Source organism: Aquabacterium sp. (assembly GCF_044226965.1).
GTDB lineage: Bacteria > Pseudomonadota > Gammaproteobacteria > Burkholderiales > Burkholderiaceae_C > Pseudaquabacterium.
Genome location: NZ_JBGAGA010000035.1, coordinates 1 through 55,500 on the forward strand (window position 1 = coordinate 1; position 55,500 = coordinate 55,500).

Below are 55,500 nucleotides of genomic sequence, written 5' to 3' on the forward strand. Positions count from 1 at the left end.
CGGGCAGAACACCACCAGGATGCCGCCGATCAGCGCCTTGAACAGCTTCGGGTCGACCACCTTCACCAGCAGCACGCCCAGCGGAATGCCCAGCAGCCCGCCGACGAGGAACGGCGCCAGCACCGCCAGCTGAGGCTTGCGCCGGCTGGCCACGGCCGCGACGATCTGGCCGGTGAGGCCGCCGAACACCGCCATCACCGGCGCGATGCGCGGGTCCACGCCCCAGACCCAGATCGACATCGCGACCATGCTGAACGCGAAGCCCGAGAGCCCCTGCACGAAACCGGCGACGGCGGCGCCGGTGATCAACAACAGCAGGGCATCGAAGGGCATGGGCATGGCGCGGAAAAGCTGCCCATTCTGCCGCCGGGGAGCAACTGGTTCGTACCCGCCCAAGCAGCCGCCGCGGAACCGGCTCCGCCGGGCCGCTGGCGGCGCCCCCTGGGGGAAGCGCCGCAGGCGCTCCGGGGGGAACCAAGTCAGCAGCCGACGCGACGCGCCGCGCGCAGCTCGGTCCAGATCACCACGGCCAGCCCGGCCAGCACCATCAGCAGGCCGGCGAAGGCGCTGGGCCGCGGTTGCTCGCCCACCACCACGATGGCCAGCACGAAGGCGGTGATCGGCTCGCCCAGCGCCAGCGTCACCGCGGTGCTGGCGGCGATGTGGCGCTGCGCGTGGCTGAACAGCAGGTACGAGACGCCGGTGGCCACCACGCCCAGGTACAGCAGCACGGCCGTGCCGCCGGCGCCGGTGCTGCCCAGGTGCAGCGGCCCGGCGATCAGCAGCGCCAGCGGCGCCGCAATCAGCGCCGCGGTGCCGAACACCGCGCAAGTGGCCACCGCCGGCGCGGCCTGGTTGACCAGGCGCTTGTTCACCAGCACATAGGCCGCGTAGCTGAAGCCGGCCGCCAGGCACAGCACGATGCCTTGCGGCCGCACCTGCAGACCGCCCTCGGCCACGCCGACCAGCAAGGCGCCGCCAGCCACCGCCAGCACCGTGCCGCACCACCAGGGCAGCGCCGGCGCGCGGCGGCTGACCCAGGTGTCCAGCAAGCCGGCCCAGATCGGCCCGCTGCCGATGGCCACCGCGGTGCCCACCGCAATGCCGCTGCTCTTCACCCCGGCAAAGAAGGCCAGGTTGTAGGCCGCCATGCACGAGCCGCCCAGCAGCACCGCCGGCCACGACAGGCGCGCGGCGCTGGCGCGCCAGGTCACGCCCCGCACGCGCAGCAGCAGCAGGAAGAACAGCCCGGCCACGACCAGCCGCAGCGCCCCGACCCAGTAGGCCGAGAGCCCCGCCGGCGCCAGGCTCTGCGCGGTGCCGGTGGTGCCCCACAGCAGCGCGGCCAGCAGCGCCATCAGCACGCCGACCGACGGGTGGGTGGCGGGGCGCGCAGCGGTGCTCGCGGGCATGACGGCAGGAGGGCTGGCAGCAGAGGACATGGGCCGCGAGCGTAGCCGCGACGCGGGCGCGCCGTCTTGACCGGGCCGACGCCGGTTTTGACCGCCCCTGCCGGCGCCCGCTACGGCCCGGCCCCGCGCGCCGCGCGGCGCAGCGCCGCCGGCGTCTGGCCCCAGCGCCGGCGCATCGCGCGCGTCAGGGCGGACTGCTCGGAATAGCCGCAGCGCAGCGCGATCTCGGCGATCGGCAGCGCGCCGTGGCGCAGCAGCGCGGTGGCCGCTTCGAGCCGCAGCTCGGCCAGGCATTCGGCCGGGCCCTGCTGCCGCAGGTGGCGAAACGCATCGTGCAGCTGGCGCGCCGAGCAGCCCAGCGCGGCGGCCAGGCTGTCCACCCGCCAGGACTCGGCGAGGCGCTGCTGCATCAACGCCAGCGCCTGCTGCACCAGCGCGCTGCCGGCCGGTGCGGGCGGCCCGGCGCGCTCGCGCACCGCCTCGCTCAGCAGCGCGCCGGCATGGCGCTGCACATCCGGCGGCAAGCTGCTGCGCGCGGCCAGCGACTGCACGTAGGCCAGCAGGTGCGACAGCCCACCATCGAGCGCGAAGAAGCGGCCGGTGGCCAGCTCGCAATCGAAGTCGAGCACGACGAAGCGGTTCGGCCCGCTGGCATCGAAGTCATGCGCCAGGCCGGCGGGGATCAGCACGCCCTGGCCGCTGCGCACCTCGCCCTGCTGCCCGCCCATCACCAGCTGCATCGAACCGTGCAGCGGCAGCACCGCCTGCGCATGGGCGTGGGCATGCACGCCGCCCTCGTCGTGGTAGCTGCGAACGGTGAAGCGCGGGCCCGGCAAGGGTGGGCGCGGTGTCGGCAGGGACATGGGTGGGGATGTTAGGCGCACTGCAGAATCGGCCGGCCATTCACATCGACAGAGGCCACCCATGCCCAGCCCCGACACGCTCGAGCGCTTCATCGCGATGGTCGAAGCCAACGACCACGTGCAGGCCGTGCTCGACTTCTACACCGAGCAGTCCACCATGCAGGAGAACCAGGGCACGCCGCGCGTCGGCCGCGAGGCGCATGCCAACAACGAGCGCCGCGTGATGGCCAAGGCGCGGGACGTCCGCTCCCGCTGCGTGCGGCCGGTGCTGGTGAACGGCGACCATGTGGTGATCCGCTGGATCTTCCGCTTCGACTGGCCGGACGGCACGGTCACGCACATGGAGGAGCTGGCCTGGCAGCGCTGGGCGGGCGAGCGCATTGCCGAGGAGACCTTCTTCTACGACCCGGCGCAGATGAAGCCGCGGCCCGCTTCCGAGGTGCCGCAGGCATGAGCCCGGCGCTGACCCCCTGGGCGGCCTATGGCGCGATGCTGCTGACCATCGGCCTGCTCGATGCCGTGTGGCTGGGCTGGCTGGCGCGCGGGCTGTACCAGCGCGAGATCGGCGCGCTGCTCAGCGGCCAGGTGCAGGCGCTGCCGGCCCTGCTGTTCTACCTGGGCTACCCCGCCGGCCTGTGGTGGCTGGCGCTGACGCCGCGGCCCGACAGCTGGACCCAGGCCGCGTGGCGCTGCGCGCTGCTCGGGCTGATCGCCTACGGCACCTACGACTTCACCAACCTGGCGACGCTCAAGGGCTGGTCCTGGCGCATCGCCTTGGTCGACACCGGCTGGGGCATCGCGGTCAGCCTGGCGGCCGGCAGCGCGGCCTGGTGGGTGACGAACAAGGCCAGCGCGTGAAGTGATGTAAAGCCCGGCTGTCGCTGTGCGCGGGCGCACCGCGACGGGCGTTGCGGAAGGACAGGCGCTGCAGGGCTTGCGGCGCGCAAAGGCCTCTGATGAAGTCCCTCCGCACACGTCGTACTTTCTCGTTGCTGCTCGGCGGCGCCTTGCTGCTGCCGCTGGCCGCCTGCGTGGTGGTGCCGGCCGATCGCTATGGCTACGGCTATGGCGACGTGGTGATCCGCACCGCCCGGCGAGGTGGTCGAGACCGTGCCGGTGTCGCCAGGCCCGGCCTACTTCTGGATCGGCGGCTACTGGAACTGGGTGGGCAGCCGGCATGTCTGGGTCGGCGGCCACTGGCAGGCCTCGCGCCCCGGCTACGGCTGGGTGCCGCACCGCTGGTACCGCGACGGCGCCGGCTGGCGCGCCGCGCCGGGCCACTGGCAGCGCCGCTAGCACTTGAACTGACCGGTCATTCCGGCGCTCATCGCGGCGCCGGCACGGCGGCCACCTGCCTAGAGTGGCGCAATGGACAGCCTCGCCCCTGCCAATGCCCCGCCCGGCCCCGCCGGTCGCCCCGAGCTGGGCTGGCTGCGCCCCGGTGAACACGGCAGCCCGGCCGAGGTGGTGGCCCGCATCGGCAGCATCTGCCAGGGCATTCCCAACCTGTTCTGCGCGATGCTGGCGGTGCTGGGCACGCACCAGGGCCTGCCCAAGGGCATCGTGGCCGCGGCGATCAAGCAGTTCCGCCGCGACCTCGACGACCTGACGCGCGAGGACACCGAATCGCTGCTGATCGCCATCTGGAATGGTGGCCAGCAGGGCTTCGACGCGGTGCTGCGCTCGCGCCGCCGCAGCGAGCGCAAGGCCGCGTCGCTGCCCTGGGCTGCGAGCGACTGAAGTCCGCTGCGGCCCGCTCAGGCCGACACGGCCTGGCCTGCAGTCGAGGCCACCTTGAACACCGCCACCGCCTCGACGAGCGAGCCCGCCTGCTGCTTCAGGCTTTCCGCAGCGGCCGCGCTCTCTTCGACCAATGCGGCATTCTGCTGCGTCACCTGGTCCATCTGCGACACCGCCTGACCGACCTGGCCCACGCCTGCGCTCTGCTCCTGGTTCGCAGCACTGATCTCGCCGACGATGTCGCTGACGCGGCGGATCGCACCGACGATCTCCTGCATGGTGTGCCCGGCCTGGTCGACCAGCGCGCTGCCCTGCTGCACCTGCTCCACGCTGTGGGTGATCAAGGACTTGATCTCGCGCGCCGCGCCGGCCGAGCGTTGCGCCAGTGCCCGAACCTCGGCCGCCACCACCGCGAAGCCGCGGCCTTGCTCACCGGCACGCGCGGCCTCCACCGCGGCATTCAGCGCCAGGATGTTGGTCTGGAACGCGATGCCGTCGATCACGCCGATGATGTCGGCGATCTTCTGCGAGCTCTGGTCGATGCCCTTCATCGTCTCAACGACCTGGTCGACCACGCTGCCGCCCTCGGACGCCACCTGGCAGGCGCCCTGGGCCAGTTGGCTGGCCCGTGCCGCGCTGTCGGCGTTGTGCCGCACGGTCGTGCCCAGCTGCTCCATCGTGGCAGCCGTCTGCTGCAAGGCGCTGGCCTGCTCTTCGGTGCGCTGGCTCAGGTCCTGGTTGCCCTGCGCGATCTGCGAACTCGCGGTGGCCACGCTTTCGGCATTCGAGCGCACGCGGCTCACCATGTCGGCCAACGCGCGCTGCATGCGGGCCATCGCGGCGGTCACGCTGCGATCATCGCCGGGCCGCACCACGATCGGCGTGGCCAGGTCGGCGTCGGCAATCGCAGTGGCCACGCGCAGGACCTCGGCCGGCTCGCCACCGAGTTCGCGCGTCAAGCCGCGCACCATGCGCCAGGCCAGCGTACCGGCGACGAGGAGACCCAGGAGCGAGGCCGCGAGCAGGGCGTTGCGCCCCTGCCGGTAGTCCCGCTTGGCTTCCGCGTAGCCTTCGGCATTGCTGCGGGTCTGGGCCTCCAGGTTCGCATCGATCGCCTCCTGCCAAGCGGTGGTGGCCGGGCCGGCCTGGTCCAGCAGCAGGGCAGTGGCCTCGGCACGCTGGCTTTGCTGGACCAGCGCGAGCACCTTGTCATTGAGCGGGCGGACCTTGTCGCGGGCGCCGTCGATGGCCGCCCGCATCGCACGCGCGGCCTCGTTCGGCACAAACCTCTCGAGCTCGGCACGCGCCTTGTCATAGGCGGCGCGCGCCGCGACGATCTTCTGTTGCTCGACCCCTCGACGCTGCTCGTCTTCCAGCAGCGCGATCGAGCGGATCACACGCGAGACCACATGCACCTGCTCCAACATGTCGCCCAGCAGTGTGGTCTTGACGTTGTTGACGGTCACGACACGATCGAGCTGTTCCTCGAGGTCGGCCATCTTCAGCAGCGCGAAGCCGCTTGTCAGCGTCAGGATGGCCACCAGGGCGCCAAACGACAGGTACAGGCGCGTGGACAGGCGCAGCGTTCGATTCTTCATGGCAAGGCTCGTTGGCAGGTGGGTGACCGGGGGCAAGAGCCGGCTCGTACCGTGTGATTCGGCAAAAATGAGCACTGCTTGAGGCACGACCCCACACCGGCTCGGCCACGCCGTGATGAAGCTCACCACCGCATGAAGCTGCCCATGCTGTCCCTGCTACCCCCCGGCGCCAATGCCCGCGCCCGCCCGCTGCTGCTGGCGCGCGGGCTGCGCGCGTTCGCCGACGGCTACATGGCCGTGCTGCTGCCGGCCTACCTGCTGGCCATCGGGCTGGGCACGCTGGAGGTGGGCATCCTCAGCACGACGACGATGGTCGGTTCGGCCGTCGCCACGCTGGCGGTGGGCGCCTGGGGCCATCGCTTCGGCCAGGCCGGGCTGCTGCGGGGCGCCGCGCTGCTGATGGCCGCCACCGGCCTGTGCTTTGCCGCCGCGCCGGGCTTCTGGCCGCTGATGCTGGTGGCCTTCGTCGGCACGCTGAACCCGAGTTCGGGCGATGTCAGCGTGTTCCTGCCGCTGGAACATGCGCAGCTGGCCGGCGCCGCCGAGGGCCCGGCGCGTACCGCACTGTTTGCGCGTTACAGCCTGGCCGGCGCGCTGCTGGCCTCGGTGGGCGCGCTGGCCGCGGCGCTGCCCGATGCGCTGGTGCGCGGCACCGGCATCGATCGCCTGAGCGCGCTGCGCGCGATGTTCATCGGCTACGGCGCGGTCGGGCTGCTGGTGTTCTGGCTCTACCGCCGGCCGCCCGGCAGCAGCGCCGCGGCGGCCGAGGCGGCGCCGTCGCCGCTGGGCCCCTCGCGCGGCGTGGTGTGGCGCCTGGCCGCGCTGTTCAGCGTCGACGCCTTTGCCGGCGGCATGGTGGTCAACGCGCTGATGTCGCTGTGGCTGCTGCAGCGCTTCGGCCTGTCGCTGGCGCAGGCCGGGCTGTTCTTCTTCTGGACCGGCCTGCTCGGGGCCGCCTCGCAGCTGGCCGCGCCGAAGGTGGCCGCGCGCTTCGGGCTGCTGAACACGATGGTGTTCACGCACATCCCGGCCAACCTCTGCCTGGTGCTGGCCGCGCTGGCGCCCGGCCTGCCGCTGGCGCTGGCGCTGCTGTTCGTGCGCGCGGCGCTGTCGCAGATGGACGTGCCCACCCGCTCGGCCTTCGTGATGGCGGTGGTGACGCCGGCCGAGCGCGCCGCCGCCGCCAGCTTCACCGCGGTGCCGCGCAGCCTGGCCGCCGCGCTGAGCCCCACGCTCGCCGCCGCCTGGCTGGCCGCCGGCTGGCTGGCCGCGCCGCTGGTGGGCTGCGGGCTGCTGAAGATTGCCTACGACCTGGCACTGTGGCGGGCGATGCGCCGGCACGAGGCTGGCGCGGCGCCCCGCCGGCCAGCCACCTAACGCGCAAGATCAGCGTCTCGGCAAGCGCAGTTCCGCGCGCAGCCCCCCCTTGGGCCGGTTGCTCAGCAGCAGCCGCCCCTGCTGGCGCTGCAGCAGCTCGCGGGCGATGTACAGGCCCAGGCCGGTGCCGCCGGTGTGGCGGTTGCGCGAGGCGTCCACCCGGTAGAACGGCCGGAACACGCGCTCCAGCTCCTCCGGCGGAATGCCCGGGCCGGCATCGTCGATCGTGATGCAGAGCTCGTCGCCCATCTGCGCCACCCGCACCTCGGCACGCTCGCCGTAGCGCAGCGCATTGCCGATCAGGTTGGCCACCACGCGGCGCAGCGCGGCCGGCTGCGCCTTCGTCACCGCCGGCGTGCCCGGCGCCATCGTCACCGGCCGGCCCTGCTCGGCCAGATCGTCGACCAGCGACTGCACCAGCGCGGCCACGTCCACCGGCTTGGCGGCCTCTGCGTCGCCCGGCCCCTGCGGGCGGAACACCTCGAGCACGGTGTCGATCAGCTCGTTCATCTCGCGCACGTCGGCCACCGCGCGCTGCTGCTGCCCGGCCGCGGCGGGCATCTCCTCGAGCCGCATGCGCAGGCGCGTCAGCGGCGTGCGCAGGTCGTGCGAGATGGCCGCGATCATCAACCCGCGCGACTGGAACTGCTCGCGCAGCTCGCGCGCCATGGTGTTGAACACGCGGGCCGCGTCGCGCACCTCGCGCACGCCGCGCTGCTCGTCCAGCAGCGGCAGCGGCCCGCTGCCGCCCAGCGCGCCGCCCAGATGCTGCGAGGCCTGCACCAGCTGGCGCATCGGTCGCGCCAGCCAGCGCGAGCCCCACCAGGCCGCCAGCGCGATGATGACGAAGCGGATGCCGTAGTCCAGCGCCAGCACCATTGGCGGCAGGCCCGGCCTGCCGGTATGCAGCCCGCCTGCAGGCGGCCCGCCGGGCGCGTCGGTCGCGCCGGGCGCCACCGCCCGCGGTCCCGGCCCGCCGCCGGGCAGGCCCGGCGTGGGCGGCAACGAAGGCAGCGTCGGCAGGCCCGCCGGCCCCGGACCACCCGGGTCGAACACCACCAGCCGAACGACCGCAAAGGCCGCCAGGTGGCTGACCACCAGCGCGCCCCACATCAGCAGCAGCAGGCGCCGGGACAAGGTGTCGGTGAACCATCGCATGGCGGCACCTTACACCGCGCGTCGCAGGGCGGCGCCGCTGGCGCGTGCTACAGTTTTTGGCAGGAGATGGCATTCCTCCTTGAACCGCCGGCATCGACAGGCCGGCTGATGATGCCTACGGACTGTCCCCGGGAAGGACGCGTAGGTGCCTGCGTCCCCCCGATGTCATCGCAGAAAGGACGCATGTGCTTCCCGTCATCGCCATCAGCATCGGTGCCGCGCTCGGCGCGCTGCTGCGCTGGGTGCTCGGCAACCAGCTCAACACCCTCTTCCCCTCGCTGCCCCCCGGCACGCTCGCCGCCAACCTGCTGGGCGGCTACCTCATCGGCGTCGCGATGGCCTTCTTCACCAGCCATCCGGGCCTGCCGCCCGAGTGGCGGCTGTTCGCCATCACCGGCTTCCTCGGCGGGCTCACCACCTTCTCGACCTTCTCGGCCGAGGTGGTCACCCAGCTGATGGCGGGCCGTGTGGCCTGGGCGCTGACCACGGTGGCGGTGCACGTCACCGGCAGCGTCATGATGACGTTGCTGGGCATCGGCACCGTCGCGCTGCTGCGCCAGCTGCGCTCCGCAGGAGTCTGACCATGCAAGGCTTCCAGATCACGTTCTTCACCGTCGAGGGCCGGCGCCACGGCCGCCAGCCGATGGGCCACTGGCTGATCGAGACGGCAAAGTCGCTCGGCATCGCGGGCGCCACGATGACCGTCGGCGTGGAGGGCATCGGCCGCAACGGCCGGCTGCACGCGGCGCACTTCTTCGAGCTGGCCGACCAGCCGGTGGAGGTGACGCTGGCCACGGACGCCGCGCAGTGCGAGCAGCTTTTCGCGCTGCTCGAGCGCGAGCAGGCCAACCTGTTCTACGTGAAGACGCCGGTGGAGTTCGGCGTCGTCGGCGCGCCGAAGGGCTGAGGGCGGGCGGGCGCCGGGCGGCCGGCGGGCGGCGGGCGGGCCGGGCGCCTGACACGCGCGCGTCATCCGCGCTGCGCAGCATCCACGGCTTCGTCGAACTTCAAGGTTTCCCGCCATGCCGCTGCTGCTGCCCCGCCGCCACCTGCTGATCGCCGGCGCCGCCGGTGGCCTGGGCTCCGTGCTCGCGCACGCCCAGGCGCCCGCCGTGATCACCCGCGATGCCGCCCGCCCCGGCTTTCCGTCCGGCGTGCAAAGCGGCGACGTGCTGGCCGACCGCGGCATCGTCTGGTCGCGCAGCGACCGGCCCGCGCGGATGTGGGTCGAGTGGTCGACCAGCGCCGCGTTCACGAACCTGCGCCGCGTGCGCGGCCCGCATGCGCTGGAAGCCACTGACCACACCGCGCGCCTCGACCTCACCGGGCTGCCGGCCGGCCAGGACATCTTCTACCGCGTGCAGTGGGAAGACCTGGCGGGCGGCGTCCTATCAGAATCGATGAGCGGCCACTTCCGCACCGCGCCGGCGAAGGCGGGCGACGTCCGCTTCACCTGGAGCGGCGACACCGCCGGCCAGGGCTGGGGCATCAACGAAGACTTCGGCGGCATGAAGATCTACGAGGCGATGCGCCAGCGCAACCCCGACTTCTTCATCCACAGCGGCGACACCATCTATGCCGACGGGCCCATCGCCGCCGAGGTCAAGCTCGCCGACGGCACGCTGTGGCGCAACCTCGTCACCGAGGAGAAAAGCAAGGTCGCCGAGACGCTGAAGGAGTTCCGCGGCGCCTACCGCTACAACCAGCTCGACGCGCCGCTGCGCCGCTTCAACAGCGAGGTGATGCAGCTGTGGCAGTGGGACGACCACGAGGTGATGAACAACTGGTCGTCGTCCAAGGACCTGAGTGGCGACAAGCGCTACACCGAGAAGAGCGTGCCGCTGCTGGTGGCCCGCGCCAGCCGCGCGTTCCTGGAGAACGCGCCGATGCGCTGGCATGCGCAGCAGGAGGAGGAGCGCGTGTACCGCCGCATCGGCTGGGGCCCGCTGCTGGACGTGTTCATGCTCGACATGCGCAGCTACCGCGGTGCCAACAGCCACAACCGGCAGACGGCGCCCGATGCCGACACGCCCTTCCTCGGCGCGGAGCAGCTGGCCTGGCTGCAGCGCGAGCTGAAGGCCAGCCGCGCGTTGTGGAAGGTGATTGCCGCCGACATGCCGATCGGCCTGCTGGTGGCCGATGGCCAGGACGCGCAAGGCCGCCCCAAGTTCGAGGCGGTGGCCAACGGCGACGGCCCGGTGCTGGGCCACGAGTTCGAGATCGCGCAGCTGCTGTCCTTCATCAAGCGCCAGCGCGTGCGCAACACCGTGTGGCTGACCGCCGACGTGCACTACACCGCCGCGCACCACTACCACCCGAGCCACGCGCAGTTCCACGACTTCGAGCCGTTCTGGGAATTCGTCAGCGGCCCGCTGCATGCCGGCACCTTCGGCCCCAACGCGCTGGACGACACCTTCGGCCCGAAGGTCGAGTTCGTGAAGGCACCGCCCGCCGGCCAGGTCAACCTGCCGCCCAGCGCCGGCATGCAGTTCTTCGGCGAGGTGCAGATCGAGGGCAGGACCGGCGCGATGACCGTGCACCTGCGCGACCTCGCCGGCACCTCGCTGTGGCACACCACGCTGGCGCCGCAGCGCTACTGAGCGGCCACCGCAGGCCGGGCGCGCTGGCGCGTCTTCCACAGCGAGACGATGACGCCGCCGGCGATCAGGCCGAAGGTGACCGACAGCGACAGCAGCGGCGGGAACTTGCCGACGAAGCCGACCAGGAAGATCTTCGCGCCGATGAACACCAGCACCAGCGCCAGCGCGTACTTCAGGTAGTGGAAGCGGTCGATCATCGCGGCCAGCGCGAAGTACAGCGCGCGCAGGCCGAGGATGGCGAAGATGTTGCTGGTGTAGACGATGAACGGGTCGGTGGTGATCGCGAAGATGGCCGGCACCGAATCCACCGCGAACACCAGGTCCACCGCCTCGACCAGGCACAGCGCCAGGAACAGCGGCGTCGCGCGGCGCACCAGCCGGCCGGTGGCCGGATCGGCGTCGCGCACGAAGAACGCGCTGCCGCGCAGTTCAGGCGTTACCGACAGGTGGCGCCGCAGCCACTTCAGCAGCGGGTTGTTCGCGATGTCGGGCTGGTGCTCGGCCATCAGCCACATCTTGATGCCGGTGAACACCAGGAACGCGCCGAAGAGGTACAGCACCCACGAGAAGCCGGACACCAGCGCCGCGCCCACGCCGATCAGCAGCCCGCGCAGCACGATCACGCCGAGGATGCCCCAGAACAGCACGCGGTGCTGATGCTGCGGCGGGATGGCGAAGTAGCCGAAGATCAGCGCGATCACGAACACGTTGTCCATCGACAGCGACTTCTCGATCAGGAAGCCGGTGAAGTAGTCGATGCCGCTGCCGGACCCCTTCATCCACCAGACCCAGGCCCCGAAGGCCAGCGCCGCCCCGATGTAGCCGGCCGACAGCAGCAGGCTTTCGCCGATGCCGATGGCGCGTTCATCCTTGTGCAGCACGCCCAGGTCGAACGCCAGCAGCGCCACGACGAGCGCGGCGAAGGCCAGCCAGAACCAGGTGGGAGTGCCCAGCAGGTCGGCCTGCAGGAACGGTGCGAGGGTGTCCATGGGGATGTGCGGGTGGGTTCGTGATCGCCAGCGCCGGACTCAGCCGCCGCTCGCGCGCCACTGCGTGCTGGCGTGGGTGAGCAGCACCTGCTCGCCGTCGCTCAGGTGGTGGTCAGCGTCGGCCACCTGGCGGCACAGCGCCAGCACGCGCTGGCGCAGCGCCGGGTCGTCGATCTCGGCCATCAGCTGCGTCAGCGCCTGGGGCCCCACCTTGCAGGCCTGCGACCATTCCAGGCTGGCGCCGTGCAGCAGGTCTTCGCACAGCTCGACCAGCACCGCCTGCAGGCGGTCGGGCGGCAGGCCCAGCGTTTCGCAGCCGCCGCTGCGGCGCAGCACGTCGAGCTCGGCGGGGCTGAGGTGGCCGTCGGCCAGCATCGTCAGCGCGACGATGCGGGCAGCGGCTTCAGGGCTGTTGACGGGATAGTTGCGCATGGGCGGCTCCTGGTGTGTGTCGGGGGGGTGGTGATCACTCGTTGCTGCCGCCGATGCCGAACAGCGCGAGCAGGCTCGAGAACAGGTTGAAGATCGAGACGTACAGGCCCACGGCGGCCATCACGTAGTTGGTTTCGCCGCCGTGCACGACGCGGCTGGTCTCGACCAGGATCATTCCGGCGGCCAGCAGCGCCACCATCGCGCTCACGGCCAGCGCCAGTGCCGGGATCTGCAGGAACGCCGCGGCCAGGCCGGCGACCAGCGCCACCACCAGGCCCGCGAACAGCATGCCGCCCCAGGCGCTGAAGTCGCGCCGGCTGTTCAGCGCCCAGGCCGACAGCGCCAGCGTGGCCAGACCGGTGGCACCCAGCGCCAGGGCCACCGCCTGGGCGCCGCCGGGCCAGGCCAGCGTCCGGGCGATGGACGGGCCGATCGCATAGCCCATGAAGCCGGTGAACAGGAACACCGCCGGCAGCGCCCAGGCGGAGTTGCGCACCGCATGCACCAGGAACAGCAGGCCGAAGCTGCCGGCCAGCGACAGCAGCAGCCCCGGCGCCGGCCACTGCAGCGCCACGCCGAGCGCGGCCATGCCGGCCGAGAACAGCAGCGTCAGCGCCAGCAGCGCATAGGCATTGCGCAGCACGCGCGTGGTGGCGACGCTGCGCAGCGGCACGCCGGCGGCGCCTTCGCCCAGGCCGGCGGGCAGCGCCACGGCCAGCGCGGTGCTGCGGTCCGAAGGGTGGGATGAACGGGATTCCATGGCAATGGCTCCTGAGCGTTGGGTTCGGAAAATCAAGCTTGGTCAGCGCGGCGGCACGAGCCGCGCCGTCGCGGGCTGGCCGCGGTGGCGCTGCCACCAGCGCAGCAGCGCACGCGCGGCACGCGCCAGCGCCGCGTCGAGCGCCTCGCGCCACTGGCTGGCCAGGGCGCTGACCACCAGCGGCTCGCCGGACGGGCGCTGCAGCTCGATGCAGCAGCGCTTGTCCACGCCGCCGCGCGGGCCGTTGATGTCTTCCAGGTGCACGCGCGCACGCGGCACCAGCCACTGCAGGCGGCGCAGCACGAACCGGGTGCGCCGGACGGCCACGCCGCGCAGCGCCAGGGCCTCGGCACCGCGGGCTTCGAACAGCACTTGCATCGCAAACCTCCATCGGGTGGGTGGGGAACGGTCGCCACGATAGGACCTCGAACACTTCCAAAAAAGCAGAGAATGGCTGAATCTGACTTCGGCAAAACCTGACTATTGAACGAGGCCATGGCATGAACCAGCGCTTCAACTACCGGCACCTGTACTACTTCTGGGTGGTGGCCCGCGAAGGCGGCATCGCGCGGGCCGCCGCGCGGCTGGAGATGGCGGTGCAGACCGTGAGCGCCCAGGTGCGCGAGCTCGAGCGCGCGCTGGGCCAGCAGCTGTTGAAGCCGGCCGGCCGCGGCCTGGCCCTCACCGAGGCGGGACAGGCCGCGCTGCGGCAGGCCGACCAGATCTTCCAGCTGGGCGAGCAGCTGCCCGAGCTGGTGAAGCGCTCGGCCGCGGTCGGCGCCGGCCTGCGCCTGCAGGTGGGCCTGACCGATGGCCTGCCGAAGCTGGTGGTGCGGCAGCTGATGGCGCCGGTGCTGCAGGTGCCGGACCTGCGCCTGGTGTGCCATGTCGACGAGTTCGACGACCTGCTGGCCGACCTGGCGCTGCACCGGCTGGACGTGGTGCTGGCCGACCGCGGGCCGCCGCCCAATCCGAACCTGCGGCTGTACGGCCATGCGCTGGGCAGCTCGCCGATCGCCTGGTACGCGCCCACCGCGCTGGCCGGCGCCGCGCAGCGCGGGTTCCCCGCGTCACTGGCCCAGGTGCCGGTGGTGCTGCCCTCGCACCATGCGGCGGTGCGCCTGCGCATCGACCAGTGGTTCGAGCGCCACGAGCTGCACCCGCGGGTGGTGGGCGAGTTCGAGGACAGCGCGCTGCTGAAGACCTTTGCCGCCGCCGGCCTGGGCGTGTTCCCGGCCGCCGCCAGCGTGCAGGACGAGCTGGTGCGGCACTACCGCGTGCGCTGCATCGGCCCCTGCGAAGGCGTGCAGGAACACTACTTCGCGATCGGCACCGAACGCCGCGTGCAGCATCCGCTGGTGCAGCGCCTGCTCGGCCTTCAGGCCGCGGCGTGAAGTCGCAGGGCCGCCAGGTGGTCCGCCAGGTGCTCGACCACCTCGAAAACCGCCCGGTTGCGCAGCATGGCGACCCGCGCCCGGTAGTGCGGCAGCTGCTCGACCAGCGCCTGCACCGCCGGCGCCACGCGGCCAAAGCCCGGCAGCACCAGGCCCAGGCCGTGCTGCCGCACCCAATCGGTGTTAGGCCGCTCCTGCGGCAGGGTCCAGCGGTTGCGCACGGTGATCACCGGGAGGCCGCAGTGCACCGCTTCGCTCAAGGCGCCGGGACCGGGCTTGCCGATGAAGTAGTCGGCCAGGCGCAGGTAGCGCGGCACCTCGGGGGTGAAGCCCAGCACCAGCCGCGGCGCGCGGGCGGGCTCGGCGCGCAGTGCGGCGGCCAGCGCCTCGTTGTGGCCGCACATCAGGATCAGCGGCCGGTCGACCAGCCGGCGCGCGATGTCGCGCATCACGCGCGGCCCCTGGCCGCCGAACATCACCACGCCCACCGGCGCATCGGGTGGCAGGCCCAAGGCCACACGCTCAGCCACGCGCTCGGCCGCGCGGTCGCCCACAGGGTCTGGCGGTGGCAGCGCGTAGAACGCCGGGCGCAGCACCATGCCGGAGACCTGGTGCAGCCGCTGCCGCGGCACGCCGGCCGCGAGGGCCTGCGCCAGGGCCTGCGGCGTGCCGCAGACGAGGTGCTGCGGCACGTCGGGCTCGATCCAGAAACGCGGCGGCAGGTCGGCCAGGTCGGTCATCACGGTGACGAAGGGCACGCCCGGCAGCGTGCTCGCCACGCTCTCGGCCAGCACGCGGTTGAAGTTCGGCACCACCGACACCACCAGGTCCGGCTCGGTCTGCGCCCAATGCCGCTGCAGCGCCTTGAGCATCGGCGCATGGCCGAGCCGGATCATCGCCTGCAGCAGCTTCAGCTCCTGCGCCATGCCCAGGGTCCAGCCGCGCTTCAGGCGCCGGTTGTACAGGTCCTCCGGTGCCATGCCGGTCAGGCGCTCGAAGCGTCCCTGCGGGTCGAGCAGTTCCACCAGGTTCAGCAGGTCCACCTGCCACGGCCGCTGCTGCTCGGCGATCAGCGCCTGCAGCGCAAGCGCCGCGGCGCGGTGGCCGCCGCCGGCGTTGAAGTAGAGCAGCGCGATGCGGGCCATCGGCCGCGATGCTCGGGTGCCGCGATGACCGGGGCATGACAGCCATGCGCCGGGCTCGCGGGCCGCATCGCCTCGTTCAGCACCTGGGCAGGCACGTCCGGCCTTTCCAGAACGATGAAATGACCGGCGCCGGGTACTTCGACAAAGCCGGCCGTCGGCAGGAGTTGCTGATTGGCTTGCCGGTCCGATGGCCTTGACCAGTCCTTCTCTCCATAGATGAGATGGACCGGTGCGCTGACCTCGGGATACCGGGACCGCGCCGCGATCAGGCTGGGCAGGTTGCCGTACACCGCACGCGCGACGACCGGATAGCCGGGGCGGCGTCCGACCCTCAGCAACTCGTCGAGGTAGTCGTCGTGCAGGGCGGCCTTGTCGCCCAGGCCCCCGCGCAGCACGGCACGCATGATGGGCCTGGGTTCGACGGCGGCGATCGTCGGCCCGATGCCCGGCGCCAGCGCGCCGGTCACGACGAATCGGGCCAGCAGGCTCGAGCGGGCGATCCCGCCTGCGTAGTCATACGCGTTGATCGCCACGACACGGCGCACCCGCTCGGGCAGATCGGCCGCCGTCGTGAGGGCGAGCGTCGCGCCCATCGACTCGCCCAGCAGCGTCACGTCGCGCAGGTCGAGTCGGGTGACGAGGCTCTTCACCGCCGCACGCATCGCCGGCTCGTCGTACGAAGCCCCGGGGACGATCTGCGAGTGGCCCATGCCGGGCAGGTCGAGCGCGTACACCGTGTAGCGCTCCCGGACCAGCGGGATCAGGTGGCGGAAGTGCTCGGCCTGCGTGCGCACGGTGTGCAACAGGACCAAGGGCGCACCCGCTCCACCTGCGAGGTAGCGCAGGCGACCGTGGCCTCGGGGTTCGTGGCCGAACGGGTCAAGAAAATGCGCCGTCATGCCGGGGATCCGAATGCCGGATTGCGAAGGGGTGCTTGCAGACAAGCTCGGTCTCCTCGGGGATGGAGGGCGGTCTCAATGGCCTGCGGGTATCGCCGTGGCCGCCAGCGGCGCAGCGGTCGATGCCGGCGCCGGGCCGTCGCGCCGTACGCGGAACCACGCGGCATACAACGCGGGGACGAACACCAGCGTGAGCGCCGTCGCCACCACGAGTCCGCCCATGATGGAGATGGCCATCGGGCCCCAGAAGACGCTGCGGGTGAGCGGAATCATCGCCAGCACGGCCGGACGCGAGCGCCGCACGGTGGCGTCGACGATGGCGGTCCAGGGCGCGACGCCGCGTCCGATGTCCTGGTCGATCTGGTCGACCAGGATGATCGCGTTGCGCATGATCATGCCGCCCAGCGCGATCACGCCCAGCAGCGCGACGAAGCCGAACGGCGCCTGGAAGATCAGCAGCGCTGGCACGACGCCGATGATCGCCAGCGGCCCGGTCATGAACACCATGAACAGGCGCGAGAAGCTCTGCAGCTGGATCATCAGCAGCGTCAGCGTCACGGCGAACATCGCCGGGAAGACGGCGAACAGCGCCTCGTTGGCCTTGTCGCTTTCCTCGATCGCGCCCCCGTTCTCGATGCGGTAGCCCGGCGGCAGGGCGTCCACGATCGGCTGCAGTGACGGCCGGATCTGCGTGGTCGCATAAGGCCCCTGCACGCCGTCGGCCAGGTCGCTGCGCACCGTGAGCGCCATGTCGCGGTTGCGCCGCCACAGCACGGGCTCCTCGAAGCTCGGCTCGATGCGTGCGACCTGGGACAGCGGCACGGTGACGCCGCTGCGCGTGAAGACCTGCAGGTCACCGAGCCGGCCGATGCCCTGGCGCTCGTCGGGCGTGGCCCGCACGACGACGTCGACGAGTTCCTCGCCGCGGCGGATCTGCGTCACCGGTGCGCCGTCCAGCGTGGTCTGCACCAGGCCCTGGATGTCCGCGCTGGTCAGGCCGAGCAGGCGCGCCTTGTCCTGGTCCACGTGAACCCGCACGGAGCGGACCTGCTCGTTCCAGTCCAGCTGGGTGTCGCGCACCAGCGGGCTCTGGCGCACGATGTCGCGCACCTGGTAGGCGATCTCGCGGACCTTGGCCTTGTCGGGGCCGATGACACGGAACTGCACCGGAAACCCCACCGGCGGCCCGAACTCCAGCCGCTGCACGCGCGCCCGGAGGTCGGGAAAGTCTTCGTCCCTGTCGAACAGCGTCATCAGGCGGGCGCGCACGCGTTCGCGCTGCTCGATGCCCGCTGTCTTGATGACGAACTGCGCGAAGCCGGGATTGGGCAGTTCGGGCTGGATCGACAGGTAGAAGCGTGGCGTGCCGGCGCCGGTGTAGGCGGTGAAGAACTCGATCTCGGGGTCCTTCGCGAGGCGGTCCTCGACCCGCTTGACCTGGGTCGCGGTGGCGGCGAAGGACGCGCCCTCGCGCAGGCGCAGGTCGATCAGCAGTTCGGGCCGCGAAGCGGTGGGGAAGAACTGCTGCTGCACCTTCAGCATGCCGGCGCCCGCGATGCCGAACACCAGCACCGTGGTGACCAGCACCCAGGTCCGGTGCTGCACCGCGCCGTCGACGATGCGGCGCAGCCAGTGGTAGACCGGCCGGTCATACACGTCGTGCTGCGTGCCCGCCGACAGATGCTTGGGCAGCAGCATCACGCCCAGGTAGGGCGTGAAGACCACCGCCACGACCCACGACAGGATCAGCGCCACCCCGACGACCCAGAAAATGCCGCCGGCGTACTGGCCCGCGATCGATTTGGCGAAGCCCACCGGCATGAAGCCGGCGGCCGTGACCAGCGTGCCGGTCAGCATCGGGAAGGCGGTCGAGGTGTAGGCGTAGGTGGCCGCGCGCAGGCGGTCCCAGCCCTCCTCCAGCTTCACCACCATCATCTCCACCGCGATGATGGCGTCGTCCACCAGCAGGCCCAGCGCGATGATCAGCGCCCCCAGCGAGATGCGGTCCAGCGCCCAGCCTGCGGCGTACATCACAGTGGCCACCAGCGCCAGCACCAGCGGCACCGACGCGGCCACGACGATGCCGGTGCGCCAGCCCAGGAACAGGAAGGACACCGCCAGCACGATGGCCAGCGCTTCGAGGAACGAGCGCTCGAATTCCCAGACCGACTCCGCCACCACGCGCGGCTGGTCGGCGTACTGCTGCACCTCCACGCCTGCCGGCAACTCCTGCCGCACCTGCGCGAGCCGCTGCGCCAGGGCGTGCCCGAACGCCAGCACGTTGCCGTTGGATTGCATGGTCACGCCGATAGCCAGCACCGGCACGCCGTTGTGGCGGACCGTGAAACTGGGGGGATCCTCATACCCGGCGCGCACCGTCGCGATGTCCGCCAGGCGCAGCAGCTGGCCGCCCACTTCGAGCGTTACGTCGGCCACGTCCGCGGCGCTGCGCAGCCGGCCGTCCACGCGCACCTGCACGCGGTCGTGCGGGGCATCGGCCGATCCCGCCGGTGCCACCAGGTTCTGGCGCGCGAGCGCCTCGAACACCGCGCCGGGCGCGATGCCCAGCGCAGCCAGCCGCCGCGTGGACAGCTCGACGTACACGCGCTCGGCCTGCTTGCCCAGCACGTCGACCTTGGCCGCGCCGGGCACGCTCTGGAAGCGCAGCTTCACCGCTTCGGCAAGGTCCACGAGCTCGGCCATCGACAGCTCGGGGGCGCTCAGGGCATAGAGCACGCTGTAGCGGTCGTTGTACTCGTCGTTGAAGAACGGCCCGCGCACGCCCTCGGGGAACTCCTGGCGCACGTCGCCGATCTTCTTGCGCGCCTGGTACCAGGCGCCCTCCAGCTCCGCCTTGCTGCTGCCGCCCTTCATCCACAGCGTGATGCCGCCGTAGCCCTGGCGCGCAAAGCTGCGCACGTACTCGAAATGGTCCAGCTCCTGCAGCCGGCGCTCGATGCGGTTGAGCACCTGGTCCTGCACGTCCTGCACGTCCTGCGCGGTCGCGCCGGGCCAGACGACGATGGCCGTCATCTGCGGCACATCGAAGCTCGGGTCCTCCAGCCGGCCCAGTCGGCTGAAGGACAGCACACCGACGACCAGCGTCGCGATGATGAGGAACAGCACCATGGGCCGGTGCGTGACCGCCCATTCGGAGACGTTGAAGCGCTTCATCAGCTGCTCCTGGCGACGCTGACCGGCGCGGCGTCGGGGGCGCGCTCGATGGGGCGCACGGCCAGCCGGGCATCGAGCTTCTGGGCGCCGACGCTCACGACGCGGCTGCCGGCCGCGAGGCCGGTGACCTGGACCGTGGCGTCGTCCTGCAAGATCACCTGGACCGGCGTGAACACCAGGCCGGAACCCTGGGCGTTCAGCGTCCAGACGCCCGCCGGCCCGCTGCCCTTGACCAGCGCGCTGACGGGCAGCGACACCGTCGCGGGCCCCGCGGGGGGCGCCGACAGGCTCAGCTGCATCGTGCTGCCCAGCGGCAGCGCCGCGACCCGGGCGCGCGATTCGGCGGTGGCCGCATAACGTGCGCGATAGGTGCGGCCCTGCGCGCTGGCCTGCGGCGACAGCTCACGCAGCGTGAGCCGGACCTTGGCCTGCGGGTCCTGCCAGGGCGCCGCGGTGGCGCCGAGGCTGCGGGCGCGACCCACCCAGTCTTCCGGCAGGTCGACCACCACCTCGTGGTCGCCCTCGCGCGCCAGCGAGAGCACCGGCTGCCCTTCCGGCACCACCTGCCCCCGCTCGAAGCGCAGGGCCGTCACCACGCCGGCGTAGGGCGCCACCAGCGCGGCATAGGCCTCGCGGTTGCGCGCCAGCGCCAGCTGCCGCCGGGCCTGGTCCCATCGGGCGGCCGCGGCGTCGGCGCGGGCCTTCTGGCGTTCATGGTCGGCCGCCCCGACCGAGCCGTCGGCCAGCAGGCGGCGCAAGCGCGCTTCGTCGGACGCCGCCTGCTGCGCGTCCACGCCGGCGGCCTGCACCTGGTCGGCGGCGGCCTGCACGGCCAGCTGGTAGTCGGCCGGGTCCAGGCGGGCCAGCACCTGGCCGGCCTGGACCCGATCACCGACCTCCACCAGCCGTTCGACGACCTTGCCGCCGGTGCGGAAGGCGAGCTCGCTTTCCACACGGGCGCGCACTGCCGACGTGAAGCTGCGGGTCTGCGTCGACGCGGCGGGCGCCACGGTCGTCACGAAGACCGGCTTCACGACCGCGGCGGGGGCCGGCGGTGCGCTGCAGCCGGTCATCAACAGGCTCGCGGCGGCAAGGCTCGTGAGCGAGAGGGTGGGGAGGATCCTGTTCACTGGGAAGTCCTTGCGGCGAGATGAGATCGGGCGGGTGCGAAGCCCCCGCCCAGGGCCTTGTAGAGCTGCACGTCGGCCAGCGCCTGCTGCAGGCGGCTGTCCGACAGGGCCAGTTCGCTGGCGAGCACGGAGCGCTGCACGTCCAGCAGCACCAGCAGGTCGATCTGTCCTTCGCGCTGCAGCGATTCGGCGCGCTGCAGCGAGCGCTGACGGTGCCGGACGGTCAGCGCCAGCGCTGCGTTGCGCTCGGCTTCCTGCGAGCGCAGGAGCAGGCTGTCCTCGACCTCCTGGACCGCCACCAGCACCGCCTTCTGCCAGGCCAGCAAGGCCTCGTCGGCGCGCGCGGACTGCGCCCGGACGGCGGCATCGATGCGACCGGCGTTGAAGACCGGCGTGGCAAAGGCCAGTGCGACGTTGGCGAAGTGAGCCGGCGCGAGATCCAGCGCGTTCAGCCGCAAGTCCTCGCGGCCCAGCAGCGCGCTCCAGAACAGCTTGGGCCACCACTGGGCGCGCGCTTCTGCGCTGCGCAGCGCTTCGGCGCCCACGCGCGCCTCCGCGGCGACGAGATCGGGGCGGCGCCGCAGCAGTTCGCTGGGTTGGCCTGCCGCGATGGCCCGCGTCGCCGGCCAGGCGAAAGCGGTGTCCGCTTCGACGACGGGCGTCGATGGATTGCGGCCCAGCAGCACGGCCAGCCTTGTTTGCGTGGTGCCGGCCAGCAGCCGCAGCGCGGGCATCTGGGCATCCAGCGCATCCGCCTCGGCACGCGCGCGGTCCAGGTCGAAGGCGCTGGCCTGGCCTTCGCGCAGGCGACTCTCCACCCGCACCGCGGTCTGACGCTGGGCGGCTGCCAGGGCCTGCACGATGCGCAGCCGTTCTTCCGCACTGCGCAGCACGAAGTACTGCCGCGCCACTTCGCTGGCCACCAGCAGGCGGGCCCCCTGCACACCCGCGGCCGCGGCAGCGGCATCGGCCTGCGCTGCATCGCGCGCCGCGCGGACACCGCCGGCCAGGTCGATCTCCCAGGCGACCTCCACGCCGGCGCGCAGCGCACGCAGGTCGGGCATGCCTTGCTTGACCGCTTCGGGCACCCCGCTCTGGCTGCGCGACGCGCCAGCCTGCAGGCCCACCGTGGGCCACAGCCGGGAGGCTTGCGCATCGGCCCCCGCGCGCGCCTGCCCGACACGCTGCAGCGCGATGGCCACATCCTGGTTGGCCGACAAGGCTTGCGTGACCAGCCGCGCCAGCGTGGCGTCGCCAAAGCCGTTCCACCAGGCCTCGTCGAGGGCCGGCGCCGCCGCAACGGCAGGGCCCGCGTTCGAGAAGGCGGCTGCCAGCGGCAGGGACGGGGATGGCGACTGAAGCGACGGGGTCGAACAGGCGGACAGGATCGACATCGCCAGCAAGGCCGCTGCAGGGCGGCTGGACCCGATGCCGAGCTCGAGGCTGCGGCGCAGTGCAGGCATCATGGCAATGGCTTCATTTAATGGACTCATCTGTCCAGTAAGTGTAAGGACATATACTGGACTGTCAAGTACACCAACTGAAGCGATGGCACAGCAAGACGACGAACTCGCGCCCGCGCCGCCGCCGCCACGTCGCGGCCGCCCGCGCGACCCCGAGCGCTGCCGGCGCATCATCGAAGCGGCGCGCAAGCACTTCTACGCACACGGGCTGGAGCGCGCCAGCGTGGACGCCATCGCGTCGGAAGCGGGCGTCTCGAAGATGACCATCTACAGCCACTTCGGCTCGAAGGAGGGGCTGTTCGAGGCGATCATCGAGGAGCGCACCGAGCGCGTGCTGGGGGGCGCGGCCGGTGTCGAGGCCATGGATCCGCTGCAGCCGCGCAAGGCCTTGCTGGCGGTGGGCGAGCAGTTCCTGGCGCTCACGCGCGAGGAGCACACGCTCGGCAAGTTCCGCTCGCTGTACGGCGCCGCCGGTGCGCAGCCCGAGGCTTGCCGGGCGTTCTACCGGCAGGGTGCCGAGCGGCTCACCGGCGAACTGGCCGCCTACCTGCGCCGTGCGAACGACGCCGGAACGCTGAAGGTGACCCACCCCCGGCTGGCGGCCGACCTGTTCCTGGCGATGTTCCTCGGCGACGGCCACATCCGCGGGCTGCTGATGCTGGAGATGCCCGACGCGCGCGCGAACAAGGCCCTCCTGCGCGAGGCCGTGCGCGTGTTCATGGCGGGCTACGAGGTCGCGGGCTGAATCGCCGCTGGCGGCTCCCTGGTGACAGTTGCGGCGGGCAGCACCAGCGTGAATCGAGACCCTTCGCCCGGCCGGCTTTGCACCTCGATGCGGCCCCCCATCAGTTCCGCCAGCTGCTGCGACACGGCCAGGCCCAGGCCCACGCCGCGCACCGGCGTGTGCTCGGCGCCCAGGCGCTGGAACGGCTTGAACAGCTGCTGCAGCTGCGCGTCGGACAGGCCACGCCCGCTGTCCTGCACGTGCAGGCAGCGCATGCCCTCGGCATCGGTGCCGATCGACACCGCGATCGTCGGGCCCGGTCGTCCGTACTTGATGGCGTTGGAGAGCAGGTTCATCGCGATCTGGCGGGTGCGCGCGGGATCCGCCTGCGCGAGCCGAAGACTCACGGGCGCCCCGCAGAACTGGACCGTCAGCTGCGCCTTGTGCGCCTCGTGGGACAGCGCCTCGATCGCGCCTTGCGCGACGGCCTGCAGGTCGACCACTTCGCTGGCGATGGCCATGCCGCCGGACTCCGCGGCCGCGATGTCCAGCAGATCCTCGCTCAGCGCCAGCATGTGGCCGCCACTGTCGACGATCTGGTCCAGCCAGCGCCGCTGCTGCGGCGGCAGGACCGCTTCGTGCTGGAGCAGCTGGCCGAAGCCCAGGATGGCGTTGAGGGGCGTTCGCAGCTCATGGCTCGCGCGGGACAGCAGCGCCGTCTTGTGGCGACTGGCCGATTCGGCCACCTGCGCCCGGATGCGCGCCTCCTCGAGCGTGCGCCGCCAGGTGATGTCGTGGGCCGTGCCGCGCAGGCCGACGATCTGCCCGTTCGCCTGGCGCAGGGCCTCGCCGCGCGCTTCGATCCAGTGCTGGGAACCGTCGGGATGCCGGAAGGCCAGCTCCAGCTCGTAGGGCGTACCGTCGGCCAGGGTGCGCGCCACCGCGCCCTGCAGCAGCTGCCAGCTCTCGGGCACGTAGAGGGCCGCCTGGGCAGCGTAGGGGGGCGCCGGCTGGCCGGGATCCAGGCCAAAGATGCGGCAGAGCTCGGCGGACCAGGTGACCCGGTCCCCGTCGAACAGCCACTCCCAGCTGCCGATCTGGCCGACCCGCTGCGCTTCGCGCAGGCCGGCAGCGCGCCGCCGCACCGTGAGGGCCGCCCGCGCCGTGCGCCGCCGGGCCGCCCGCAGCCTGTCCTGCGCCAGCTTCAGCGGGGAGACGTCGGTCACGTAGGCGATGAAGCCCGCCACCTGTCCGTCCTGCCAGTCCGGGAGGTAGTGGGCCAGGCTGCGCTTCACGCCCGCAGGTCCGGGGACATCGCGCTCGAACTGCTGCTCGCGGCCCGCCAGCGCGCCCCGCACGAAGGGCTCGTTCTTCGCGAACAGTTCGGGCCCCAGCAGCTGCGGCAGCGTGCGGCCGATCAGGTCGCCCGGCTCCACGCCGAACCAGTCGCGGTAGGCCCGGTTGGCATAGCGGCACCGCAGCTCGCGGTCCCAGTAGGCCAGCATCGACGGGATGTGGTCCGCCATGCGGTGCAGAAGATCCAGTGACATCGGACATGGCCCCCAAGGGCCTGAGATGCCGCGGCGCATCGTTCTTCAAGCGGGATGCTGGCCGGCGTAGTCCTCCCCGTGATCGCCAGGGCCGAAGGGCACGCCCGAAGGACGAAGCCCTGGCCCTGTCAACACGATGCACGCTGACGCCGCCACAAGCTTGAGCTGGCGCAATCCAGCGCGTGCGGCGGGTTGGCGATTTCCATCACCGCGATATTCCGCGGCCGGTGCCCGCCCGGCATTGGCCACAATGCACACGCATGGCCTACCCTGGAGCCGACATGACACAGCCCGCATCCACCACCCACTACGACCCCGCCAGCCGCGCGCTGCACTGGGTCACGGCCCTCGTCGTGCTGGTGGCCTTCATCCTCGGGCCGGAACACTTCGGCCGCCTGATGCGCAACGGGCTAGATCCGGCCACGCGCAGCGACATCGTCTGGCACGAGACGCTGGGCGTGCTGGTGTTCGTCCTGACCGCGCTGCGGCTGGTCTGGGCGGCCCTGCGCCCGTCGCCGCCGCAGTTCCCGATGGCGCCCTGGATGGCCTTCGCCGCCAAGGCGCTGCACCTGGCCCTGTGGGCGCTGCTGCTGCTGCTGCCGGTGACCGCGCTGCTGGCCCTGGGCAGCGAGGACCATCCGCTCACGCTGCTGGGCGGCTTTCGCATCGACCACATGCCGCCGATCGCGCAGTCCCCGATCGCCCGGCTGGCCGACTGGGGCGACGTGCACCAGGTGCTCGGTGACGCCATCATCTGGCTGGCCGGCCTGCATGCCGCGGCGGCCGTGTTCCACCACGTCGTGCTGAAGGACGGCGTGCTGCGCGGGATGCTGGGCGTGCGCTGAGCGGCCTGCCCGACGCTTCAGCCTGGCAGCCGCATCAGGCGCTGCCCCATGCGCACGCGCCGGCCGGTCGTCACGCCTTCGCACAGCGTGAAGCCGCGCGGGGCGAAGACGATGATCGTCGAGCCATGCTGGAACCAGCCCATCTCGTCGCCCTTGGCATGGCGCGCATCGGTGGCGATGCGGTCCGGCCCGCGGTAGCGCGGGTGCAGCAGCGTGCCCAGCGCATGCAGCTTCAGGCTGGCCACCAGGATGGCGGCCACCGGCACCAGCATCAGCACCGGCTCGCCGGGCACCTGCAGCGTGCAAGGCAATAGCGCGCGCTCGTTGCGGCAGAACAGGCGCTCGATGCGCTGCAGCGCGATCGGGTTGACGTTCCAGGTGTCGCCGGCGATGTAGGTCACCTCGTCCAGCCGCAGCGCGTGCGGCGCGTGGAAGCGGTGGTACATCGCCGAGGTCAGCCGCAGCGTGACATAGCTGCCGTCGCGGTAGTGTTCGGCCCAGTGTGCAGCCTCCGGGCCGCCGCCGAACAGTTCCTGCAGCGTGTACGGAAAGCCCTTGGCCTGGAACACCTGCGTGCCCTGCACCGCGCCGCAGGCGCCGACGATGGCGTCGCAGGGGCTGGCCAGCAGCGCAGGATCGGGCTCGATCGGGCGTGCGCCGGGCTTCAGCTCGCGCGTGAAGCATTCCTGCAGGCTGTTGAAGCGCTGCTGCTTCGCCTCGCCCAGGTCCAGATCCGTGAACAGGCGCCAGACCCGGATCGACAGCGCCGCGAGCCACGGGCTGCGCAGGCCGCTGTACCAGCCCATCGCCCGTGTCAGCAGCGCGCGCGGCACGCGGTTGGTGAGCAGGAAGTTCAGGTCCTCCTGCAGCAACAGGCGGTCGCGCAGGGCTTGCAGTTTCATCAACATGTCAACGCTTTCTTCTAGATATCGGGGCATGGACAACACCTTGACCCTGACCCTGGTGGCTGCGGCCGCCGCGCTGGCGGCATGGCCGCTGGCCCACCGCCGCTTGCAGCTGTCGCGCGCCAAACACCCCTCGCTGGCCGGGCACGGCCGCATGGCCCGGCGCGTGGCCGCGCTGATACCGGGTTATCACTACGACGAGCCGCGCTTCTTCGGCGCCGACAGCGCGCCGCTGCCGGTGCAGGCCCGGCGCAAGGCCGGCTTCGAGCGCCTGGCCGCCACGCTGCGCGAGCGCCACCCGCTGACCCTGGCGGCCACCGCGCAGGCGGCCACCGGGCTGTCGGACCTGCAGTTCACCAGCCGCTACCGCGTGCCCTTCCAGTTCGCGAAGCTGCTGCGCGAGCGGCTCGCGGTCGGCGCGTTCTGGCAAGCCAGCGACGGCGTGACGCTGACCGACCTGGACGGCCAGCGCTTCATCGACCTCACCGGCTCCTACGGCATGAACCTGCTGGGCACCGACGTCTACAAGCACTGCATCGCCGAAGGCGCGGCGCAGGTGCAGGCGCTGGGCCCGGTGCTGGGCGGCTACCACCCCTGCGTGCTGGACAACGTCGAGCGGCTCAAGCGCCTCTCCGGGCTGGACGAGGTGAGCTTCCACATGTCCGGTACCGAGGCCATCATGCAGGCCGTGCGCCTGGCGCGTTATCACACCCGGCGCAGCCACCTGGTGCGCTTCTGCGGCGCCTACCACGGCTGGTGGGGCGAGGTGCAGCCCGGCCCCGGCAACCCGCGGCCGGCCACCGAGACCTACACGCTGCGCGAGATGCACCCGCGCACGCTGCAGGTGCTGCGCACGCGGCGCGACATCGCCTGCGTGCTGGTGAACCCGCTGCAGGCGCTGCACCCGAACAGCGCCGCGCCGGGCGACGGCTCGCTGATCGACTCCAGCCGACGCGCCGGCGCCGACCGCGCGGCCTACAGTGCCTGGCTGCGCGCGCTGCGCGCGGTGTGCACCGAGCGCGGCATCGTGCTGATCATCGACGAGGTGTTCACCGGCTTCCGTCTGGCGCCGCGCGGCGCGCAGGACTACTTCGGCGTGCAGGGCGACCTGGTGACCTACGGCAAGACCCTGGGCGGCGGCCTGCCGATCGGCGTGCTGTGCGGCAAGGCCGCGCTGATGAAGCGCTATCGCGAAGACCGGCCCGCCGACATCTGCTTTGCGCGCGGCACCTTCAACAGCCACCCGTACGTGATGGGCGCGATGCAGGCCTTCCTGCAGCGCTGGGAGCAGCCCGACGTGCAGCGCCTGTACGACGGGCTGGACGAGCGCTGGCAGGCGCGCGCCGGGGCCCTGAACCGGCGCCTGCAGGCGGCCGGCGTGCCAGTGCAGGTGGCGGCGCTGTCGACCATCTGGACCGTCACCTACACCCAGCCTTCGCGCTACAACTGGCTGCTGCAGTTCTACCTGCGCGCGCACGGCCTGGCGCTGAGCTGGGTCGGCACCGGCCGGCTGATCTTCAGCTTGGGCCTGGCGGACGCGGAGTTCGACGCGGTGGCCGACCGCTTCATTGCCGCGGCCAGCGAGATGGCCGCCGGCGGCTGGTGGTGGCAGGACGCGGCGCTGACCAACCAGGCCATCCGGCGCGGGGTGCTGAAGGAGATGTGGTCGCATTTCCTCTAGGCCATGAAAAAAGCGGCCATCGATGAATGGCCGCCATGCCGATGACCGTGCGCTCGGTCAGTGCACGTGAGGCATGGGGTCGATCAGCTCGCCGCGCAGCAGCGCGAGCGGCGCCCGGTGGTACAGGTAGATGTCGTGGAACGGGTCGGTCAGGATCTTCAGTGCCCACACCAGCCCGGTCAGCAGGCCCTGCGTGAAGGCCAGCTGCACCACGCGGAACAGCAGCCCGCCGATGCCCAGCGAGAGCCACAGCAGCCCCAGGTCGTGCCAGTAGCCGGCCATGCCGGGCGCCGGCTCGATCAGCCCGAACAGCGTGCGATCGGCCGCCAGCAACGCCGGCAGCACGAGCCACAGCGCCATCAGCACCACCTTGCGGCGCAGGTTGTAGCCGATCTTGATCTCTTCCTTGTGCGCGTGGGTGGCCCGGTTCACATGGTCGTAGCCCCTGGGCTCGAAGAAGAAGTGGCCGGACTGCCGGCTGACCATGCCCACCAGCCAGCCCACCAGCGCGGCGCTGGCGGGGTCGGTGAACATCAGCGCGTAGGCGAACACGAAGCTGCAGGCGCTGAGCAGGTGCAGCGACTGGTTGATCCGGCTGTGGTGGTAGTAGCGATGGTCGTCCCAGCGCTGGAGGGCCAGCGTCTTCCAGATCTGCCGCACGTGGTTTGCTCCTCGGATGGATGCCGGATGCTCGCGTGATTCGATGAAATTCCGGTGACGGCGGCGCGATGCTGACGCGCAAACGCCATGGCCGCGTCATCGAACTGTCGAAGCCGCCCGGCAGCATGGCCGGCATGAGCGCCACCGCTGCCGCCACCGCGAACATCCTGGTCGAAGACTTCGCACCGGCGCGGCGTTCGCTGCGCATCGCGGTGGTGACCGAGACCTACCCGCCGGAGATCAACGGCGTGGCGGTGACGCTGGCGCGGTTGGTCGACGGCCTGCGCGCGCGCAACCACGAGCTGCAGCTGGTGCGCCCGCGACAGCCCAGCGAGGCCGCCGCGGCCCACCAGCCCTGCCAGCCCTGCCAGCCCGACGCCGGCGGCGACAGCGATGCCTCATCCCCCACGGCGATGGACGAGGTGCTGATGCGCGGCCTGCCGATCCCGCGCTACCCGCAGCTCACGCTGGGCCTGCCGTCGAAGAAGGCGCTGCTGGCGCGCTGGACCTTGCGGCGGCCGGACATCGTGCACATCGCCACCGAAGGGCCGCTGGGCTGGTCGGCGCTGCAGGCCGCGCGGCAGCTGAAGCTGCCGGTGAGCTCGGACTTCCGCACCAACTTCCACGACTACAGCCGGCACTACGGCGTGGGCTGGCTGCACAAGCCCATCCTCGGCTACCTGCGCAAGTTCCACAACCAGACCCAGCACACCATGGTGCCCACCGAGGCGCTGCGCCAGCAACTGGCCGGCTTCGGCTTCCAGAACCTGTGCGTGCTGGCCCGTGGCGTGGACACCGAACGGTTCCACCCGCGCCGCCGCGACCGCGCGCTGCGCGCGAGCTGGGGCGCCGGCGACGACACCCGCGTGCTGCTGTGCGTGGGGCGCCTGGCGCGCGAGAAGAACCTGCTGCAGCTGGTCGCCGCGTTCGAGGCCATCCAGCAGGCCGGCATCGACGCGAAACTGGTGCTGGTGGGCGACGGCCCGGCGCGCGCCGAGCTGCAGCGCCGCTGCCCTCAGGCTCTCTTCGCCGGCACGCGATCCGGCGTCGAGCTGGCCACGCACTACGCGTCGGCCGACCTGTTCCTGTTCCCGAGCCTGACCGAGACCTTCGGCAACGTCACGCCCGAAGCCATGGCCAGCGGCCTGGCGCTGCTGGCCTACGACTATGCGGCCGCCGCGCAGCTGGTGCGCCCCGGCGAGAACGGCCTGCTGGCGCCCAAGGGCGATGGCACCAGCTTCGTGCGGCAGGCCGTCGCGCTGGCCGCCGACCCGGTGCGCGCCCGCGGCCTGGGCCTGCGCGCGCGCCAGACCGCGACCACGCAGGACTGGGAACGGCTGATCGAGCAGGTGGAGCAGGTGATGATGTCGGCGATGGCGCGGGTGTGACGCGCGCTCCCGGCGCGTTCACTGCGCCGTGCGGCGCGGCCAGCAGCGCAGCGCGAGCGCCGCGCCGGCCGAGGCCATGCCGAGCATCAGCACGCCATGCCAGCCGGCCAGGGCCAGCACGCCGCTGCCCAGCGCCGAGCCCGCCGCCATGCCGACGAACATCGTGGTGAACAGCAGCGCATTGAGCCGGCTGCGCGCCTGCGGATCGAGGCCGTAGACCTGCGTCTGGTGCGCCACCAGCGCGGCCTGGATGCCGAAGTCGAAGCCGATCGCGCCGACCACCAGCAGCAGCCACTGCGCCTGCGGCGGCAGCCAGCCGTCCAGCGCCATCAGCCCGAACGAGGCCATGGCCAGCAGCGCGCCCAGGCGGATCACCGGCTCGGGCCCGCGCCGGTCGGCCAGGCGGCCTGCCAGCGGCGCCGCCAGCGCGCCGGCGGCGCCGGCCAGGCCAAAGGCACCGGCCGCCGCGCTGCCCCAGTGGAAACGGCTGTGCAGCATCACGGCCAGCGTCGACCAGAACGCGCTGAAGCCCAGTGACAGCAAGGCCTGCGCCCAGGCCGCACGGCGCAGCGCCGCGTGGCGCCGCCACAGCGGGGGCAGCGTGGCCAGCAGCGCGCGGTAGCCCAGCGTGCTGTCGGGGCGGAAGTGCGGCAGCCCGCGCCACAGCGCCACGCCCAGCAGCCCGATGGCGGCCGCCGCCGCCGCGTACACCGAGCGCCAGCCCCAGGCCTGCGCGACCAGGCCGCTCACCACGCGTGATAGCAGGATGCCCAGCAGCAGCCCGGTCATCACGGTGCCGACGGCCTTGCCGCGGCGCTCCGGCGCGGCCAGCGTGGCCGCGGCCGGCACGATGTCCTGCGCCAGCGTGGCGGCCAGGCCCACCGCCAGACTCGCGGCCAGCAGGCTGCCGATGCCCGGCGCCAGGCCGGCGGCGGCCAGCGCCAGCGCCAGCAGCGCGGACTTCGCCGCGATCAGCCGGCGCCGGTCGAAGCGGTCGCCCAGCGGCGAGAGCAGCAGGATGCCCAGCGCATAGCCGAGCTGGGTCAAGGTCGGCACCAGGCCGACCTGGCCGGCGCCCTGCGGCAGGTCGCTCGCCAGCACGCCCAGCAGCGGCTGGCTGTAGTAGATCGACGCGACGGCCAGGCCGGCACCGGTGGCCAGCAGCAGCACGCGCGAAGCCGGCAGCGGGTCGGCGCCGGCGGGCGCTGCGGCGGCGCCGGGCGGGGTGGAGGCGATCAGGGTCATGGTGAGACAGGTCGAATGACGATGGTGGCATTCTTGCCACGCATGGCCGCTGGCGGAAGGCGGCCGGATTGCAGTTCTGTTATACGCTTGGCGCATGCAAGACACCGCCCTGCCCGCCGGGGTCGACCGGCTCGCGCTGCTGCAGACCTTCGTGCACATCGTCGAGGCCGGCAGCCTGTCGGCCGCCGCGGCGCGTGGCGGCACCAGCCAGCCCACCATCAGCCGCCGGCTGCAGATGCTGGAGCGGCGGCTGGGCGTGCGGCTGCTGCAGCGCTCGACCCATGCGATGAAGCTGACGCCCGATGGCGAACGCTGCTTCGCGCATGCCAAGGGCCTGCTCGACAACTGGCAGGCCATCGAGGCCGACCTGCGCGGGGCGCAGCACGAGGCGCGCGGTGCGCTGCGCGTGGTGGCCCCGCATGCCTTCGGGCAGGAGCAGCTGATCGCGCCGCTGCTGGAGTTCCTGCGCCGGCATCCGCAGGTGTCGGTGGAATGGCTGCTGTACGACCGGCTGCCGGACTTCATCGCCCAGGGTGTCGATTGCGCGATCCGCGTCGGCGCGGTGGAAGAGCCGGGCGTGGTCGCGATCCGCCTGGCCGAGGTGCCGCGCATCGTGGTGGCCGCACCGGGCCTGTGGGGTCGCGGCAAGCCGCCGCAGCACCCGCAGGCCCTGCAGGGCCTGCCCTGGCTGGCCTTTCGCACCTACTACCGCGACGAGGTGCAGCTGACGCAGCAGCCGGCCGGCCAGACGCTGCGGCTGCCGATCCGCCCGCGGCTCGCCACCGACAGCCTGCATGCGCTGCGCCAGGCCGCGCTGGGCGGCGCCGGGGCGGCGCTGCTCTCGGCCTGGGTGGTGGCCGACGACCTGGCGCAGGGCCGGCTGGTGCAGCTGGCGCCGGACTGGGCCGCGCCGCCGCTGCCGGTGTACCTGGTCTACCCGCAGGCGCCTTTCCTGCCGGCGCGGTTGCGCGCCTTCACCGAGCTGATGCGGGCGTGGATGCCGCGCATCGCCGGCATGCTGGCGCCCACGCGGGCCAGCGCCGGCGCGGCGCCGCGCGCCCGGCGCTGAACGCGGCCCCGCCGCATTCGGCGCGGGGGCGGCTACTTGTCCTCGGGCGCCTGGCGCACGATGTCGGCCCCGCCCTTGCCGCCGTCCTGGGGCCTGGCCCGGGCCGGGGTCTTCTTCGCAGGGGCCGTCTTCTTCACCGCTGCCTTCTTCACCGCTGCCTTCTTCGCAGGCGCCTGCTTCGCTGCAGCCGTCTTCGTTGCCATGCCGCTGTTCCTTCCTCGTGATGCACGGGCCGCGCCCGCCGCGGGCACCTTACGCGAAGCGCCTGCGCGTCGCAATGCGGCGCCACCCGCGTCGGTCTTGTAGATCGTCAGCGGCAGCAGGTCGCCGTAGATGCGGCACACCGGCGTCTGCGCCTGCACGCCGGCGCGCGCGGTGATCTGCGGCAGCAACTGCTGCACGCCGGCGATCAGCGCGGCCATTGCCAGGCTGCGGCGCGTGCTGCCGGGCGCCTCGGGCTGCAGGTAGTGCTGCGAGCGCAGGGTCTCGAGCATCGCGCCGGTGAAGACGCCCAGGCCCGCCGTCGGGTCCTCGCGCGCCTTCTCCTCGCTGCGCGCAGCGTTCAGCAGGTACATGCCGCGCTCGTTGATCGCGTGCACGCGGCGCGCCAGTTCCTCGGCGTCCAGCCCGCTCATCACGCCGCTGCCGGCCATCGCCGAATGGCAGGCGTCGACCACCAGCACCACCTCGGCCGGCACCGCGGTGATGCGGTCGCCCAGGTCCAGCATCGACAGGCCCGTGCTCTCCATCGCCTGCGGCCGCAGGTCGTGGTTCCAGAAGTACAGCTCGGGCTCGCCCTGGTAGCGCACGCCGTGGCCGGAGAGGAAGACGAACAGCACGTCGCGCTCGGCGCCGGCAGCGCGGTGGCGCTCGCGGATGCGCGCGCACAGCCGGTCCAGCTCGGCCAGGATGGCCTGCTTGGTGGCCGCCTCGTTCACCAGCACCGCGGCCTCCACCGCCTCGAAGGCGGCGTTCTTCAGCGGCAACGTGGCATGCGCCGCATGCCCGGGCGCCGAGCGTGCGAAGGCGTTGAACACCGCCAGCGCATCGCGGTGCGCAAAGCGCAGCGGCTGGAACGGCCCGGCCTCCGGCGTGCCGGCCGCGGCGAAGTCCGACACGCCCACGCTCAGCATGAAGAGGCGCCCCGGCGCATCCAGCCGCGCCCTTGCGTCGGGCTCGTCGGGCACCGGGCCGGTCAGCTGCAGCACCACCGGCACGGCACGGGCCTGTGCGTTTTCGGCACGCAGGCTGATCAGGTTCGGCCCCGGCCGCAACGGCAGGCTCACGCGGTACTCGGCACGCGGCTGGCGCTTCGGCTGGGTTTCGACCCACACGAAGCGGTCGTTGCGCAGGATCCACAGCCGCGTCACCGGCTCGTCCGGGTTCGGGCACTCGACGCTGAAGTGCAGGTGCACCTCGCCATCGCCCACCCGCGCGCCACCGGGCAGCAGCTCGATGATCGGCGGCAGGATCTTCGCCACCTCGATCGGCGCGATCGGCAGGCGCATGCTGCGGGCCCGGTCTTCCGACCCATGGCGCACGATGGCCGCGATGATGTCCGGCCGGTAGAACTGCTTGAAGCGGTCGCTGGGCACGAACAGCGCTTCCTGGTCCGGCCCGCGGTTGACGCGGTAGCCGATGCGCTGCGCCCCGTTCGGGCTGGCGTCGTAGTAGCCCGAGCGGCTCCAGATCACCCATTCGTCGTCGGCGCCGACGAACAGGCTCAGGTCCGGCGGCAGGTCCAGCGCGTCGCCATAGGCATCGGGGCTGTAGCGCAGCGGCACCACCTGGGCCGACTGGTCCATGATGAACCACTTGCGCGACTCGTAGTCGCTCTGCCGCAGGCTGCTGGCCGCGGTGGTGAGCAGCCGCATCGTGCGCAGGCAGAAGGCCTGCTGCCGTGCCGGGTGGCGCGGCGGCAGCAGGCGCTGCGGCACGGTGCCGAACAGCACCTGTTCGGCCCGCGTGATGCCCGGCGCATAGAGCGTCTGGCCGACGCCGCGGATCGCCGCCTGCACCGTGCCCACCCGGTGCTCGGGCCGCCACAGGTGGATGGCATGGTTGTCGCCACCGGCCGTGACCGCGGTGGCCTCGTCAAGCCAGGCCGCGGCGTACACGGTGCCATCGTGGCCGTAGTAGCTGCTACGCAGTTCCAGCCCCGCACCGGTGGGCAGCACCGCATAGGCATTGACCTGCACCACCTGGTCGCCCGGCGCCACGTCGAGGCCGTTGACGCGGTCGACCGAAAAGCCGGCGACCAGCTGCGTGCCGGCGGGCGAGAACGCGGCCGAGGCGGGGGGCGATTCGGTGCCGATGGCGCCGCAGGCATCGCTGTCGTGCGCGTGGCACAGCAGCTGGCCCAGGCGCCGCCGGCCGCCCAGCGGCCCGGCCGCGACCACCGCCATCGCCGCGCTGACCGCCAATGTCGGCGGGTTGATCGGCACCTCGGTGCGCACCAGCCGGTCGGCCCGCAGCCGGCCCTTGGCATCGACCGCCAGCCAGGCCACTTCGCCGTCGGCCCCCATCGGCTCGCCCATCGCCAGCACCAGCCGGGCGGGGCCCCGAGGGGTCGGCCCCGGGCCGGCCGGCACGCAGCGCAGGCCCACCGGCAGCCAAGCGCAGCGCTGCGCCCGGCCGACCGTGACCGTCTCCACCCATGCCGCCCGGCCGCGCGTGCCGGCCTTCAACCAGTCGCGCAGGCCCAGCAGCGCCACGCTGGCGCGGCGCCCGCGGCCTTCGCGCACATTGCCGGCCATCACCAGCCAGCGGCCATCGGGGCTGAAGTCCAGGTCGAGCAGCAGGCCCGGATGGACGTGGCGCGCCCGCAGGTTGCCGGTGGCCAGGTCGAACAGCTGCAGTTCGGTGACGCGGCCAAGATCGTCACCCTCCAGCCCATCGTCATAGCGGTGATGATGAGCGGCCCTGCCGACCACCCGCTCGGCGAGCGCGCGCCGGTTCCAGGGCTTGATCGCGGCGACCCAGCGGCCATCCGGGCTGATCGCGAAGCGTAGCGCCAGCCCGTCGGCCGCAGCGTCGTCGGTGATGCCGCTGACCTGGCCCAGCAGCAGGCGTTCGAGCGTGCGGGTCTGCGCGTGCCAGACGCGGATCGTCGTCTCGCCGGCGCTCACCAGGCGCTGGCCGTCGCGCGTGGCGGCAAGCTGGATGATCTCGCCGTGGTGGGTGCCGGTGTCCAGCTGCAAGAAGGCCTCGTAGCGCGGTGCGGGCTCAGGCATCGGGGGCTCCGTTCAGCAGGGCCTGGTGTTCGGCGATGGCCAGGTAGTCGCGCCGCGCGGCGGCATCCGGGATGCGCAGGCTGCGCGCCTGCAGCTGCGCGCAGGCCTGCAGGCGCAGCGCCTCGGCGCGCGGGTCGGCGCAGGCGCGCAGCGCGCGCCAGGCGTGCAGGTACAACGCCATCGGCCGCTGCGGCGCGGCCTCCTGGCCGCTCACATCAGCCGCTGGCAGCAGCGCCGGCAGCACGCGCGCCAGGGGCTCGCGCGCCCGCGCCACGCCGGCTTCACCGCCCGGCTCGGCCAGCGCCAGCAGGGCCTGCGCGGCCGCCACCTCCAGCATCAAGTCCTCGGCCTCCAGGGCCTGCGCCAGGGTCCAGGCTTCGTCCAGCGCCTGCTGCGCCGTGGCCGCATCGCCGCGGCCCAGCGCGATCAGCCCCTGGTTCTTCGACACGCTGGTCACTATCGATCGCAGGCCGATCTCGCGCGCCAGCGCCAGCGCGTGGTCCATCCATGCGGCTGCCTCGGCCCAGCGGCCCTGCCCCATCGCCGCCAGTCCCAGGTTTTCCAGCACGATGGCCTCGCCGCGCCGGAAGCCGCTGGCGCGCAGCAGCGCCAGCGCCTGTTCGGACAGGCTGCGTGCCTGGGCGTACTGGCCCAGTTCGCGGTGCGCCTCGGCGCGGTTGATCAGCGCCAGGCCATGCTGCACCGGTTCCTGCGCGTCGGCAAACATGCGTGCCGCCTGCGCGGCGTACTGACCCGCAGACGGGAAGTCGCCGGCCGACAGGCAGGCGCTGCCCAGGTTGTTCAGCAGCATCGCCTCGCCGGGCCGGTCGCCGACGCGCCGCGCGATGGCCATCGCCTGCCGGTAGTGGCCCACCGCCTCGTGATAACGCGCACGTGACTTGGCCACCACGCCCAGGTTGTTCAGGATGTCCAGCGGCAGCCGCGGGTCGCCAAGGGCCTCGCTCGCCGCCAGCGCCTGCTGCAGCCACTGCTCGGCCGCGGCGTAGTCGGCCGTGTGCCAGTGCAGCAGGCCGGTCTGCGACAGCGCGTGGACCTCGCTGCGCGCATGGCCGCCTTCGCGGGCCAGCGCCAGCGCGCGCTCGAGCATCGGCCGCGCCGCGGCGGCCTGGCCGGCGAAGAACAGCGCGCGCGCTTCGAGCAGCAGCGCCTCGGCCTGCCGTTCGGTGGCGCGCGCGCGGGTGGCTGCATCGGACTCGATCAGCGCGCTGGCGGCCTGGGCCGCGGCGCGGGCCGCCGCGTACTGGCCCACCGCGATCTCCAGCCGCGCCCGCTGCGTGGCCACCTGGGCCTGGCGCTCGACCGCGCGGTCCAGGCCCGGCGCCAGCCGCTCCAGCGCGGCCAGCGCCGCGCGCTGCGCCTCGTGCCGGCCCTGCAGCTCGTGCAAGGCCTGGCAGCGCATCAGCAGCTCGAAGCGGGTGCCACCGTCCTCCGCCGGCAGCCACTGCAGGGCACGCTCGAAGCAGTCCAGCGCCTCGTCGTTCGCAAACGCCGCGGCGGCCTGCTCGCCGGCCTGGCGCAGGTAGCGGCAGGCCTCGTCGCGGACCTGCGCGCGCTCGAAGTGGTGCGCCAGCTGCGGCGCCAGCGGTCCCAGCTGGCCGGCATGCGCCTGCTCGAGATAACGTCCGAATTGCGCGTGCAGGCGCACGCGCGTGTCCTGCGCCAGGCTCTCGTAGCTGACCTCCAGGGTCACCAGGTGGCGGAACACATGGCAGGCCTCACGGGCGCTGTCGGCCTCTCCGGCCTGCGGCAGTCGTGGCGTGAAGCCCAGCCGGTCCAGCGCCGCCAGGTCGGCCTGCACCGCGGCCGGCGCGCCCAGGCTCGGGCAGTAGCCCTGCAGGTCCTGCTGCGCGAACTGTCGGCCGATGATGCTGGCCGCCTTCAGCGCGCCCTGCTGCGAGGCGGCCAGGCCATCGATGCGGCTGAGCACCAGCGCATGCAGGCTGGCCGGCAGCGCCAGCGCTTGAACGGCGTCGGGCCGCCGCGGGTCCAGCCCGCGGTCGTGCAGGTAGTTCAGCAGTTCGTCGACATAGAACGGGTTGCCCTGCGCGCGCTCGGCCACCTGCTCGATCAGCGCGCGCGGCACGGTGCCGGCGCGCTCCGGGAACTGCAGCGCGAGCTTGGCCCGCACGATGTGCTCGACGTCGGCCGGGCCCAGCGCCTGCAGCAGCAGCGTCTCGGCCTGCGGCAGCGCCGCGAGCCGCGTCGCCACGGTGCCGATGGCCGCATCGGCCTCCGGCGGGCGCTCGGCGGTCAGCAGCAGCACCGGCAGCTCGGCCACGCCGCGCGCCAGCAGCAGCAGCAGGTCCAGCGACAGCGGGTCGGCCGCATGCAGGTCTTCCAGCACCAGCAGCAGGCCCATGCCGTCCTCGGCCGCCTCGGCCGCCGCCGACTGCAGGCAGGCCAGCAGCATCGCTTCCAGCAGCGACTTGCGGTCCTGCGGCTGCAGCGCGGCGGTGAACGGCGTGTCGGGCCAGTCCTGGCCGAGCACCGCGCCGAGCAAGGGCCAGGCCTCGGCATGCGCGGGCGCATGCAGCTGCAGCAGCGATTGCACCGCGTGCCGCTGGCGGCGCTGGGGCAGCGCGGGGTCGAGCTCGAAGAAGGCTGTGAAGATGCCCTGCCACACGCCATACGGCGCGCGGATGCCGTCGAGCCGGCAGGCGCCGCCGTAGCCGATGAAGCGGCCGCGCCGCGCCAGCCGCACCGCTTCGGCCACCAGCCGCGACTTGCCCATGCCGGCCTCGGCCACGACGCGCAGCAGCTGCCCGCGCCCGGCCGCCGCGGCGGCCAGCTTGGCCACCAGCAGCGCGGCCTCGGCTTCGCGACCGACCATCGGCAGCAGCGCATCGGGCTCCTGCAGCCGGATGGCGCGGCGCTGCTGCAGCCCGCCCAGCGCGAACACCGGCATCGGCTCGGCCTTGCCCTTCATCGCGATCGGCGAGCGCGGCTCGAACACGAACGCCGCATCGCCGGCGGCCTGGCGCACGCGGCCCGACAGCAGGATCTCGCCCGGCTGCGCCTGCGCCATCAGCCGCGCGGCGGTGTTGACCTCGTCGCCGATGGCGCCGAACGAACGCCGCGTCGGTCCGCCATAGCCGCCGACGCACAAGGTGCCGCTGCTCAGGCCGATCTGCAGCGCGCAGCCCGCGGCTTCCAGCGCCTGGCGCAGCGCCAGCGCCGCATGCAGCGCGCGGCGCGCATCGTCTTCATGCATGCGCGCGGCGCCGAAGTTGCCATACAGGCACAGGCCCCGCGCATCGACCGTGGCTTCGAGCAGCACGCCGCCCTGGCGCTGCAGTTGCTGCTGCGCCAGCGCCACCAGCCCCGGCAACGCCGCCTCGCCCGGCAGCGACAGCAGGCGCAGGAACAGCGCGGTGGCCGGCCGCAGATCGGTGGCGAACAGGCCTTCGCCGATGCGTTCGCGCTCGAACACGAAGGGCAGCAGCCAGGGTTGCAGCCGCTCGATCGGCAGCGCCGGCACGGGGTCGGCGCGGCCCGCTGCGGGGACGGCGCCCGGCATCGCCGCAAGGGCCGTCGTCGACGGCTCGCCGGCGAAGAACGCCGCGCCGTCCGCCGCGTGCCGGGGCGTCTGGGTCGGCCAGTCCAAGGCCGCCGCGCAGGCCGCGTCGACCACCAGCTCACCGGCCCGCGCCAGCCCTTCGGCCTGCACCGCGCGCGCCACCGTGCCGCCGGCCAGCAGGTCGATCAGATGCAGCGCCGCATCGCCCACCACCAGCCGCTGCGCCGGCCCGCAGCCGATGCCGACCTTGACCGCCAGGCCCTCGAAACCCGCCATCGCCTGCAGCATGCGCTGGCCGCAACGCGCCGCGCGCTGCGCCGCAGCGCCCAAGCCTGCATCGCCTGCGCCATCGAACCAGCAGGTCATGCCGTCGCCGGCAAAGCCGACCACGCTGCCGCCCTCGTACTCGACCTCGGCGATCAGCGCCTCATGCACGGCATTGATGCGCCGCGCCAGGGCTTCCACGCCGCGCCGCTGGCCGCCGGCCTGGGTCAGCGCCTCGGTCAGCGCGGTGAAGCCGGAGATGTCGGCAAACAGCGCCGCGCCCAGGCAGTCGACCGGCAAGGACTCGCCACGCGCAAGCGCGCGCCAGCGATCCTGGGCGAGGTAGGCATGCAGGGCCATCGTGCCGGCGTACGCGCGCCGCGAGCGCGCGAGGGGGGTGCAGGGCACCTTAGCACGCAGGGGCGCGGGTGGCGATGGCGTGCCGCGCACCGGTGGCGTGGCCGCCACGCGGGGCCTGTCGCCGCCTTGCGCTTCGGCCCCGGTCTCACGGCAGTTCGCGGGTCCTCGGCCACCGATGCCATCGCCCGGCAGAGCCAGCCCAGCCGCCCTGCGAAAGCGCTTGACTTCGAGTGCACTCGAACTCCTAGCATCGATTTCGAGTGGGCCTGCCGGTCCGACCCATCCCGGGTCGGCGTGCAGGCTCCGCCGGAGTCGCCACCATGCCTGTGCCCCACGACGAGCCGCTGGACTCGCTGGACCTCACGTTCGACATCAACGGCCAGCCGCGGGCCCTCGCGCTGCCGGCCGACACCACGTTGCTCGACGCGCTGCGCGAGCACTGCCGGCTCACCGGCACCAAGCGCGGCTGCGACCGCGGCGGCTGCGGCGCCTGCACCGTGCTGGTCGACGGCCGGCGCGCGCTGGCCTGCGTGACCCTGGCCGCTTCGGTGGACGGCGCACGCATCACCACCGTCGAAGGCCTGGCCGATGCGCAGGGCCGCCCCTCGCCGCTGCAGGCGGCCTTCGCCGCCTGCGACGGCCTGCAGTGCGGCTTCTGCACACCGGGCCAGTTGATGGCGGCCACCGCGCTGCTGACCGAAGGCGTGCCAGCCGAGCGCGCGGCCGTGGCCGAGGCGATGAGCGGCAACCTGTGCCGCTGCGGCGCCTACCCGCAGATCGTCGACGCGATCCTGCAGGTGCAGGCCCAGCGGGGTGCCGCATGAACGCGCCGGTGCTGTTGCACCGCTATGCCCGCCCGTCGTCGATCGAGGCCGCCTTGCAGCTGCTGGCCGCCGACACGCAGGCCGCGCCGCTGGCCGGCGGCACCGAGCTCGTGCCGCTGACCCGCGCGCGGCTGCGCAGCGCCTCCACGCTGGTCGACCTGGGCCGCCTGCCGCTGGCCGGCGTGCGGCGCGAAGGCGACCGGCTGGTGCTGGGCGCGCTGACCACCGCGCAGGAGGCCGCCGGCCACCCGCTGGTGCAGGCCCATGCGCCGTTGGTTGCGCAGGCGCTGCGCGCCGGTGCCAGCGCGCAGGTGCGCCAGCGCGCCACGCTGGCCGGCAACCTGCTGCAGGCGCCGCGCTGCCCGTGGTTCCGCAGCGGCGCGCCGGGCTGCAACCGGCGCGCGCCCGGCAGTGGCTGCGATGCCCAGGCCGCGGCACAGGCCGGTGCCGCCGAGGCCGAACGCTGGCTGGCCCCGTTCGGCGGCCAGGCGCAGTGCGCCGCCGCCGCGCCCTCGGACCTGGCCGTGGCGCTGCAGGCGCTGCGCGCGCAGGTGCTGCTGCGCTCGCTGCACGGCACGCGCCGTCTGCCGCTGGAGGCGCTGTGGTGCGACGGTGACCAGCGCCCCGGCGTGCCCGGCGCCCCGGCGCTGGCGCCGGGCGAGCTGATCACCGCGCTGGAAGTGCTGGTGCCGCCCGGCGCGACCGCGCTCAGCCAGTTCGACAAGGTGCGCGAGCGCGCCAGCTTCGAGTTCGCGCTGGTCTCGGTGGCGGTGCAGCTGCAGCTCGACGCGCAGCAGCGCATCGCCGACGCCGCGGTCAGCGCCGGCGGCGTGGCGCCGACACCGTGGCGCCTGCAGGCGGTCGAAGCCGCGCTGCGCGGCCAGCGCTGGCCGACGCTGCAGCCGGCCGCCATCGCCGCGCACACCTTCGACGCCACGGCCACGCCGGCCGCCCGCGGCCCCAAGCCGCGGCTGCTGGCGCGCAGCCTCGAACGCGCCCTGATCACCCTGCGGAGGACCGCATGAACCCCGACACCCTCGACCCGACCACGCTGCCCGCCGCACCGCGCCACGAGGCCTGGCCCAAGCTGCTGGGCCAGGCCCGCTACTGCGGCGACGAATGGCCCGCCGGCCTGCTGCATGCGGCGCTGGTGCCGGCGCCGATCGCGCATGGCGAGCTGCTGGCGCTGGACAGCCACGCGGCGCTGGCCTTGCCCGGCGTGCTCGGCGTCTACGGCGCCGGCGATCTGCCGCCGCTGCGCGATGCCGGCGTGCCGGTGCCCTGGGCCGATCGCCGCATCCGCTGGCGCGGCCAGCCGCTGGCCATCGTGCTGGCCGACACCCCGGCGGCCGCGCGCGCGGCGGCGGCATGCGTGCGGGCCGAGGTCCGCGCCGAGCCGCTGATCGCCCACCTGGCGCAGGCCGGCGATGCGCTGGTCACGCCGCCCTCGGCCGGCCGCGTGCCCGCCGACACCGCGCGCGGCGATGCCGATGCGGCGCTGGCCAACGCCGATGTCGTGCACGATGCGCGTTATCACACCGCGGCCAACGTGCACCTGCCGATGGAGCCCCATGTCAGCGTCGCGGCCTGGCGCACCGGCGCCGATGGCGAACCCGAGCTGCACCTGCACACCAGCACCCAGGCCGTGTTCATCACCCGCCGCGTCATCGCGCACATGCTCGGCCTGCCGCGCGAGCGGGTGCAGGTGGAATGCCGGCTGATCGGCGGCGGCTTCGGCAGCAAGGGCCAGCTGTGGTGGCCGCCCACCGCAGCCATCGCGCAGCTGGCGCAGCGGCATGGCCGGCCGGTGCGGCTGGAGCTCACGCGGGCCGAGATGTTCACGCTGGTGGGCCGGCGTTCGCCGACGCGCCAGCGCCTGCGCATCGGCGCCAGCCGCGACGGCCGGCTGCTGGCGATGGTCCACGAGGCGCTGCACGAGACCGGCCTGCAGGGCGAGTACTGCGACGCCACCTGCGCCGCGACGCGCTGGCTCTATGCCTGCGACGCCGTGCGCACCGCGCACCGGCTGGCGCGGGTGCATGCGCCGCAGCCGATTCCGATGCGTGCCCCGGGCGAAGGGCCGGGCATGTTCGCGCTGGAGAGCGCGCTCGACGAACTGGCGAAGACCCTGGCCATCGACCCGCTGGACTTGCGGCTGCGCAACCTGCCCGAGCGCGACCCGCATGTGGGCCTGCCCTGGTCCAGCCACGCGCTGGGCGACTGCCTGCAGCGCGCGGCCGCGTCTTTTGGCTGGCAGCAGCGCGCGCGCGGCCTCAGTGCCGACGGCCGCTGGCGCATCGGCCACGGCCTGGCCAGCGCCGCCTACCCGGTGTACCGCCAGGCCTGCGAAGCCGAGGTGGCTTGCACGGCACCCGGCCGCTACCGCGTGCGCTGCGCGATGCAGGACATGGGCAGCGGCAGCTTCACGGCGCTGGCACGCCTGGTGGCCGACGAACTGGGCTGCAGCCCGCAGGACGTGGTGGTGGAGATCGGCGACAGCGCGCTGCCCGAGGGCCCGTTCTCCGGCGGCGCCCAGGCCACCGGCAGCTTCGGCCCGGCGGTGGCGCAGGCGGCGCGGGCGCTGCGCGCGCGCCTGGATGCCGGCGAACGGCCGCAGGCCGGTGCACCGGTGGCGGCCCAGGCCCGCACCGAGCCGCCGGACCCGGCTGCGCAGACGCACAGCACCTTCGCGTTCGGCGCGGTGTGCGTCGAGGTGCGGGTGGATGTGCTGACCTGCGAAATACGCGTCCACCGGCTGAGTGCGGCCTATGCCTGCGGCCGCGTGCTCGACCCGGTGATGGTGCGCAGCCAGGCCATCGGCGGGCTGATCGGCGGCATCGGCATGGCGCTGCACGAGGCCAGCGTGACCGACCCGCTCACCGGCCGCATCGTCAACGACGACTTCTGCGGCTACCTGGTGCCGGTGCACGCGGACATGCCGGCATTCGACATCCAGTTCGTGGCCGAGCATGATGCGGACCTGGCCGAAGGCATCAAGGGCGTCGGCATGCTGGGCACCTGCGGCACCGCGGCGGCCATCGCCAACGCGGTGGCAGACGCCACCGGCGTGCGCTTGCGCAGCCTGCCCCTGCGGCCGGAGCCATTGTTGTCGTCACAGGAGGCATGAGGTGCGCATTGGCGAACTGGCGCAGGCATCGGGCCTGAGCGTGCATGCGATCCGCTGGTATGAAGCGCGCCGGCTGATCCCCGGCGTGCGCCGCAATGCCGCGGGCCACCGGGACTACCGCGAGTGGCACGTGCACTGGCTGGCATTGCTGGACCGGCTCAAGCGCACCGGCATGACGATCGCGCAGATGGTGGCCTATGCCGACCTGGTGCGGCGCGGCGAAGACACGCTGCCCGAGCAGCGCGCGATGTTCGTCGCCCACCGCGAACGCGCCGCCGCCGACCTGGCTGCGCGCCAGCAGGCGCTGCAGCACATCGACGAGAAGATCGCCTTCCTCGACCGCTGGATCGAGACCGGCGAACGGCCGCCGATGGCCGAGCGGCTGCAGCCGCGGGAGTCGAAGCGCGCCCCGCGGCGTGGCGGCAACGCGACCGCCGGGCCGTAGAGGCCCGAGCTCAGCCGCCGCTGAGCGCCAGCACCAAGGCGATGTCGTCGTCCGGCCGCAGCGCATGCGTGAGGTCGCGCACGCCCAAGCCGTTGACGAAGAGGCGCATGTTCGGCCGCAGCTGGCCCTGCTCGTCCACCACGCGGAAGCGGATGCCGGGGTAGCGCCGGTCGAGCGCGTCGAACATCGCGGCCAGCGTGTCGCCCGCCACCTCGACCTGCGCGGCCTGGGTGTACGAGCGCAGCGCGGGCGAGACCAGCAGCTTCATGCCGGCGTCGCGGCCTCGACCGCGTAGATCTCGGGCAGGTGGCGCGCGATGTTCTGCCAGCGCGCGCCCTCGTCGCGGCCGATCCACAGCTCGCCGCTGGTGGTGCCCAGGTACAGCGCAGGGTTCGGCCGCGCGTCCACCGTCATCGCCTGGCGCTTGATGGTCCACCAGGCCTGGGCCTCGGGCAGCCCGGCATCCTGGCGCTGCCAGGTGCGGCCGCCATTGCGCGTGATGTACGCGGCCGGCTGGCCGCCGGGGCTGACGCGCGGCCACACCGTGCTGCCATCCATCGGGAAGACCCAGGCGATGTCCGGGTCGCGCGGGTGCACCACCATCGGAAAGCCGGTGTCGCCCACGCGCTTGGGCATCTTGCGGCCGATGCGCTGCCAGGTGTCGCCCGGCCGGTCGAGCCGGTAGATGCCGCAGTGGTTCTGCTGGTACAGCCGGTCCGGGTGGCCAGGGCACAGGCGCACGCAGTGCGGGTCGTGGAAGGTGATGGTCGCCGGGTCGAAACCCTCCACCACCTCCAGGCCCTTGATCAGCAGCGACCAGCTGCGGCCGCCGTCGGTCGATTCGTGCACGCCGCCGCTGGACATCGCGAAGTACAGGTGCTGCGCGTCGCGCGGGTCGATGATCAGCGAATGCAGCTTCGGGCCGTCGGGCGTGCCGTCCTGCGCCGAGCCCATCCATTCGCGGAACTTCGCGTCGTCGTTGACCGAGGCCAGCGGCGTCCAGCGCTGGCCGCCGTCTTCCGAGCGGAACAGGCCCTGCGGCGAGGTGCCGGCGTACCAGGTGTCGGGCTCGCTGGCATGGCCGGGCGCGAGCCAGAAAGTGTGGTCGACCGAGCGGTTGGGCAGGCCGTTCGCATCTTGCGCAAAGGCCGGCGGCTGCGCCGCTTCCTGCCAGCGCCGGCCGAGGTCGGTGGAGCGGTAGATCGTCGGCCCCAGGTGGCCGGTGCGCACGGAAGCCAGCAGCGTGCGGCCGTCGCGCGGGTCCAGCTGCAGGTGATGGACCACATGGCCCAGGAAATGCGGCCCGTCGGCGCGCCAGCTGCGGCGGCTGGCGTCCGAATGGAACAGCCACGCGCCCTTGCGCGTGGCCACCATCACCAGCTGGCGCGAGGCCGCGGCGGGCTTCTTCGCGGCAGGCTTTTTCGGGGGGGTGGCTCTGGCCATGGCGGCTCCTCGTCGGGGGTGGATGAAGGGTAGTCCACCCCACGACGAACGAGCCTGGGCGTTTTCGACAGGCGCCGTCGGCCGCGCGCTCAGGAGATGTTGAAGCGGTCGAGGTTCATCACCTTGGTCCAGGCGGCGACGAAGTCGGCCACGAACTTCGGCTGCGCGTCGGCGCTGGCGTACACCTCGGCCAGCGCGCGCAGCTGCGAGTTCGAGCCGAACACCAGGTCGACCACCGTGCCGGTCCACTTCACGGCGCCGGTCTGGCGGTCGCGGCCTTCGAGCACGCCTTCGGTGGCGGTCTTCTGCCACTGCGTGCCCATGTCGAGCAGGTTGACGAAGAAGTCGTTGCTCAGCGTGCCGGGCCGCTGCGTGAAGACGCCATGCTTCGCGCCGCCGGTGTTGGCGCCCAGCACGCGCAGGCCGCCGACCAGCACGGTCATCTCCGGCGCGCTCAGGGTCAGCAGCTGGGCCTTGTCGACCAGCAGCTCGGCCTGCGCGCCTTCGAGGCCCGCACGCACGTAGTTGCGGAAGCCGTCGGCCTGCGGCTCGAGCACCGCGAACGAGTCGACGTCGGTCTGGTCCTGCGTGGCATCGGTGCGGCCGGGCGTGAACGGCACGGTGACGGTATGGCCGGCGGCTGAAGCGGCGGCCTCGACCGCCGCGCCGCCGGCCAGCACGATCAGGTCGGCCAGCGAGATCTTCCTGCCGCCGCCCTGCGCCGCGTTGAAGGCCTGCTGGATCGCTTCGAGCTTGGCCAGCACGGGGGCCAGTTCGACCGGCTGGTTCACCGGCCATTCCTTCTGCGGCGCCAGGCGGATGCGCGCGCCATTGGCACCGCCGCGCTTGTCGCTGCCGCGGAAGGTGGCGGCCGAGGCCCAGGCGGTGCGCACCAGCTGCGCGGTGCTCAGGCCCGAGGCCAGCACCTGCGCCTTCAGCGCGGCAATGTCGGCCTCGTTCACCAGCGGGTGGTCCACGGCCGGCAGCGGGTCCTGCCACAGCAGGGTTTCCTGCGGCACCAGCTTGCCCAGGTAGCGGCTGCGCGGGCCCATGTCGCGGTGCGTCAGCTTGAACCAGGCGCGGGCGAAGGCATCGGCAAACTGCTCGGGATGGGCCAGGAAGCGGCGCGAGATCTTCTCGTAGGCCGGGTCGAAGCGCAGCGAGAGGTCGGTGGTCAGCATCGTCGGCAGGTGCTTGCGGGCCGGGTCGTGCGCGTCGGGGATCACCGGCGTGCCGCCCTTGGCCACCCACTGGTGCGCGCCGGCCGGGCTCTTGCTCAGTTCCCATTCGTAGCCGAACAGGTTCTCGAAGAAGTTGTTGCTCCAGCGCGTGGGCGTGGTGGTCCAGGTGACTTCCAGGCCGCTGGTGATGGCGTCGCCGCCCTTGCCGCTGCCGAAGCTGCTTTTCCAGCCGAAGCCCTGCTCTTCAATGCTCGCGGCCTCGGGCTCGCGGCCGACATGCGATTCGGGGCCGGCGCCGTGGGTCTTGCCGAAGGTGTGGCCGCCGGCGATCAGCGCGACCGTCTCCTCGTCGTTCATCGCCATGCGGGCGAAGGTCTCGCGGATGTCGCGCGCCGCGGCCACCGGGTCGGGGTTGCCGTTCGGGCCCTGCGGGTTCACGTAGATCAGGCCCATCTGCACCGCGCCCAGCGGGTTGGCGAGCTCGCGCTCCCCGCTGTAGCGCTGGTCGCCGAGCCAGGTGCTCTCCGGGCCCCAGTCGATGTCGGTCTCGGGTTCCCAGATGTCGACGCGGCCACCGGCGAAGCCGAAGGTCTTGAAGCCCATCGATTCGAGCGCGACGTTGCCGGCCAGGATCATCAGGTCGGCCCACGAGAGGCTGCGACCGTACTTCTGCTTGACCGGCCACAGCAGCCGGCGCGCCTTGTCCAGGTTGCCGTTGTCGGGCCAGCTGTTCAGCGGCGCGAAGCGCTGCGAGCCCGAGCCGGCGCCGCCGCGGCCGTCCTGCACGCGGTAGGTGCCGGCCGAGTGCCAGGCCATGCGCACGAACAGCGGACCATAGTGGCCGAAGTCGGCCGGCCACCAGTCCTGCGAATCGGTCATCAGCGCCTTCAGGTCGGCAATGACCGCGTCGAGGTCCAGGGCTTGGAAGGCCTGGGCGTAGTCGAAGCCCTCGCCCATCGGGTTCGAGGCGGGCGGGCGCTGGTGCAGGATGGCCAGGTTCAGCTGCTCCGGCCACCAGGCGGCATTGCCCTTGGCGCCGGCCCGGGTATGCGCGGGGGCATGGCCCGAGAACGGGCACTTGGATGCGGTGGACATGACGATCTCCTGAAGCGGCGGGTGATGGGGTGAACTCAGTCTAGGAGCCGGCCCCGGGCCGATCAACGCAAGCCTCTCAATGGCCGCGATAGCCCGCTACCGCAGCACCGGCCGCGCGGCTACGATGGTCCGCATGCAGCCCTTGAACCCCGCCACCGCCATCGGCAGCTGGCATGCCCATGTGTACTTCGACGCCGCCACGCGCGACGCGGCCTGGGCGCTGCGCGAGCAGGTCGCGCGCGAACTCGCCGGCCGCTTCGAGATGGGCCGCTTCCACGAGCAGCCGGTGGGGCCGCACCCGATGTGGAGCTACCAGCTGGCCTTCGCGCCCGAGCAGTTCGCCTCCATCGTCGGCTGGCTGGCGCTGAACCATGGCGCGCTCGATGTCTTCATCCACCCGAACACCGACGACGCGCTGCGCGACCACCGCGACAGCGCGCTGTGGCTGGGGCGGTCGCACACCTTGATCCTCGGCGCGCTGGACGCCTGAGCAACACGCTGGACGCGGCGGTTGCCGCTCAGCCGCGGGCGACGGCGGCGAGCGGTTCGGCCAACAGGCGGGCAGCCAGCGCCAGGCGGCGCAGGCGCTTGACGTCGTACATCGCCGCATCGGCCAGGCGCAGCGCGTCGTCGGCATTGACGCCCTGCGGGTCGACGGCGATCACGCCGGCACTCGCGCCGGCATAGTGGAAGCCCACCTCGCCGCTCGCGAACGGGCCGACCAGCACCGCCTCGCAACGGGCCTGCAGCGCACGCGCCGCGGCGTCGGCGTGCTGGGCCGGCGCCGGCCCGACGATCACGAATTCGTCGCCGCCCAGGCGGGCCAGCATGTCGGTGGCACGCAGCGCGCCGGCCAGGCGCTGCGCGGCATGCTGCAGGAACGCATCGCCCAACGCGTGGCCATGCGTGTCGTTGATGGCCTTGAAACCATCGAGGTCGATCAGGCCCACCAGCACGCGGCCGTGTTCGCGCACACCACGGGCCAGCAGGCGCTGCAGTTCGTCGACCAGCGCGCGGCGGTTCGGCAGGCCGGTCAGCGGGTCGGTCAGTGCGTACGAGGCCAGCGTCGTGTTGCTGGCGCGCAGCCGCTCGACCAGGCGATCACGCTGCACCAGTTGGCCGATCAGCGTTGAGAACAGGCGCAGCATGTTCTCGGCACCGGGCGCCAGCGGACGCCGCTGCGGGCTGGCGGCGCACAACGTGCCGATCAGTTCGCCATCGTCACCGCGGATCGGCGCGCTGACATAGCTGCGGATGCCCAGCGCGCGTGCGGCGTCCGAATCGCCCCAGCGGTCGGCGACCTGGTCGGTGAAGGGTCGGCCCTCGTCGAGCGCACGCTTGCACAGGGTGTCGGCCCAGGGCACCGACAGGCCTTCGGGTATCGTGAAATCCGCATCGGCATTGCGGGCGAACTGCACCTGCTGCAGGTTCGCCTCGCTGTCCACCGCCGTCAGGTAGGTCGACTCCATGCCGGTGGCGACCGCCAGCATGTCCAGCAGCGGACGAGTGAGCTCTTCGAGCGTCTTGGCGGCCGGCACCACGGCCGACAGTTGGGCAAGAAAGGAATCCACCCCCTGTCATCGGCTGCTGTGGGGAAACCTTGAGCCGCCGTCAGGCCGAGCCGCGCTGCATTTCGCCGGACAGCAGCACCCGGCGCCCGCTCGCACGCGGCACCTGAGCCAGCAACGCGGCCGCGACCTTGGCCGCGTCAATCGGGCGATAGTTCGCCGGCACCAGGAAACCCAGCGCCTGGCCGACGGCGAAGCCGATGCGCTCGCCCGGCCGCGCGGGCTGGCCCAGCGCGCTGCGGTCGCCCACCAGCAGCGAAGGCCGCGCGATGACCAAGGCATCGAAGCCCAGCCGCGCCAGGTCGTCTTCCAGCTCACCCTTCACGCGGTTGTAGAAGACGCCGGAGCGCGCGCTCGCGCCCATCGCGCTGACCAGGCCCGCACGCCGCGCCCCGGCCTGCTGCGCGGCGCGCGCCACCGCGAGGTTGGCATCGTGGTCCACGGCGCGGAGGGCGGCCTGGCTGCCGGCCACCTTGATCGTCGTGCCCAGCGCCAGGTAGACCTCGTCGCAGGCGGGCAGCGGCGGCAAGGCCGCGAAGTCGACGATGTGCGGCACCAGCTTGGCATGCGCCAGCGCCGGCGCGCGGCGGCCCAGGCTGTGCACCCGCTGCACGCTGGCATCGGCCAGCAGGCCTTGCAGCAGTTCGCGCCCGACCAGGCCGGTGGCGCCCGCGATCAGGACATGGCGTGGTGTCATGGTGGGGTTCCTCCAGCGCGGCGTTCAGGCCTCGGAATGCGCGCGCAGCCAGGCACCGGCCTGTCCGCGCGAGGCCACGCCGAGCTTGTCCAGGATGTTGGCGACGTGGCGCTTGACCGTGTGCGGGCTGAGCGCGAGGGTGCGCGCGATCAGCTTGTTCGACTCGCCGGCGGCCATCTGCTGCAGCACCTGGCGTTCGCGCGCGCTCAGCCGCAGCAGCGGCAGGGGTGCGGTGGCCGCACTGGCTTCGGCGGCGCCATCGCGCGGTGCGTCAGCGTCATCGCGCGGTGCGTCGGCACCGGTGCGCAGCGCGGCGGCCTGCGCGGCAGCCGCCTGCAGCGCGGCGCGCAGCCCGGGCGCCAGCAGCGCACCCCAGTCGCTGGCGTCCAAAGTACGCAGCACCTGCGGTCCGCACAGCAGCGCATGCGCGGCGTCGCCCTCCTGCACCATGCGCTGCAGCGCGGGCCGCAGCGCCTGCGCCGCTTCGGCCATGCGCCCGCAGCGCAGCAGCGCATGGCCGGCGCGCAGCTGCAGCTCGATGGCCTGGCCGAAGACGTCGATGCGCGGCAGCTGCGCCTGCAGCGTGTCGGTGAAGGCCGCCGCCGCCTCGGCCCAGCGCTGGCCCGCCGCGGCCAGGCGGAAGCGCGCGGCGGGCGCCGTGCCATCGGCCAGCACGGCCCAGCGCTGCAGCGCGGCCTCGTCGCCGCCCAGGGTGTCGGCGACGCGCAGCCCCCAGTCGCCCACCCGCTGCCGCCACACCTGGCGCCGTCGCGGGTCGGCATTGCTTTCCTCGTGGGCCAGCAGCGCCTCGAGTCGGCGCAGGGCCGGCTGCGCCCGGCCACCGATCGCGTCCAGCAGCGCCTGCAGCAGGTGCAGGCTCATCTCGGTGTCGGTCGAGGCGCCCAGCCAGCGCAGGTCTTCCTCCACCCGCTGCGCATCGGCCGCGGCCTGCGCCAGCTGCCCGGCCCACAGCCGGGCAAAGGCCTGGTTCACCCGCAGCTCCACGGTCATCGGCAGCACGCGCTCGCCCAGCAGCCGCTGCACGCCGGCGAAGTAGCGCTCGATCAGCGGCCGCATGCCGCGCGCGCTGGCCCAGGTGGCCGGCGGCATGCAGCCCCACCAGGCGTACAGCGAGTCGGTCTGCGCCAGCGCGTCCAGCACCCGGCACCAGGCCTGGCGCATGGCCTCGTGCTCGCCGCGCACGAAGTGCTGCGAACAGTCCGACAGCGGCAGCAGCAGGCGTGCGCCGGGCGCCAGCGGCTCGCGGTGCAGGCGCTCGAGCAGGGCCTGCGCCTCGGCATGGCGACCCAGCGGCGCATAGGCCGATTCGAGCAGCGCCTGGGCCTGCTGGCGCTCGTCATCGTCGCCATCGGCCGCCTGCACCGCCGCCTCGAGGTCGGCGGCCATCGCCGCATAGCGCCAGCGCAGGCAATGGGCCATCGCGCGCCAGCGCAGCAGCGGTGCCGCGCGCTGCAGCCAGTCGGTCGGGAACTGGTCGACCAGGCGCTGCACCTCGCCGGCGGCGCCCTGCACGAACAGCTCCGGTGCCGCCGCCAGCAGCACCGCCTGGGCCGCAGGCCAGTCGCCCGCGCGCAGCAGGTAGCCGACGCGGCGCAGCGTGTCGGGCTCGGTCGCGGCGGCGCGCTGCAGCAGCGCCGGCAGCTCGCCGGCCAGCCGCTGCTGCAGCCGGCGCGACAGCGCGTCGCGGAACAGCTCGTGCAGCACCAGCGTGCGATCGGGGCCGTCGAGCACGGTGACGAACAGTCCGCGGCGCTCGATCTCGTCCAGCCACCGGGCCGCCTGCGCGTCGCCGCTGACGCGCGCCGCCCGCTCGGCGGTGAGCGTCGGCAGCACCGCGCAGCGCACCAGGAAGTCGTGCAGGGCGGGCGGCATCTGGTCGAGCACCTCGCTGGCCAGGTAGTCGAACAGGTGGCGGTCCACCAGCGGGCCGGCGCTGGCGTCAGCCGGCCGCGCGCGCAGCGCCACCAGGCACAGGCGCAGCGCCGCGGGCCAGCCCTGGGTCCGTTCGTACAGCGCGGCGGCCTGCGCCGGGGCCAGCTGCTCGAGCTGCGCCAGCGCCTGCACCTCCGGCGCGCTGAAGCGCAGGTCCGCCTGCTCGAACGCCGCCAGCTCACCGGCCGCGCGCCAGCGCGCCAGCGCCAGCGGCGGCTCGACGCGGCTGGACAGCACCACGGTCCACTGCGGCGGCAGCCGGTCGATCAGGCCCTGCAGCAGCGCATGGGTCTCGGCCAGCGCCACGCGGTGCAGGTCGTCGAACACGATCACGCCGCGCGGCACCTCGGCCGCGGCCAGCGCGTTGAGCAACTCCACCAGCGCGCGCCGCACGCCGGCGCCGGGGTCGTCGGCCAGCATCACCAGCGCCTCGGGCGCGGTGCGCCAGGGCAGGTCGAAGGGCTCGAGCGCCGCCACCAGGCAGGCCACCACACGCTGGGCGTCATCGTCCTCGTCCAGCGAGATCCAGGCCTGCGCCGTGCCGCCCGGCAACGCCGCCAGCTGCGCCACCAGCGCCGAGGTCTTGCCAAAGCCTGCCGGCGCCTGCAGCAGCACCACGCGGCGCTCGCGCAGCGCACGCCCCAGCGCGGCGCCGAGCGCCGGCCGCTCGACACGCAGGCCGCGTGGCCGCGGCGGCTGGATCTTGGTGGCGGCGAAGCCGAAGGGGTCCATCGGCGGATTGTCCGCGTTGGGACGGGCCCTGGGGCGGGCTCAGGCGCGGGCGCGCCGCGGCGTGTCGGCGGCCTTGACCAGGAAGCTCGCCAGCCGCGCGGCTGCCTCGCTCATGGCTGCCGGCTGCAGCAGGCCGATCGGCCGCAAGGGGTGGGCCGGCGCACCCTTGACCACGCGGATGTCGCCACGCGCCAGCCGCTGCCGCACGAAGCTCAGGGGCAGCAGGGTCAGGGCCTCGTGCTCCTGCATCAAGCGCACCAGCAGGGTCATGTTGCGCGTGACCAGCGGCAACGTGCGCGGGGCTGCGGACCAGGTCGCGGCCATGGCGTCGAAGCGCTCGCGCGCCAGGGACCCGGCCGGCGCCAGCACCCAGCCGTGGTGGGCCAGGTCGGCCTCGCCGACACGGCGACGCTGCGCCAGTGGATGCCGCGGTCCGCAGGTGACCACCAGCTGGTCGTCCAGCAGCGGCACGAAGTGCCAGCCCTCGGGGGCGCTCTCGGGGCGGCGGCAGACCATCAGGTCGACTTCGCCGTGGGCAATGGCCAGCAACAGTTCCTCGGCCTCCGCCTCGCGCAGGTGGACCTCGATCGCCGGCACGCGCCGCGCGAACTGCACCAGCGCGGCTTCGAGCAGGCCGTTGATCGCCGAGCCCGAGGCCACCAGCCGCACCACGCCTTCGCCGCGGCGCTGGAACGCGGCCACCAGCTCGGCGCCCTGCGTCATGCCCTGCATCAGCTGGCGCAGCACCGGCACCAGCTCGTTGCACAGCGCCGTCGGCCGGACGCCGCGCGCATGGCGCTGGAACAGCGAGGTCTCGAGCAGGCCCTCGATGTAGGCCAGCGACTGCGTGACCGAGGACTGCGTCATGCCCACCGCCGTGGCGGTGCGTTGCACGCTGCCCAGCTGTGCCAGCTTCAGCAGCACCTGCACATGGCGGAACTTGCCGCGCGCCAGCAGCCGGTTGAGCAAGGCAGAGGCAGTGGGCAGCATGGTATCGAAGAGTCTAATACTGGGCGGTCGATTTTCATTGGTCTTCGATGCCTGCTGTTGGGAAGATGCGGTCCGGCCGGCCCCCCCCCAACAGACCACGGAGACACCCATGAACCGACCCTCGACCGGGGCGCAGGCGCGCACCTGGATGACCCTGCTGTGCCTTGGCGCAGCGCTGGGCGGCTGCGGCGGCAGCGACACCGCTGACCCGGCGCCGGCGCCCGCCCCCGCACCGGCCGCGCCCCTGGCCTGCGACGATGGCATCAAGGCCGCCTTCAAGCCCGACGCCAACACCACGGTCACGCTGGTCAAGGCCTTCAAGGCCGGCGACGCGATCGCACTGCCGGGCACGCCGGCCACGCCGGCCCCACCGGTGGCGCCGGCCGATGTCTGCCTGGTGAAGCTGCTGGTGGGCCCGGGCAACCCCGGGCCGGCCGGTGCGCCGTCCACCTCGGCCGGCATCGGCATCGAGGTGTGGCTGCCCGCCGCCGGGGCGTGGAACAGGATCATCCGTGTCTTCGGCAGCGGCGGCTGGGCCGGCGGCCCCCATGCCGACGTGGCGCAGGTGGGCTCGCGCGCCATCTTCTTCGCCGCGCTGAAGAAGGGTTATGCCTTCAGCGCATCGGACCACGGCCATGCGCCGCTGAACAACGGTTCGTTCGCGATGAACCCCGACGGCAGCCTCAACACCGTGCTGTGGCAGGACTTCGCCGAGCGCAGCATGCACGAGCTGGCCGACAAGACCAAGGCCCTGGTCAAGGCCTACTACGCCAGCGCGCAGGAGCGGGCCTACTGGGACGGCTTCTCCACCGGCGGCCGCCAGGGCTACAAGATCGCGCAGAAGTACCCGAAGGACTTCGACGGCATCCTGGCCGGCGCGCCGGCCTTCAACTGGAGCCGCTTCATCACGGCCGAGCTCTACCCGCAGGTGGTGATGCAGCGCGAGCTGGGCGGGCCGCTGGCCGCGGCCAAGCTGGCGCTGGTCAGCGGCGCGGCGGTGAAGTCCTGCGATGCGCTGGGACTGGGCTTCCTGCTCGACCCGCTGCAATGCCGCTACGACGCCACCCGGGACGCCAGCGTGCTGTGCAGCGGCGTGGCCGGCAACGGCACCACCGGCGCCAGCAGCAGCGCCGCCTGCGTGAGCCTGAAGGAGGCCCGCGCGATCAACCAGATCTGGTACGGCCAGACCGCCGACGGCAGCGTGCCCGACCCGCAGGCCGACAACGGCGGCAGCGCGACGCTGGGCAGCGCCGACCACCTGTGGTGGGGCCTCACGCGCGGCACCAGCCTGGCGCTGTCGCTGGCCGGGACGAACCCGTTCCCGATTGCCAGCGACCAGGTGGCGCTGGAGCTGCAGGACCCGCGCATCGCCGGCAGCAACTTCACCAATGCCACCGGCAACGGCGCCAGCGGCTGGAAAGCACTGGACTACGCCGGCCTGGCCAATGCCTATGCGCAGGGCCTGGCGCTGCAGCCGTACTTCAGCAACATCAACACCGACAGCACGGACCTCAGCGGGGTGCGTGATGCCGGCGTCAAGGTGCTGAGCTACCACGGCCTGGCCGACGACAAGATCATGCCGCAGGGCTCGATCAACTACTTCACCCGCGTCTCGGCGGCGATGGGCGGCAACGGCGAGGTGCAGAAGTTCAACCGCCTGTTCCTGATCCCGGGCCTGGCACACGACAGCACCTTCGCGCTGGCCGGCTCGATCGACCCGGCCACGGGCGCGCTGCTCAACCCCGGCAAGGTGCCGCTACCGCAGCCGGTGAGCGGCCGCGACGAGCTGTTCAGTGCGCTGCGCGACTGGGTCGAGAAAGGCATCGCGCCCTCGCGCATCGAGGTCAGC

The 55,500-nt window shown here is 72.7% G+C and carries 47 protein-coding genes and 1 riboswitch (1 of these 48 only partly in view); of the genes, 20 read left to right on the top strand and 27 right to left on the bottom strand.

The genetic code is table 11. From position 1 onward, the window contains the following. From ACILR4_RS16355 to ACILR4_RS16365, 3 genes are all read right to left on the bottom strand, one after another. A partial coding sequence (locus tag ACILR4_RS16355) for a sulfite exporter TauE/SafE family protein (protein ID WP_395701920.1) occupies positions 1 to 333 on the bottom strand: 333 nt, incomplete at its 3' end. A 146-nt stretch (positions 334 to 479) separates the two neighbouring features. Beyond that, positions 480 to 1,412, bottom strand: coding sequence for a DMT family transporter (locus ACILR4_RS16360; protein WP_395701921.1), 933 nt, complete (start codon positions 1,410 to 1,412; stop codon positions 480 to 482). A gap of 110 nt (positions 1,413 to 1,522) precedes the next feature. Continuing rightward, complete coding sequence (locus ACILR4_RS16365) at positions 1,523 to 2,275, bottom strand: helix-turn-helix domain-containing protein (protein ID WP_395701922.1); 753 nt, start codon at positions 2,273 to 2,275, stop codon at positions 1,523 to 1,525. Positions 2,276 to 2,336: 61 nt separating this feature from the next. On the opposite strand from ACILR4_RS16365, the gene ACILR4_RS16370 reads away from it, so the two are divergent. From ACILR4_RS16370 to ACILR4_RS16385, 4 genes are all read left to right on the top strand, one after another. After that, positions 2,337 to 2,729: a nuclear transport factor 2 family protein gene (locus tag ACILR4_RS16370; protein ID WP_395701923.1), complete on the top strand. Its 393-nt coding sequence runs from the start codon at positions 2,337 to 2,339 to the stop codon at positions 2,727 to 2,729. Then, positions 2,726 to 3,133, top strand: coding sequence for a DUF2177 family protein (locus ACILR4_RS16375; RefSeq protein ID WP_395701924.1), 408 nt, complete (start codon positions 2,726 to 2,728; stop codon positions 3,131 to 3,133). Before ACILR4_RS16370 ends, ACILR4_RS16375 begins: the two co-directional genes overlap by 4 nt. A gap of 240 nt (positions 3,134 to 3,373) precedes the next feature. Next, positions 3,374 to 3,571 (top strand): hypothetical protein, encoded by a 198-nt coding sequence (locus tag ACILR4_RS16380; RefSeq protein ID WP_395701925.1) that lies wholly within the window; start codon positions 3,374 to 3,376, stop codon positions 3,569 to 3,571. Between the two features lie 72 nt (positions 3,572 to 3,643). Further along, positions 3,644 to 4,015, top strand: coding sequence for a hypothetical protein (locus tag ACILR4_RS16385; RefSeq protein WP_395701926.1), 372 nt, complete (start codon positions 3,644 to 3,646; stop codon positions 4,013 to 4,015). 17 nt (positions 4,016 to 4,032) lie between these two features. On the opposite strand, the gene ACILR4_RS16390 is transcribed toward ACILR4_RS16385, so the two are convergent. Next, a complete protein-coding gene (locus ACILR4_RS16390; RefSeq protein WP_395701927.1) occupies positions 4,033 to 5,613 on the bottom strand; it encodes a methyl-accepting chemotaxis protein in 1,581 nt (526 codons plus the stop codon). A 132-nt stretch (positions 5,614 to 5,745) separates the two neighbouring features. Here ACILR4_RS16390 and ACILR4_RS16395 point away from each other — a divergent pair, with 132 nt between their 5' ends. Then, a complete protein-coding gene (locus ACILR4_RS16395) occupies positions 5,746 to 6,990 on the top strand; it encodes an MFS transporter (RefSeq protein ID WP_395701928.1) in 1,245 nt (414 codons plus the stop codon). 9 nt (positions 6,991 to 6,999) lie between these two features. Here the strand turns inward: ACILR4_RS16395 and ACILR4_RS16400 are convergent, their stop codons facing one another. Beyond that, entirely contained in the window at positions 7,000 to 8,148 is a 1,149-nt protein-coding gene (locus ACILR4_RS16400) for an ATP-binding protein (protein WP_395701929.1), read from the bottom strand. 53 nt (positions 8,149 to 8,201) lie between these two features. Beyond that, positions 8,202 to 8,273: riboswitch (Fluoride riboswitch) on the top strand. A gap of 60 nt (positions 8,274 to 8,333) precedes the next feature. Here ACILR4_RS16400 and crcB point away from each other — a divergent pair. The 3 genes from crcB (at position 8,334) to ACILR4_RS16415 (ending at position 10,748) form a co-directional block, all read left to right on the top strand. Beyond that, a complete protein-coding gene (gene crcB, locus ACILR4_RS16405) occupies positions 8,334 to 8,729 on the top strand; it encodes a fluoride efflux transporter CrcB (RefSeq protein WP_395701930.1) in 396 nt (131 codons plus the stop codon). A gap of 2 nt (positions 8,730 to 8,731) precedes the next feature. After that, positions 8,732 to 9,055, top strand: coding sequence for a DUF190 domain-containing protein (locus tag ACILR4_RS16410; protein WP_395701931.1), 324 nt, complete (start codon positions 8,732 to 8,734; stop codon positions 9,053 to 9,055). A 115-nt stretch (positions 9,056 to 9,170) separates the two neighbouring features. Continuing rightward, positions 9,171 to 10,748, top strand: coding sequence for an alkaline phosphatase D family protein (locus tag ACILR4_RS16415; protein WP_395701932.1), 1,578 nt, complete (start codon positions 9,171 to 9,173; stop codon positions 10,746 to 10,748). Here the strand turns inward: ACILR4_RS16415 and ACILR4_RS16420 are convergent. The 4 genes from ACILR4_RS16420 to ACILR4_RS16435 are packed head-to-tail and all read right to left on the bottom strand — an operon-like array spanning position 10,742 to position 13,307. Further along, complete coding sequence (locus ACILR4_RS16420; protein WP_395701933.1) at positions 10,742 to 11,737, bottom strand: TerC family protein; 996 nt, start codon at positions 11,735 to 11,737, stop codon at positions 10,742 to 10,744. The genes ACILR4_RS16415 and ACILR4_RS16420 overlap by 7 nt on opposite strands. 39 nt (positions 11,738 to 11,776) lie before the next feature. Then, the gene (locus tag ACILR4_RS16425; RefSeq protein ID WP_395701934.1) at positions 11,777 to 12,169 is read right to left on the bottom strand and encodes a TerB family tellurite resistance protein; all 393 of its coding nucleotides are present in this window, start codon (positions 12,167 to 12,169) and stop codon (positions 11,777 to 11,779) included. 34 nt (positions 12,170 to 12,203) lie between these two features. Next, a complete protein-coding gene (locus ACILR4_RS16430) occupies positions 12,204 to 12,929 on the bottom strand; it encodes a Bax inhibitor-1 family protein (RefSeq protein WP_395701935.1) in 726 nt (241 codons plus the stop codon). Positions 12,930 to 12,971: 42 nt separating this feature from the next. Then, complete coding sequence (locus ACILR4_RS16435) at positions 12,972 to 13,307, bottom strand: HPF/RaiA family ribosome-associated protein (protein WP_395701936.1); 336 nt, start codon at positions 13,305 to 13,307, stop codon at positions 12,972 to 12,974. A 122-nt stretch (positions 13,308 to 13,429) separates the two neighbouring features. Between ACILR4_RS16435 and ACILR4_RS16440 the strand changes: the two genes are divergently transcribed. Then, entirely contained in the window at positions 13,430 to 14,323 is an 894-nt protein-coding gene (locus tag ACILR4_RS16440) for a LysR family transcriptional regulator (RefSeq protein WP_395701937.1), read from the top strand. Here the strand turns inward: ACILR4_RS16440 and ACILR4_RS16445 are convergent. Genes ACILR4_RS16445 through ACILR4_RS16465 form a run of 5 tightly spaced genes read right to left on the bottom strand, consistent with a single transcriptional unit; the run spans position 14,308 to position 22,137 of the window. After that, positions 14,308 to 15,468: a galactosyldiacylglycerol synthase gene (locus tag ACILR4_RS16445; RefSeq protein ID WP_395701938.1), complete on the bottom strand. Its 1,161-nt coding sequence runs from the start codon at positions 15,466 to 15,468 to the stop codon at positions 14,308 to 14,310. The two genes, ACILR4_RS16440 and ACILR4_RS16445, sit on opposite strands and share 16 nt — an antisense overlap. Beyond that, positions 15,393 to 16,412: an alpha/beta fold hydrolase gene (locus ACILR4_RS16450; RefSeq protein WP_395701939.1), complete on the bottom strand. Its 1,020-nt coding sequence runs from the start codon at positions 16,410 to 16,412 to the stop codon at positions 15,393 to 15,395. Before ACILR4_RS16450 ends, ACILR4_RS16445 begins: the two co-directional genes overlap by 76 nt. Positions 16,413 to 16,442: 30 nt before the next feature. Beyond that, complete coding sequence (locus ACILR4_RS16455) at positions 16,443 to 19,541, bottom strand: efflux RND transporter permease subunit (protein ID WP_395701940.1); 3,099 nt, start codon at positions 19,539 to 19,541, stop codon at positions 16,443 to 16,445. Then, entirely contained in the window at positions 19,541 to 20,671 is a 1,131-nt protein-coding gene (locus ACILR4_RS16460; protein WP_395701941.1) for an efflux RND transporter periplasmic adaptor subunit, read from the bottom strand. Before ACILR4_RS16460 ends, ACILR4_RS16455 begins: the two co-directional genes overlap by 1 nt. Beyond that, entirely contained in the window at positions 20,668 to 22,137 is a 1,470-nt protein-coding gene (locus tag ACILR4_RS16465) for an efflux transporter outer membrane subunit (RefSeq protein ID WP_395701942.1), read from the bottom strand. The genes ACILR4_RS16460 and ACILR4_RS16465 overlap by 4 nt, the downstream gene beginning before the upstream one ends. Positions 22,138 to 22,219: 82 nt before the next feature. Here ACILR4_RS16465 and ACILR4_RS16470 point away from each other — a divergent pair, with 82 nt between their 5' ends. Beyond that, complete coding sequence (locus tag ACILR4_RS16470; RefSeq protein WP_395701943.1) at positions 22,220 to 22,879, top strand: TetR/AcrR family transcriptional regulator; 660 nt, start codon at positions 22,220 to 22,222, stop codon at positions 22,877 to 22,879. Here the strand turns inward: ACILR4_RS16470 and ACILR4_RS16475 are convergent. Then, on the bottom strand, positions 22,861 to 24,408 hold the full coding sequence (locus tag ACILR4_RS16475; RefSeq protein ID WP_395701944.1) for an ATP-binding protein: 1,548 nt from the start codon (positions 24,406 to 24,408) through the stop codon (positions 22,861 to 22,863). The genes ACILR4_RS16470 and ACILR4_RS16475 overlap by 19 nt on opposite strands. A gap of 281 nt (positions 24,409 to 24,689) precedes the next feature. Between ACILR4_RS16475 and ACILR4_RS16480 the strand changes: the two genes are divergently transcribed. Then, the gene (locus ACILR4_RS16480; protein ID WP_395701945.1) at positions 24,690 to 25,253 is read left to right on the top strand and encodes a cytochrome b; all 564 of its coding nucleotides are present in this window, start codon (positions 24,690 to 24,692) and stop codon (positions 25,251 to 25,253) included. Positions 25,254 to 25,270: 17 nt separating this feature from the next. Here ACILR4_RS16480 and asd read toward each other — a convergent pair whose 3' ends face one another. Further along, positions 25,271 to 26,155 (bottom strand): archaetidylserine decarboxylase, encoded by an 885-nt coding sequence (gene asd, locus ACILR4_RS16485; protein WP_395701946.1) that lies wholly within the window; start codon positions 26,153 to 26,155, stop codon positions 25,271 to 25,273. 34 nt (positions 26,156 to 26,189) lie between these two features. Between asd and ACILR4_RS16490 the strand changes: the two genes are divergently transcribed. Further along, positions 26,190 to 27,839 (top strand): aminotransferase class III-fold pyridoxal phosphate-dependent enzyme, encoded by a 1,650-nt coding sequence (locus ACILR4_RS16490; protein ID WP_395701947.1) that lies wholly within the window; start codon positions 26,190 to 26,192, stop codon positions 27,837 to 27,839. Positions 27,840 to 27,896: 57 nt separating this feature from the next. Here the strand turns inward: ACILR4_RS16490 and ACILR4_RS16495 are convergent, their stop codons facing one another. Next, positions 27,897 to 28,499: a hypothetical protein gene (locus tag ACILR4_RS16495; protein ID WP_395701948.1), complete on the bottom strand. Its 603-nt coding sequence runs from the start codon at positions 28,497 to 28,499 to the stop codon at positions 27,897 to 27,899. A gap of 68 nt (positions 28,500 to 28,567) precedes the next feature. Between ACILR4_RS16495 and ACILR4_RS16500 the strand changes: the two genes are divergently transcribed. Continuing rightward, complete coding sequence (locus ACILR4_RS16500) at positions 28,568 to 29,887, top strand: glycosyltransferase family 4 protein (RefSeq protein ID WP_395701949.1); 1,320 nt, start codon at positions 28,568 to 28,570, stop codon at positions 29,885 to 29,887. A gap of 18 nt (positions 29,888 to 29,905) precedes the next feature. On the opposite strand, the gene ACILR4_RS16505 is transcribed toward ACILR4_RS16500, so the two are convergent. Further along, a complete protein-coding gene (locus tag ACILR4_RS16505; RefSeq protein ID WP_395701950.1) occupies positions 29,906 to 31,132 on the bottom strand; it encodes an MFS transporter in 1,227 nt (408 codons plus the stop codon). Positions 31,133 to 31,226: 94 nt separating this feature from the next. Here ACILR4_RS16505 and ACILR4_RS16510 point away from each other — a divergent pair, with 94 nt between their 5' ends. Then, on the top strand, positions 31,227 to 32,201 hold the full coding sequence (locus tag ACILR4_RS16510) for a LysR substrate-binding domain-containing protein (RefSeq protein ID WP_395701951.1): 975 nt from the start codon (positions 31,227 to 31,229) through the stop codon (positions 32,199 to 32,201). A 32-nt stretch (positions 32,202 to 32,233) separates the two neighbouring features. Here the strand turns inward: ACILR4_RS16510 and ACILR4_RS16515 are convergent, their stop codons facing one another. Together ACILR4_RS16515 and ACILR4_RS16520 are read right to left on the bottom strand one after the other, a co-directional pair. Further along, on the bottom strand, positions 32,234 to 35,434 hold the full coding sequence (locus tag ACILR4_RS16515) for a caspase family protein (RefSeq protein ID WP_395701952.1): 3,201 nt from the start codon (positions 35,432 to 35,434) through the stop codon (positions 32,234 to 32,236). Further along, on the bottom strand, positions 35,427 to 39,596 hold the full coding sequence (locus ACILR4_RS16520) for a tetratricopeptide repeat protein (RefSeq protein ID WP_395701953.1): 4,170 nt from the start codon (positions 39,594 to 39,596) through the stop codon (positions 35,427 to 35,429). Before ACILR4_RS16520 ends, ACILR4_RS16515 begins: the two co-directional genes overlap by 8 nt. Before the next feature lie 320 nt (positions 39,597 to 39,916). On the opposite strand from ACILR4_RS16520, the gene ACILR4_RS16525 reads away from it, so the two are divergent. Genes ACILR4_RS16525 through ACILR4_RS16540 form a run of 4 tightly spaced genes read left to right on the top strand, consistent with a single transcriptional unit; the run spans position 39,917 to position 43,992 of the window. Further along, positions 39,917 to 40,420, top strand: coding sequence for a (2Fe-2S)-binding protein (locus tag ACILR4_RS16525; RefSeq protein WP_395701954.1), 504 nt, complete (start codon positions 39,917 to 39,919; stop codon positions 40,418 to 40,420). Next, positions 40,417 to 41,445 (top strand): FAD binding domain-containing protein, encoded by a 1,029-nt coding sequence (locus ACILR4_RS16530; protein WP_395701955.1) that lies wholly within the window; start codon positions 40,417 to 40,419, stop codon positions 41,443 to 41,445. Before ACILR4_RS16525 ends, ACILR4_RS16530 begins: the two co-directional genes overlap by 4 nt. After that, positions 41,442 to 43,547 carry a xanthine dehydrogenase family protein molybdopterin-binding subunit gene (locus tag ACILR4_RS16535; RefSeq protein ID WP_395701956.1) on the top strand — a complete coding sequence of 702 codons (2,106 nt, stop codon included), beginning with the start codon at positions 41,442 to 41,444 and terminating at the stop codon, positions 43,545 to 43,547. The genes ACILR4_RS16530 and ACILR4_RS16535 overlap by 4 nt, the downstream gene beginning before the upstream one ends. 1 nt (position 43,548) lies before the next feature. Continuing rightward, positions 43,549 to 43,992, top strand: coding sequence for a MerR family transcriptional regulator (locus ACILR4_RS16540; protein WP_395701957.1), 444 nt, complete (start codon positions 43,549 to 43,551; stop codon positions 43,990 to 43,992). Positions 43,993 to 44,002: 10 nt separating this feature from the next. Here the strand turns inward: ACILR4_RS16540 and ACILR4_RS16545 are convergent, their stop codons facing one another. From ACILR4_RS16545 to katG, 3 genes are all read right to left on the bottom strand, one after another. Then, on the bottom strand, positions 44,003 to 44,260 hold the full coding sequence (locus tag ACILR4_RS16545) for a MoaD/ThiS family protein (protein WP_395701958.1): 258 nt from the start codon (positions 44,258 to 44,260) through the stop codon (positions 44,003 to 44,005). Continuing rightward, positions 44,257 to 45,435, bottom strand: coding sequence for a WD40/YVTN/BNR-like repeat-containing protein (locus ACILR4_RS16550; protein WP_395701959.1), 1,179 nt, complete (start codon positions 45,433 to 45,435; stop codon positions 44,257 to 44,259). Before ACILR4_RS16550 ends, ACILR4_RS16545 begins: the two co-directional genes overlap by 4 nt. An 89-nt stretch (positions 45,436 to 45,524) precedes the next feature. Next, positions 45,525 to 47,711, bottom strand: a complete 2,187-nt coding sequence (gene katG / locus ACILR4_RS16555) for a catalase/peroxidase HPI (protein ID WP_395701960.1) — start codon at positions 47,709 to 47,711, stop codon at positions 45,525 to 45,527. A gap of 133 nt (positions 47,712 to 47,844) precedes the next feature. Here katG and ACILR4_RS16560 point away from each other — a divergent pair, with 133 nt between their 5' ends. Continuing rightward, entirely contained in the window at positions 47,845 to 48,201 is a 357-nt protein-coding gene (locus ACILR4_RS16560; RefSeq protein ID WP_395701972.1) for a DOPA 4,5-dioxygenase family protein, read from the top strand. Positions 48,202 to 48,229: 28 nt separating this feature from the next. On the opposite strand, the gene ACILR4_RS16565 is transcribed toward ACILR4_RS16560, so the two are convergent. The 4 genes from ACILR4_RS16565 to ACILR4_RS16580 are packed head-to-tail and all read right to left on the bottom strand — an operon-like array spanning position 48,230 to position 53,651. Continuing rightward, positions 48,230 to 49,282, bottom strand: a complete 1,053-nt coding sequence (locus tag ACILR4_RS16565; RefSeq protein ID WP_395701961.1) for a GGDEF domain-containing protein — start codon at positions 49,280 to 49,282, stop codon at positions 48,230 to 48,232. A gap of 40 nt (positions 49,283 to 49,322) precedes the next feature. Next, positions 49,323 to 49,976 (bottom strand): nucleoside-diphosphate sugar epimerase, encoded by a 654-nt coding sequence (locus tag ACILR4_RS16570; protein ID WP_395701962.1) that lies wholly within the window; start codon positions 49,974 to 49,976, stop codon positions 49,323 to 49,325. Positions 49,977 to 50,000: 24 nt separating this feature from the next. Then, positions 50,001 to 52,661: a LuxR C-terminal-related transcriptional regulator gene (locus tag ACILR4_RS16575; protein ID WP_395701963.1), complete on the bottom strand. Its 2,661-nt coding sequence runs from the start codon at positions 52,659 to 52,661 to the stop codon at positions 50,001 to 50,003. A 39-nt stretch (positions 52,662 to 52,700) separates the two neighbouring features. Continuing rightward, positions 52,701 to 53,651, bottom strand: a complete 951-nt coding sequence (locus ACILR4_RS16580) for a LysR family transcriptional regulator (protein WP_395701964.1) — start codon at positions 53,649 to 53,651, stop codon at positions 52,701 to 52,703. Positions 53,652 to 53,760: 109 nt separating this feature from the next. On the opposite strand from ACILR4_RS16580, the gene ACILR4_RS16585 reads away from it, so the two are divergent. After that, positions 53,761 to 55,500 carry the 5' portion of a tannase/feruloyl esterase family alpha/beta hydrolase gene (locus tag ACILR4_RS16585; protein WP_395701965.1) on the top strand. The gene runs 105 nt beyond the window's last position, so 1,740 of the gene's 1,845 nt are visible here — the first part of the coding sequence; the start codon lies at positions 53,761 to 53,763; its stop codon lies beyond the right edge, outside the window.

Excerpts from the sequence above, each read along its gene's own strand:
- ACILR4_RS16360 (WP_395701921.1), bottom strand. The coding sequence starts at position 1,412 with ATGCCCGCGAGCACCGCTGCGCGCCCCGCCACCCACCCGTCGGTCGGC.
- ACILR4_RS16365 (WP_395701922.1), bottom strand. The coding sequence starts at position 2,275 with ATGTCCCTGCCGACACCGCGCCCACCCTTGCCGGGCCCGCGCTTCACC.
- ACILR4_RS16370 (WP_395701923.1), top strand. The coding sequence starts at position 2,337 with ATGCCCAGCCCCGACACGCTCGAGCGCTTCATCGCGATGGTCGAAGCC.
- ACILR4_RS16375 (WP_395701924.1), top strand. The coding sequence starts at position 2,726 with ATGAGCCCGGCGCTGACCCCCTGGGCGGCCTATGGCGCGATGCTGCTG.
- ACILR4_RS16385 (WP_395701926.1), top strand. The coding sequence starts at position 3,644 with ATGGACAGCCTCGCCCCTGCCAATGCCCCGCCCGGCCCCGCCGGTCGC.
- ACILR4_RS16390 (WP_395701927.1), bottom strand. The coding sequence starts at position 5,613 with ATGAAGAATCGAACGCTGCGCCTGTCCACGCGCCTGTACCTGTCGTTT.
- ACILR4_RS16395 (WP_395701928.1), top strand. The coding sequence starts at position 5,746 with ATGAAGCTGCCCATGCTGTCCCTGCTACCCCCCGGCGCCAATGCCCGC.
- ACILR4_RS16400 (WP_395701929.1), bottom strand. The coding sequence starts at position 8,148 with ATGCGATGGTTCACCGACACCTTGTCCCGGCGCCTGCTGCTGCTGATG.
- ACILR4_RS16410 (WP_395701931.1), top strand. The coding sequence starts at position 8,732 with ATGCAAGGCTTCCAGATCACGTTCTTCACCGTCGAGGGCCGGCGCCAC.
- ACILR4_RS16415 (WP_395701932.1), top strand. The coding sequence starts at position 9,171 with ATGCCGCTGCTGCTGCCCCGCCGCCACCTGCTGATCGCCGGCGCCGCC.
- ACILR4_RS16420 (WP_395701933.1), bottom strand. The coding sequence starts at position 11,737 with ATGGACACCCTCGCACCGTTCCTGCAGGCCGACCTGCTGGGCACTCCC.
- ACILR4_RS16425 (WP_395701934.1), bottom strand. The coding sequence starts at position 12,169 with ATGCGCAACTATCCCGTCAACAGCCCTGAAGCCGCTGCCCGCATCGTC.
- ACILR4_RS16430 (WP_395701935.1), bottom strand. The coding sequence starts at position 12,929 with ATGGAATCCCGTTCATCCCACCCTTCGGACCGCAGCACCGCGCTGGCC.
- ACILR4_RS16435 (WP_395701936.1), bottom strand. The coding sequence starts at position 13,307 with ATGCAAGTGCTGTTCGAAGCCCGCGGTGCCGAGGCCCTGGCGCTGCGC.
- ACILR4_RS16440 (WP_395701937.1), top strand. The coding sequence starts at position 13,430 with ATGAACCAGCGCTTCAACTACCGGCACCTGTACTACTTCTGGGTGGTG.
- ACILR4_RS16445 (WP_395701938.1), bottom strand. The coding sequence starts at position 15,468 with ATGGCCCGCATCGCGCTGCTCTACTTCAACGCCGGCGGCGGCCACCGC.
- ACILR4_RS16455 (WP_395701940.1), bottom strand. The coding sequence starts at position 19,541 with ATGAAGCGCTTCAACGTCTCCGAATGGGCGGTCACGCACCGGCCCATG.
- ACILR4_RS16465 (WP_395701942.1), bottom strand. The coding sequence starts at position 22,137 with ATGATGCCTGCACTGCGCCGCAGCCTCGAGCTCGGCATCGGGTCCAGC.
- ACILR4_RS16470 (WP_395701943.1), top strand. The coding sequence starts at position 22,220 with ATGGCACAGCAAGACGACGAACTCGCGCCCGCGCCGCCGCCGCCACGT.
- ACILR4_RS16475 (WP_395701944.1), bottom strand. The coding sequence starts at position 24,408 with ATGTCACTGGATCTTCTGCACCGCATGGCGGACCACATCCCGTCGATG.
- ACILR4_RS16480 (WP_395701945.1), top strand. The coding sequence starts at position 24,690 with ATGACACAGCCCGCATCCACCACCCACTACGACCCCGCCAGCCGCGCG.
- asd (WP_395701946.1), bottom strand. The coding sequence starts at position 26,155 with ATGAAACTGCAAGCCCTGCGCGACCGCCTGTTGCTGCAGGAGGACCTG.
- ACILR4_RS16490 (WP_395701947.1), top strand. The coding sequence starts at position 26,190 with ATGGACAACACCTTGACCCTGACCCTGGTGGCTGCGGCCGCCGCGCTG.
- ACILR4_RS16500 (WP_395701949.1), top strand. The coding sequence starts at position 28,568 with ATGCTGACGCGCAAACGCCATGGCCGCGTCATCGAACTGTCGAAGCCG.
- ACILR4_RS16505 (WP_395701950.1), bottom strand. The coding sequence starts at position 31,132 with ATGACCCTGATCGCCTCCACCCCGCCCGGCGCCGCCGCAGCGCCCGCC.
- ACILR4_RS16510 (WP_395701951.1), top strand. The coding sequence starts at position 31,227 with ATGCAAGACACCGCCCTGCCCGCCGGGGTCGACCGGCTCGCGCTGCTG.
- ACILR4_RS16515 (WP_395701952.1), bottom strand. The coding sequence starts at position 35,434 with ATGCCTGAGCCCGCACCGCGCTACGAGGCCTTCTTGCAGCTGGACACC.
- ACILR4_RS16520 (WP_395701953.1), bottom strand. The coding sequence starts at position 39,596 with ATGGCCCTGCATGCCTACCTCGCCCAGGATCGCTGGCGCGCGCTTGCG.
- ACILR4_RS16525 (WP_395701954.1), top strand. The coding sequence starts at position 39,917 with ATGCCTGTGCCCCACGACGAGCCGCTGGACTCGCTGGACCTCACGTTC.
- ACILR4_RS16530 (WP_395701955.1), top strand. The coding sequence starts at position 40,417 with ATGAACGCGCCGGTGCTGTTGCACCGCTATGCCCGCCCGTCGTCGATC.
- ACILR4_RS16535 (WP_395701956.1), top strand. The coding sequence starts at position 41,442 with ATGAACCCCGACACCCTCGACCCGACCACGCTGCCCGCCGCACCGCGC.
- ACILR4_RS16545 (WP_395701958.1), bottom strand. The coding sequence starts at position 44,260 with ATGAAGCTGCTGGTCTCGCCCGCGCTGCGCTCGTACACCCAGGCCGCG.
- ACILR4_RS16550 (WP_395701959.1), bottom strand. The coding sequence starts at position 45,435 with ATGGCCAGAGCCACCCCCCCGAAAAAGCCTGCCGCGAAGAAGCCCGCC.
- katG (WP_395701960.1), bottom strand. The coding sequence starts at position 47,711 with ATGTCCACCGCATCCAAGTGCCCGTTCTCGGGCCATGCCCCCGCGCAT.
- ACILR4_RS16560 (WP_395701972.1), top strand. The coding sequence starts at position 47,845 with ATGCAGCCCTTGAACCCCGCCACCGCCATCGGCAGCTGGCATGCCCAT.
- ACILR4_RS16570 (WP_395701962.1), bottom strand. The coding sequence starts at position 49,976 with ATGACACCACGCCATGTCCTGATCGCGGGCGCCACCGGCCTGGTCGGG.
- ACILR4_RS16575 (WP_395701963.1), bottom strand. The coding sequence starts at position 52,661 with ATGGACCCCTTCGGCTTCGCCGCCACCAAGATCCAGCCGCCGCGGCCA.
- ACILR4_RS16580 (WP_395701964.1), bottom strand. The coding sequence starts at position 53,651 with ATGCTGCCCACTGCCTCTGCCTTGCTCAACCGGCTGCTGGCGCGCGGC.